Origin of the sequence: Mycobacterium kyorinense (genome assembly GCF_002101735.1) — a bacterium.
Classification (GTDB): domain Bacteria; phylum Actinomycetota; class Actinomycetes; order Mycobacteriales; family Mycobacteriaceae; genus Mycobacterium; species Mycobacterium kyorinense.
The window spans coordinates 1-56,533 of sequence record NZ_LQPE01000019.1 but is presented as its reverse complement, the minus strand read 5'-3'; the positions used below and the strand labels follow the sequence as shown (position 1 = coordinate 56,533).

At 66.9% G+C, this 56,533-nt stretch carries 46 protein-coding genes, 4 pseudogenes and 1 riboswitch; of the genes and pseudogenes, 27 read left to right on the top strand and 23 right to left on the bottom strand.

Annotation, left to right across the window (positions count from 1 at the left end; genetic code table 11):
- From AWC14_RS03955 to AWC14_RS03945, 3 genes are all read right to left on the bottom strand, one after another.
- On the bottom strand, positions 1–441 hold a 441-nt coding region (locus AWC14_RS03955), incomplete at its 3' end, for a DUF222 domain-containing protein (RefSeq protein WP_142281550.1).
- Between the two features lie 242 nt (positions 442–683).
- The gene (locus AWC14_RS03950) at positions 684–2,108 is read right to left on the bottom strand and encodes a protein adenylyltransferase SelO (protein WP_045380386.1); all 1,425 of its coding nucleotides are present in this window, start codon (positions 2,106–2,108) and stop codon (positions 684–686) included.
- Positions 2,109–2,200: 92 nt separating this feature from the next.
- Positions 2,201–2,920 carry a methyltransferase domain-containing protein gene (locus AWC14_RS03945; protein ID WP_045380389.1) on the bottom strand — a complete coding sequence of 240 codons (720 nt, stop codon included), beginning with the start codon at positions 2,918–2,920 and terminating at the stop codon, positions 2,201–2,203.
- Positions 2,921–2,973: 53 nt separating this feature from the next.
- Here AWC14_RS03945 and AWC14_RS03940 point away from each other — a divergent pair, with 53 nt between their 5' ends.
- The 4 genes and pseudogenes from AWC14_RS03940 (at position 2,974) to AWC14_RS03925 (ending at position 7,285) form a co-directional block, all read left to right on the top strand.
- On the top strand, positions 2,974–3,864 hold the full coding sequence (locus tag AWC14_RS03940; RefSeq protein ID WP_045380392.1) for an alpha/beta fold hydrolase: 891 nt from the start codon (positions 2,974–2,976) through the stop codon (positions 3,862–3,864).
- Positions 3,848–4,717, top strand: a complete 870-nt coding sequence (locus tag AWC14_RS03935; RefSeq protein ID WP_045380395.1) for an SDR family NAD(P)-dependent oxidoreductase — start codon at positions 3,848–3,850, stop codon at positions 4,715–4,717. The genes AWC14_RS03940 and AWC14_RS03935 overlap by 17 nt, the downstream gene beginning before the upstream one ends.
- A complete protein-coding gene (locus AWC14_RS03930) occupies positions 4,714–6,276 on the top strand; it encodes an AMP-binding protein (RefSeq protein WP_045380398.1) in 1,563 nt (520 codons plus the stop codon). The genes AWC14_RS03935 and AWC14_RS03930 overlap by 4 nt, the downstream gene beginning before the upstream one ends.
- Before the next feature lie 29 nt (positions 6,277–6,305).
- Positions 6,306–7,285 (top strand): annotated as a pseudogene (locus tag AWC14_RS03925) (L,D-transpeptidase).
- A gap of 7 nt (positions 7,286–7,292) precedes the next feature.
- On the opposite strand, the gene AWC14_RS03920 reads toward AWC14_RS03925, so the two are convergent.
- Positions 7,293–12,131, bottom strand: coding sequence for a cation-translocating P-type ATPase (locus AWC14_RS03920; RefSeq protein WP_085240992.1), 4,839 nt, complete (start codon positions 12,129–12,131; stop codon positions 7,293–7,295).
- An 84-nt stretch (positions 12,132–12,215) separates the two neighbouring features.
- Positions 12,216–13,163, bottom strand: coding sequence for a sigma-70 family RNA polymerase sigma factor (locus tag AWC14_RS03915; protein ID WP_045380404.1), 948 nt, complete (start codon positions 13,161–13,163; stop codon positions 12,216–12,218).
- On the opposite strand from AWC14_RS03915, the gene AWC14_RS03910 reads away from it, so the two are divergent.
- The 4 genes and pseudogenes from AWC14_RS03910 (at position 13,141) to AWC14_RS03895 (ending at position 15,936) form a co-directional block, all read left to right on the top strand.
- Entirely contained in the window at positions 13,141–13,929 is a 789-nt protein-coding gene (locus AWC14_RS03910) for an SDR family NAD(P)-dependent oxidoreductase (protein ID WP_235215943.1), read from the top strand. The two genes, AWC14_RS03915 and AWC14_RS03910, sit on opposite strands and share 23 nt — an antisense overlap.
- Positions 13,930–14,063: 134 nt before the next feature.
- Positions 14,064–14,570, top strand: a pseudogene (locus tag AWC14_RS03905) (SDR family NAD(P)-dependent oxidoreductase); the annotation flags it as partial.
- Positions 14,571–14,758: 188 nt separating this feature from the next.
- Positions 14,759–15,115, top strand: a pseudogene (locus AWC14_RS27970) (DUF899 family protein); the annotation flags it as partial.
- Between the two features lie 5 nt (positions 15,116–15,120).
- On the top strand, positions 15,121–15,936 hold the full coding sequence (locus AWC14_RS03895) for a DUF2182 domain-containing protein (RefSeq protein WP_142281548.1): 816 nt from the start codon (positions 15,121–15,123) through the stop codon (positions 15,934–15,936).
- Here AWC14_RS03895 and AWC14_RS03890 read toward each other — a convergent pair.
- From AWC14_RS03890 to AWC14_RS03875, 4 genes are read right to left on the bottom strand one after another with little or no spacing between them, the layout of a single operon-like run.
- Positions 15,887–16,267 (bottom strand): nuclear transport factor 2 family protein, encoded by a 381-nt coding sequence (locus AWC14_RS03890; protein WP_045380408.1) that lies wholly within the window; start codon positions 16,265–16,267, stop codon positions 15,887–15,889. The genes AWC14_RS03895 and AWC14_RS03890 overlap by 50 nt on opposite strands.
- Positions 16,264–16,899, bottom strand: a complete 636-nt coding sequence (locus AWC14_RS03885; RefSeq protein ID WP_045380411.1) for a class I SAM-dependent methyltransferase — start codon at positions 16,897–16,899, stop codon at positions 16,264–16,266. Before AWC14_RS03885 ends, AWC14_RS03890 begins: the two co-directional genes overlap by 4 nt.
- A 12-nt stretch (positions 16,900–16,911) precedes the next feature.
- The gene (locus AWC14_RS03880) at positions 16,912–17,799 is read right to left on the bottom strand and encodes an alpha/beta hydrolase (RefSeq protein WP_045380414.1); all 888 of its coding nucleotides are present in this window, start codon (positions 17,797–17,799) and stop codon (positions 16,912–16,914) included.
- Entirely contained in the window at positions 17,792–18,640 is an 849-nt protein-coding gene (locus AWC14_RS03875) for a helix-turn-helix domain-containing protein (protein ID WP_045380417.1), read from the bottom strand. The genes AWC14_RS03880 and AWC14_RS03875 overlap by 8 nt, the downstream gene beginning before the upstream one ends.
- A gap of 104 nt (positions 18,641–18,744) precedes the next feature.
- On the opposite strand from AWC14_RS03875, the gene AWC14_RS03870 reads away from it, so the two are divergent.
- From AWC14_RS03870 to AWC14_RS03855, 4 genes are all read left to right on the top strand, one after another.
- On the top strand, positions 18,745–19,797 hold the full coding sequence (locus AWC14_RS03870; RefSeq protein ID WP_045380420.1) for a zinc-binding dehydrogenase: 1,053 nt from the start codon (positions 18,745–18,747) through the stop codon (positions 19,795–19,797).
- Entirely contained in the window at positions 19,794–20,210 is a 417-nt protein-coding gene (locus AWC14_RS03865; protein ID WP_045380423.1) for a nuclear transport factor 2 family protein, read from the top strand. The genes AWC14_RS03870 and AWC14_RS03865 overlap by 4 nt, the downstream gene beginning before the upstream one ends.
- Complete coding sequence (locus AWC14_RS03860) at positions 20,207–21,019, top strand: SDR family NAD(P)-dependent oxidoreductase (protein ID WP_045380426.1); 813 nt, start codon at positions 20,207–20,209, stop codon at positions 21,017–21,019. Before AWC14_RS03865 ends, AWC14_RS03860 begins: the two co-directional genes overlap by 4 nt.
- Before the next feature lie 107 nt (positions 21,020–21,126).
- Positions 21,127–21,591: an SRPBCC family protein gene (locus AWC14_RS03855; protein WP_045380429.1), complete on the top strand. Its 465-nt coding sequence runs from the start codon at positions 21,127–21,129 to the stop codon at positions 21,589–21,591.
- Here the strand turns inward: AWC14_RS03855 and AWC14_RS03850 are convergent.
- The 6 genes and pseudogenes from AWC14_RS03850 to AWC14_RS03825 all read right to left on the bottom strand — a co-directional run bounded on the left by AWC14_RS03850 (position 21,580) and on the right by AWC14_RS03825 (position 29,111).
- Positions 21,580–22,834, bottom strand: a pseudogene (locus AWC14_RS03850) (MFS transporter). The gene AWC14_RS03855 and the pseudogene AWC14_RS03850 overlap by 12 nt on opposite strands.
- Before the next feature lie 158 nt (positions 22,835–22,992).
- On the bottom strand, positions 22,993–24,453 hold the full coding sequence (locus AWC14_RS03845; RefSeq protein WP_045380432.1) for an AMP-binding protein: 1,461 nt from the start codon (positions 24,451–24,453) through the stop codon (positions 22,993–22,995).
- A gap of 9 nt (positions 24,454–24,462) precedes the next feature.
- Complete coding sequence (locus AWC14_RS03840; RefSeq protein ID WP_045380435.1) at positions 24,463–25,206, bottom strand: SDR family NAD(P)-dependent oxidoreductase; 744 nt, start codon at positions 25,204–25,206, stop codon at positions 24,463–24,465.
- A 1-nt stretch (position 25,207) separates the two neighbouring features.
- Entirely contained in the window at positions 25,208–26,773 is a 1,566-nt protein-coding gene (locus tag AWC14_RS03835) for an AMP-binding protein (protein ID WP_045380437.1), read from the bottom strand.
- 12 nt (positions 26,774–26,785) lie between these two features.
- The gene (locus AWC14_RS03830) at positions 26,786–27,517 is read right to left on the bottom strand and encodes a GntR family transcriptional regulator (RefSeq protein WP_045380440.1); all 732 of its coding nucleotides are present in this window, start codon (positions 27,515–27,517) and stop codon (positions 26,786–26,788) included.
- Positions 27,510–29,111, bottom strand: a complete 1,602-nt coding sequence (locus tag AWC14_RS03825) for an SMP-30/gluconolactonase/LRE family protein (protein WP_045380493.1) — start codon at positions 29,109–29,111, stop codon at positions 27,510–27,512. The genes AWC14_RS03830 and AWC14_RS03825 overlap by 8 nt, the downstream gene beginning before the upstream one ends.
- A gap of 286 nt (positions 29,112–29,397) precedes the next feature.
- Here AWC14_RS03825 and AWC14_RS03820 point away from each other — a divergent pair, with 286 nt between their 5' ends.
- The 8 genes from AWC14_RS03820 (at position 29,398) to AWC14_RS03785 (ending at position 40,923) form a co-directional block, all read left to right on the top strand.
- Positions 29,398–31,095, top strand: a complete 1,698-nt coding sequence (locus AWC14_RS03820; RefSeq protein ID WP_428838939.1) for a thiamine pyrophosphate-binding protein — start codon at positions 29,398–29,400, stop codon at positions 31,093–31,095.
- A complete protein-coding gene (locus AWC14_RS03815; protein WP_045380442.1) occupies positions 31,095–32,528 on the top strand; it encodes an aldehyde dehydrogenase family protein in 1,434 nt (477 codons plus the stop codon). Before AWC14_RS03820 ends, AWC14_RS03815 begins: the two co-directional genes overlap by 1 nt.
- A gap of 9 nt (positions 32,529–32,537) precedes the next feature.
- Positions 32,538–33,416 (top strand): SDR family NAD(P)-dependent oxidoreductase, encoded by an 879-nt coding sequence (locus AWC14_RS03810; RefSeq protein WP_045380444.1) that lies wholly within the window; start codon positions 32,538–32,540, stop codon positions 33,414–33,416.
- Entirely contained in the window at positions 33,413–34,768 is a 1,356-nt protein-coding gene (locus AWC14_RS03805; RefSeq protein ID WP_142281547.1) for an aromatic ring-hydroxylating oxygenase subunit alpha, read from the top strand. The genes AWC14_RS03810 and AWC14_RS03805 overlap by 4 nt, the downstream gene beginning before the upstream one ends.
- Positions 34,765–36,600, top strand: a complete 1,836-nt coding sequence (locus AWC14_RS03800) for a flavin-containing monooxygenase (RefSeq protein WP_045380449.1) — start codon at positions 34,765–34,767, stop codon at positions 36,598–36,600. The genes AWC14_RS03805 and AWC14_RS03800 overlap by 4 nt, the downstream gene beginning before the upstream one ends.
- Positions 36,555–37,517: an SDR family NAD(P)-dependent oxidoreductase gene (locus tag AWC14_RS03795; protein ID WP_193393791.1), complete on the top strand. Its 963-nt coding sequence runs from the start codon at positions 36,555–36,557 to the stop codon at positions 37,515–37,517. The genes AWC14_RS03800 and AWC14_RS03795 overlap by 46 nt, the downstream gene beginning before the upstream one ends.
- Positions 37,510–38,667: a CaiB/BaiF CoA transferase family protein gene (locus tag AWC14_RS03790; RefSeq protein ID WP_045380455.1), complete on the top strand. Its 1,158-nt coding sequence runs from the start codon at positions 37,510–37,512 to the stop codon at positions 38,665–38,667. The genes AWC14_RS03795 and AWC14_RS03790 overlap by 8 nt, the downstream gene beginning before the upstream one ends.
- A gap of 177 nt (positions 38,668–38,844) precedes the next feature.
- On the top strand, positions 38,845–40,923 hold the full coding sequence (locus AWC14_RS03785) for an acyltransferase family protein (protein WP_081968184.1): 2,079 nt from the start codon (positions 38,845–38,847) through the stop codon (positions 40,921–40,923).
- Here the strand turns inward: AWC14_RS03785 and AWC14_RS03780 are convergent.
- Complete coding sequence (locus tag AWC14_RS03780; RefSeq protein WP_235215944.1) at positions 40,916–41,542, bottom strand: class I SAM-dependent methyltransferase; 627 nt, start codon at positions 41,540–41,542, stop codon at positions 40,916–40,918. The two genes, AWC14_RS03785 and AWC14_RS03780, sit on opposite strands and share 8 nt — an antisense overlap.
- A complete protein-coding gene (locus AWC14_RS03775) occupies positions 41,539–42,198 on the bottom strand; it encodes an O-methyltransferase (RefSeq protein ID WP_045380457.1) in 660 nt (219 codons plus the stop codon). The genes AWC14_RS03780 and AWC14_RS03775 overlap by 4 nt, the downstream gene beginning before the upstream one ends.
- 90 nt (positions 42,199–42,288) lie before the next feature.
- Positions 42,289–42,461, top strand: a riboswitch (M-box (ykoK) riboswitch).
- Between the two features lie 220 nt (positions 42,462–42,681).
- Here AWC14_RS03775 and AWC14_RS27960 point away from each other — a divergent pair.
- Positions 42,682–42,873 (top strand): hypothetical protein, encoded by a 192-nt coding sequence (locus tag AWC14_RS27960; RefSeq protein ID WP_142281545.1) that lies wholly within the window; start codon positions 42,682–42,684, stop codon positions 42,871–42,873.
- Between the two features lie 66 nt (positions 42,874–42,939).
- Here the strand turns inward: AWC14_RS27960 and AWC14_RS03770 are convergent, their stop codons facing one another.
- Positions 42,940–43,905, bottom strand: coding sequence for an NADP-dependent oxidoreductase (locus tag AWC14_RS03770; RefSeq protein WP_045380460.1), 966 nt, complete (start codon positions 43,903–43,905; stop codon positions 42,940–42,942).
- A gap of 114 nt (positions 43,906–44,019) precedes the next feature.
- On the opposite strand from AWC14_RS03770, the gene AWC14_RS03765 reads away from it, so the two are divergent.
- Positions 44,020–45,369, top strand: a complete 1,350-nt coding sequence (locus AWC14_RS03765) for a lipase family protein (protein WP_081968185.1) — start codon at positions 44,020–44,022, stop codon at positions 45,367–45,369.
- 4 nt (positions 45,370–45,373) lie between these two features.
- On the opposite strand, the gene AWC14_RS03760 is transcribed toward AWC14_RS03765, so the two are convergent.
- Positions 45,374–46,123: a L,D-transpeptidase gene (locus tag AWC14_RS03760; RefSeq protein WP_045380505.1), complete on the bottom strand. Its 750-nt coding sequence runs from the start codon at positions 46,121–46,123 to the stop codon at positions 45,374–45,376.
- 161 nt (positions 46,124–46,284) lie between these two features.
- Between AWC14_RS03760 and AWC14_RS03755 the strand changes: the two genes are divergently transcribed.
- A complete protein-coding gene (locus tag AWC14_RS03755; protein WP_045380466.1) occupies positions 46,285–46,926 on the top strand; it encodes a cysteine hydrolase family protein in 642 nt (213 codons plus the stop codon).
- Positions 46,927–47,019: 93 nt separating this feature from the next.
- On the opposite strand, the gene AWC14_RS03750 is transcribed toward AWC14_RS03755, so the two are convergent.
- The gene (locus AWC14_RS03750; protein WP_045380468.1) at positions 47,020–49,155 is read right to left on the bottom strand and encodes an elongation factor G-like protein EF-G2; all 2,136 of its coding nucleotides are present in this window, start codon (positions 49,153–49,155) and stop codon (positions 47,020–47,022) included.
- A gap of 83 nt (positions 49,156–49,238) precedes the next feature.
- Positions 49,239–49,646, bottom strand: a complete 408-nt coding sequence (locus tag AWC14_RS03745; protein ID WP_045380508.1) for a TIGR03668 family PPOX class F420-dependent oxidoreductase — start codon at positions 49,644–49,646, stop codon at positions 49,239–49,241.
- Between the two features lie 130 nt (positions 49,647–49,776).
- On the opposite strand from AWC14_RS03745, the gene AWC14_RS03740 reads away from it, so the two are divergent.
- The 3 genes from AWC14_RS03740 to AWC14_RS03730 all read left to right on the top strand — a co-directional run bounded on the left by AWC14_RS03740 (position 49,777) and on the right by AWC14_RS03730 (position 54,023).
- On the top strand, positions 49,777–50,844 hold the full coding sequence (locus tag AWC14_RS03740) for a S1C family serine protease (RefSeq protein ID WP_045380511.1): 1,068 nt from the start codon (positions 49,777–49,779) through the stop codon (positions 50,842–50,844).
- 96 nt (positions 50,845–50,940) lie between these two features.
- Positions 50,941–52,710, top strand: a complete 1,770-nt coding sequence (treS, locus tag AWC14_RS03735) for a maltose alpha-D-glucosyltransferase (RefSeq protein WP_193393792.1) — start codon at positions 50,941–50,943, stop codon at positions 52,708–52,710.
- A complete protein-coding gene (locus AWC14_RS03730) occupies positions 52,707–54,023 on the top strand; it encodes a maltokinase N-terminal cap-like domain-containing protein (protein ID WP_045375581.1) in 1,317 nt (438 codons plus the stop codon). Before treS ends, AWC14_RS03730 begins: the two co-directional genes overlap by 4 nt.
- A 37-nt stretch (positions 54,024–54,060) precedes the next feature.
- Here AWC14_RS03730 and AWC14_RS03725 read toward each other — a convergent pair whose 3' ends face one another.
- Together AWC14_RS03725 and AWC14_RS03720 are read right to left on the bottom strand one after the other, a co-directional pair.
- Positions 54,061–54,513 (bottom strand): DUF1942 domain-containing protein, encoded by a 453-nt coding sequence (locus tag AWC14_RS03725; protein ID WP_045375425.1) that lies wholly within the window; start codon positions 54,511–54,513, stop codon positions 54,061–54,063.
- Positions 54,514–54,578: 65 nt separating this feature from the next.
- Positions 54,579–55,577: an Lrp/AsnC family transcriptional regulator gene (locus AWC14_RS03720; RefSeq protein ID WP_045375427.1), complete on the bottom strand. Its 999-nt coding sequence runs from the start codon at positions 55,575–55,577 to the stop codon at positions 54,579–54,581.
- Positions 55,578–55,699: 122 nt separating this feature from the next.
- On the opposite strand from AWC14_RS03720, the gene AWC14_RS03715 reads away from it, so the two are divergent.
- Positions 55,700–56,452 (top strand): SDR family oxidoreductase, encoded by a 753-nt coding sequence (locus AWC14_RS03715; RefSeq protein WP_045375429.1) that lies wholly within the window; start codon positions 55,700–55,702, stop codon positions 56,450–56,452.
- Positions 56,453–56,533 lie beyond the last annotated feature (81 nt).

Here is a 56,533-nt window from a genome sequence, read left to right as displayed (position 1 = left end):
TGGTCGAGGATCTGGGTCGGGTCGCGGTTCGAGCTTGACCGCGGTGCGCAACTGATTGACCGTGGCCACCGCCGCCAGGGCTGCGTAATGCTCATCCGACCCCTCACTGGCCCGCGCGGCGATCACCCCGACCTGATCCAGCGACAGCCGACCCTCAGCCAGGCCCGCCGCGCAGCGGGGAAACTCCTCGAGCCGGCGCGCCACCGCGGCGATCGTGTGCGCAGTGCCCGACGAGGCGCCCAGCTTCCAGGCCACCAACGCCGCCAGCGACCGCACCCCCGTCATCCCCCACAACTGGTCGCGCTCCATCTCCGCGGCGATCTGCACCACCCGCGCATCGATCGCATTGCGCTGACCGGCCAACTCCGCCAACTCCTCAAACAACACCTCCAGCCGCTCAACCGGCTTCAACGCCACCGCAGACGCTGCAATCGACGACATAACCGCATCATCGCAGCCAGGTCCGACAACTTTTCGGCCCCGATCCGCGACCGGGTTCGTCCCGAAAACCCCCGACCTAGACCGCGGGTCGTGCCGAAGGCGGTTCTCACGGTGCCCACATTGGCCACCAGGCAGCCGCGTCGGTGCTGGCAATCAGATGTTCCGCGAGGAACCGATGGTCGACTTCCATTCCCCGCAGACACCGCCGCTCCCGGCAGCTCCAACGACCACAGCGGCTAAGTTCAAGTGCCGCAAAAGGTTTGGTACGTGCCGAAGTCTTCGGGAGCGGGCTCGGCGTAGCGCTCGAATCCCGGTCGTTCCCGGTACGGCGCAGACAGCGCCACGAGCAGCTGCTCGAGCGGGGCCAGATCACCTTCGGTGGCCGCGGCCAGCGCCTCCTCGACGAGATGGTTGCGGGGAATGTAGACGGGGTTGGCGCGGTCCATCGCGTCGGCGTCCGGACCCAGCGGCAGCCAGCGAGCCAACCAGGCTTCGAACCCAGGCAGCTCAGCTGCTTCGCCGCGCGCCGCACGGCTGAGTTGGCGGAAGAACGAGGTGTACTCGACCTTGTTGTGCTCCAGCAATTGGGGCAGCTCGCTGATCAGCTCGTCGCCGTGGGACAGGCCGAGTTTGGTCCGCATGCCGGTCGACCACGCGGCGTCGTAGCGCGGCCGAAAACCGCTCAGCGTCTCCACGGCAACCGCGACTGCCTGCTCCCGGTCGTCGGCGAGCAGCGGAAGCAGCGCTTCGGCGAACGCGCCGAGGTTCCACTCGGCGATGGCCGGCTGGTTGCCGTAGGCGTAGCGGCCCCAGAAGTCGATCGAGCTGAACACCGTGGCCGGGTCGTAGGCCTCCATGAACGCGCACGGGCCGTAGTCGATGGTCTCGCCCGAGATGGTCATGTTGTCGGTGTTCATCACCCCGTGCACGAATCCGACCAGCATCCACTGCGCCACCAGCGACGCCTGGACCGCGATCACCGCTTCCAGCAGCGCGAGGTAGGGCTGCTCGGCCTCCGCGGCGTGCGGGTGGTGGCGGGCGATCGCGTGGTCGGCCAGGCGGCGCAGCAGGTCGACGTCGCCGGTGAGCGCGGCGTACTGGAAGCTGCCCACCCGCAGGTGGCTGCTGGCGACGCGGCAGAGCACGGCTCCCGGCAACGCTGTTTCGCGTTGCACCGGTCGTCCCGTCGCCACCACGGCCAGCGATCGGGTGGTCGGGATGCCCAGGGCGTGCATCGCCTCGCTGACCACGTACTCGCGCAGCATCGGGCCGACGGCGGCCAACCCGTCTCCGCCGCGTGCGAACGGCGTGGGCCCGGACCCCTTGAGGTGCAGGTCGCGCCGTTGCCCGTCCGCGCCGACGAGCTCGCCCAACAGCAAGGCGCGCCCGTCGCCGAGACGTGGGACGAACCCGCCGAACTGGTGCCCGGCATAGCCCTGCGCCACAGGATCGGCGCCGTCGGGAACCAGGTTGCCGACCAAAAACCGCAGCCCGTCGCTGCTGCGCAGCCACTCGGCGTCGAGACCGAGTTCGGCGGCCAGCGACTCGTTGAGCACCAACAGGCGCGGCTCGGCAACCGGTTCAGCCTTCCACGGGATCGCCATCTCCGGCAGCTCACGGCGGAAGCGGTCGTCTAGGACGACGGTCGTCTCCGGGGTAACGCTCACCCCACCGAGAGTACGGAGGCGCAACCATGGTCATGGCCGTCAACAAATGATGACGGCCGGGGAGGGAGCACCGGTACGGCCACGGACAGGGCTTACCCGCGTTTGGCACGCACCCACTGAATCGTGCTGAAGTTTTTGACCCGCACGCTGATGAAGCCGTGGTCTTCCAGGATGTCGGCGAGCTCGTCGTCGTCGAACACGTGGGCCCCGGTGTTGGGGAGCATGCGCCAGAACCGGGCGGCCCGCCCCGCGGTGGGCACCATGATGGCGAGTCGTCCGCCCGGCCGCAGCACGCGCGCGATTTCCGCCAGCGCCGCCGCGGGCTCCGGTATCAGCTGCAGCACGGCGATCGACACCACCGCATCGACCGTGTCATCGCGAAGCGGAAGGCGTTGCGCGTCGGCCCGCAGAAAGCCAACCTGCGGTCCGGATTCGGCGCGCACCGCGCGGGCAAGCATCGGCTCCGAGATGTCGACACCCAATGCCAGGCCGTCGGGGCCGGCCGCCCGCGCCAGTGACGCCGTGACCGTGCCGGGGCCGCAGCCGACATCCAGCGCGGTCCCGCCCGGCGGGATGTTCAGCCACTCGACGGGGTGCTGCCAGGCGGTGAGCAGCCGGCGCGCGACCGCCTGAGTGTTGTCGTAGAACAGCGACCCGATCGGCGACGCCCACAGCGCCTGAATCGCGCCGGTGTTCTTCGGGACCGGCGACTCGTCCAGCAGATCGAGATAGCCCTTGCTGACGTCGGGTTCGGCGGGCGGATCGGTGAGCAACTCCAGCGCGCGCCGTAACGCCGGCGGCAGATCGGTCATATGCATCCCTCCCGTCCGGCAGCCTACGCGCGAATCTCTGTCAGACTTTGGGCATGAGTTCGGTGTCACGGCTGCTCGACGAGTACCGGGCTTCCGGACGATCCTTCACCGCGGACGGCATCTCGTCGTTCGTGCTCGACGACGGCCCGCGCGATGCCCCGCCGGTGGTGTGCGTGCACGGGGTGCCGGCGTCGGCGTATCTGTACCGCAAGGTGGTTCCCGCGCTGGCGCGACGGGCCCTGCGCGGCATCGCCGTCGACCTGCCGGGGCTCGGCCTGGCCCAGCGACCGAAGGATTTCGACTACCGCTGGAGCGGACTGGGGCGCTGGCTGCTCTCGGCGCTCGACGCGCTTGAACTGAAGCGGTTCCATTTGGTGCTGCACGACATCGGCGGACCGGTCGGATTCGAAGTGGCACATGCGGTTCCGGATCGCGTGCTGTCGATGACGCTGCTCAACACGCTCGTCGCGGTCGAAACATTCCATCGACCCTGGCCCATGGAGCCGTTCGCACATCGCGGCCTCGGCGAGGCCTGGCTGCAGTCGATGCGCATACCGGGTGCGTTCGAGGCGATCATGCGCATGGTCGCGGTGAGCCGGCATGTACCGCTCGCCGAAATCTCTTGCTGGAAGCCACTATTGTTCGGCGACGACGGCGGCCAAGCGTTCCTGAAGATCATGCGCGGCTTCGAACTCAACGCCGATGCTCAGCGTCGTTATTTGGCGGCACTGCGCAACGTGCCCTATCCGATCCAGATCGTCTGGGGGATGCAGGACCGGATGCTCAGCTGGCGCCGCCATGGCGTGCAGGCCCAGCTGGCCACGGGCGCCCAGCAGGTAACGTTGTTGCCCGCCAAGCATTTTCTGCAAGAGGACTGTCCGGAGGAGATCGCCGCGGCGGTTCATCGATTCGTCGAACAGCGGGCAGATGAGCGTGGCAGCTAAGACCATCGACAAGCTGGCCAACCCGGCGCGCATCACGGATCCCGACAGGCTGCGCGACGCCGTCGCGGGCAAGACGGTGCTGGTGACCGGGGCGTCGTATGGTGTCGGTGAGGCTACCGCCCGCAAACTGGCCGCGGCGCAAGCGACGGTGTTGGCGGTGGCCCGCTCGGCCGACCGGCTCGACGACCTCGTCGCATCGATCACCGCGGGCGGCGGAAATGCGTTCGCCTACGCGGCCGATCTGAGCGACGAAACCGCCATCAGCACGCTGGTGACACGGATCGCCGACGAGCACGGCCCGCTCGACGTGGTGGTGAGCAACGCCGGCAAGTCGCTGCGCCGCTCGCTGCGCCACCAGTACGACCGGCCGCACGATTTCCAGCGGACCATCGCGGTCAACTATCTCGGCCCGATTCAGCTGCTGCTCGGAGTGCTGCCCGCGATGCGTCAGCAACACGGCGGGCACATCGTCAACGTTTCCAGCGTCGGTGTCCGCGTTCCGCCCGCCCCGCAGTGGGGCGCCTACCAGGCGTCCAAAGGAGCGTTCGACCGCTGGTTACGCAGTGTCGCACCGGAATTGCGTTCCGACGACATCGACGTCACGTCGATCTACTTCGCGATCGTTCGCACCCGGATGATCGAGCCGACCCCGATTCTGCGCAGGGTGCCGGGCCTGGATCCGCACCAGGCCGCCGACGTGGTCGCCAAGGCGATCATCGAGCGGCCGCGCACCATCGCCCCGGCGTGGACGTTGCCCGCTGAGGTCGCGTCGGTGGTGCTGGCAGGGCCGATCGATCGGGCGGCGCGGATCTGGTACCGCAATGTCGTCGACTCCGAACGGGGCCGGCGATGAGCGCCATCGGTGCTGCTGCCGCCGCCACCCGCGCCGCGTTGCGGTCTCGACTGCTCAGCCCGCCCGGCCCGGCCGCGCTGGCCCGCGTCCTGAACGAGGCGCGTCGAGGCGGGATGAACACCTTCACGCTGCTGGCCGTCGCGGCGGCACGATGGCCCGACCGGACCGCGGTAATCGACGACGACGGCGCGGTCAGTTACCGCGAGGTGCAATCGAAAACCGAAGCGCTGGCCTGCGAACTGCAACGCGCCGGCGTTCAGCCCGGCCAGGCCGTCGGTGTCATGTGCCGCAACGGACGACGCTTTGTCGAGGCGCTGTTCGCCGTCGCCTTGGTTGGCGCCGACGTGGTGCTGGTCAACACCGAATTCAGCACCGACGCGCTATCCGCCGCGCTGAGCGCCCATGACATCGAAACCGTGGTCTGCGACGCCGAATTCACCGAGCGGGTGCAGGCCGCCGGCGACTCGGTCACGGCCGTCGATGCGGCGCAAACCGACGAGCCGGCTTCACGGCCCAGGGTGGCGCGGACGGGCCGGATCGTGCTGCTCACTTCGGGCACGACGGGAAAACCCAAAGGCGTGCCACGCGCGCCGCGGATAGATCCGGGCGTACTGGGCGTCGGCGTGACGATACTGGACCGCACCGGTCTGCGCGCCGGCGCCCGAAATGCGTTGGCAGTGCCCATGTTTCACGGGCTGGGCCTGGGCATGACGATTCTCACCGTAGCCCTGGGCGGCACGATACTCACCCATCGGCGATTTGACGCCGAAGCGACGTTGGCGCAGGCGTCGCTGCATCGCGCTGACGCGTTGACCGTGGTGCCGGTGATGCTGGCGCGCATTCTCGAGTTGCCCCAACAGGTTCGGGCCCGAAACCCGGTGCCGTCACTGCGGGTAGTGCTCTCCAGCGGCGCCCGGCTGGAACCGGGGCTGGTGCGACGGTTCACGGAGGCCTACGGCGACGTCCTCTACAACGGTTACGGCTCCACCGAAGTCGGCATCGGTGCGCTGGCAACCCCGGCCGATCTGCGCGACAACCCCGAAACGGTCGGAAGACCGTCGCTGGGCTGCCGGGTGCGCGTACTGGACGACAACGACAAGCCTGCCCGCCCGCGCGTCACCGGACGCGTCTTCGTCGGCGGCGAATTGACGTTCGAGGGTTACACCGGCGGCGCCGCCAAGTCCGTCGTCGACAACATGACCGACACCGGCGACATGGGCTATTTCGACGAGTCGGGTCGGCTGTTCATCGTCGGCCGAGGCGACGACATGATCGTTTCGGGAGGTGAGAACGTCTATCCCCGCGCGGTGGAAAACGCTCTCGCCGAGCATCCCGACATCGTCGACATCGCGGTCGTCGGCGTCCCCGACGAAAAGTTTGGTCAACGACTGGCGGCGTTCGTGGTGGCCCGGCCGGGCAGCGCCATCGACGAAGCAGCGCTGCGGGAGTACTTGAAGGGCAAGGTGTCTCGCTTTGAGCAGCCGCGGGACATCAGCATCGTCGAGAGCATTCCGCGCAATGCCGCCGGTAAGGTGCTGCGGAACGACCTGCCGACGTGAACACCGGATCAGTCAGCCGCTCCAGGTGGATGCGTCGCGTGTTGGCCGCCCTCCTACTCGTCGTCGGCGTACTCGGAGCGATGGTGACGACCTCGTTGTCGCACTGCCGCAACGGATGTGGTCCGGCGGCGCCGGACGCCGCCGCAATGCGGGCCCCCGCGAGGCTGACCATCAACCCGGCACCCAGTGCGCGCAACGTGGACCCGCTGGAGCCCGTGTCGGTGAGCGCCGAGTCCGGGACGCTGACCGATGTGCAGATGGTCAACGACAACAGCAAACACGTGCAGGGCGTCATCACACCCGACCGCGCGTACTGGCATCCGGTGGAGCCGCTCGGCTACGGACGCACTTACACCATCACCGTCGCCAGTCGCGGGCCGGGAGGAATTCCGGCGACTCAGGTGTCCGAATTCTCGACGTTGATGCCGCGCAACCAAACCAAGGTGACGTTCCGGGCAACGGCCTTTTCGGGCAGGAAGACACCAAAGTCTCGTTCACGATTGGCGACGCGCACATTTCCGTCGCCGACGACACGACCAAACAAGTCAGCGTCTTCGACAACGGCCGGCTGGTGCGCACCATGCCCACGTCGATGGGGATGGGCGGGACCGAGCAGATCAACGGTCGCACGCTGTCGTTCTGGACCCCGCCGGGCATCTACACCGTGTTGGACAAGGGCAACCCGGTGATCATGGATTCGTCGACCTTCGGGCTGCCCAAGAACTCTCGCCTCGGCTACCGGGAGACCATCCACTACGCGGTCCGGATCAGCACCGACGGCATCTACTTGCACCAACTCGACGACACCGTGTGGGCGCAGGGCCGCATCGACACGTCGCACGGGTGCTTGAACCTCAACGGCGAGAACGCGAAATGGTTCTTCGACTTCTCCCAGCCCGGCGATGTCGTGGAAGTGCGCAACACCGGCGGCCCGCCGCTGCAGCTGTCCCAGAACGGCGACTGGACCGTTCCGTGGGATCAGTGGCGGCAGGGCAGCGCACTGCACTGACAGCCGACTACTCGACGAGGTGTAGTCGCGGCGTCGCGTCGGGCGTGGCGGGTGTTTCGTCGCTGGTTGTTTTGATCAGCCAGTTGGGCGCCACCACCGAGATGGCGGTGGCCGCCGCGGTGGAACCGATCACGCCGGTCCACGCCACCGGACCCAGCGGGGTGCAGCCGAAGAAGTGGCTGACGCCGGGCGTTTGGACGATGCCCACCAGCACGGCCGCACTGCCCAGCGCCGTCGCCACCACCAGTGGACTATGCCGGCGGGTGAGCAGCGTCTGCGCCAGTTGCGTACTGACAAGCGCCGTCAAACCCATTGTGGCCGTTCGTCGTTCGGTTCCGGGTGTCCAGCGTCCGATGGCCCAGGCCGCGGTCGCACCGGCGGCGGTCACCGCGCCGCGGCTGATGATCTGCCGCATCAGCGGCACGTCGAGCGACGGCGCCGGCTCGGTCAGTATCGCCCGTTGATAGGCCCAGCGCGCCGCGTCCGCGTCCTGATCCTCGGCTTCCTCGGGCTGCGGGTACTGCGGGGTCACGGCCACGGCGAGTGCCGGGAACATGTCGGTCAGCAGATTCACCAACAGCAGCTGACGGGTGCCAACCGGTGCGCGGCCGGCGCCGAACGCCGTCCCGATGATCGTGAAGAGCACCTCGCCGACGTTGCCGCCGACCAGCATGGTCACCGCGTCACGTACGCCGGCCCACATCCCGCGGCCCTCCACCAGGGCGTCGAGCAGCACGCCCAGGTCGTCCTCGGTCAACACCATGTCGGCGGCGCCGCGGGCGGCCGACGACCCGCGACCGCTGACCCCGATGCCGACGTCGGCCATCCGGATGGCGGCAGCGTCGTTGGCGCCGTCGCCGACCATCGCGGTGACGCGACCGCAGCGCTGCAGTGCCGCAACGATTTGCACCTTCTGTTCCGGGCTGACCCGGGCGAACACCTGGACGTCGGCGGCCAGTTTGGTGCAGGCGTCCTCGTCGAGTCCGGCGAATTCGGCACCGGTGACCACCCGCGCGTCGGACGGCAGGCCCAATTGGTGGGCGATCGCCCGCGCCGTCACCGGATGGTCGCCGGTGATCAGTACGACTTTGCGTTCGGCGTCCAGCAGCGCTTCGATCAACGGCCGCGCCGACGGCCGCGCGGTGTCCGCCAGGCCGACATAGCCGAGCAATTCCAGGTCGTGCGCGGCGGCGTCGACGGCATCGGCGTCGGTGTCGTCGTCGTCGCTGGTGTCGTGGTCCCAGCTGCGTCGCGCCACCGCCAGTACCCGCAGGCCCTGCTCGGCCAGGCTGTGCACCAAGGACTCCGCATGATCGAAGTCGGCGTCCGAATCGGCGAAGCGACACCGCGGCAGGACGACCTCCGGGGCGCCCTTGAGCATCAGCACCGGCGCCGCCGGGTCTGTGCTCAGGGTGCCGATGGCAGCGGCGAAGCCACGACTGGACTCGAACGGCACTTCGGCGAGCAGCGTCCACCTCGAATCACCTTGGCTGTCAAGGGCGTTGGCTGCGGTGAGGATGGCCTCATCGGTGGCGTGCGCGTGGCCCTGACCGTTGTGCGGCTGCGTGGATGCACGCGCGGCGGCGCGCAACACCTCGACGGCGCTGGGATCGGCGGCGTCGGGGAACGGACCACGGGGGCTGGTGGTGGCCGGCACGGCCCGCACGACCCGCAGACGGTTCTCGGTAAGGGTGCCGGTCTTGTCGAAACACACGGTGTCGACACGACCCAGCGCTTCCACGGTGCGCGGAGCACGGACCAGCACCCCCAGCGCCGACAGCCGCCGCGCCGCGGCGAGCTGAGCCAACGTCGCCACCAGCGGCAGGCCCTCGGGGACCGCCGCGACCGCGATGGCCACCCCGTCGGCGACGGCCTGCCGCAGCGATGCCTTGCGCAGCAACGCCAAACCGCTCACCGCGGCCCCACCGGCGAGCGTCAGCGGAAGGACCTTGCTGGTCAGCTCCCGCAGCCGGGCTTGGATCCCGGCCGCCGACTCGATATCGGCGACCGCCGAAATCGCACGCTGCGCCGCCGTGGCACTGCCGGTCGCCACCACGATCGCCCGGGCGCGCCCCGCGACAATCGTGCTGCCCTCGAACAGCATGCTGGCGCGCTCGGTATCGCCGGCGGCCACCGGCTCTACTTGCTTGTCCACCGGCAACGACTCACCGGTGAGCAAGGATTCGTCGACCTCGAGATCGTCGGCGAGCAGCAGGCGGGCGTCGGCGGGCACGACGTCCGGAGCGGCCAGGTCGATGACGTCGCCCGGGCGCAACGCGCTCGCCGTCACCGTGACCGTGCGCTCGGTGTGCCGGGCCGCCTCCAGCCGGCGCCGGATGGTCGCGACGGCGGGGACGACGACGCGGCGCGCGAGCTGATCCTGTTCGGCGAACAGTTCGGCGGCGGCCGCGTCGGCCCGCAACCTCTGCACCCCGCCCGTGATCGCGTTGGCGGTCATCACGCCGGTGACCAGAAGGGCGTCGATGTTGCTGCCGACGATCGCCGACGCCGCCGCTCCGACGGCCAGGATCGGAGTCAGGGGGTCGGCGAGTTCGGCGCGCGTCGCGGCGGCCAGCCGCATGAGGCGGGCTCCCGGTCCGCGCAGGGGCGCCACCAGCGGGTTGTAGGACAGGTCCTCGAGGAACCGCCGCCACGGCGCCGTCCCGGGCTCCACTGCCAACGGTCGTGCACCGCGTGCCAGCCGCGCGTAGACGATTTCGGGGTCCAGCGCATGCCAGGCGGTCAGTGGTTGCGGGGTCGGATCGGGCAGGCGCAGCACCTTGGTGGCCGAGAACGCGCCCGAGACCAACGCTGTCGCCGCGGCCGCGTTGACCGGGTTGAGCCAGCGCCGCACGGCCAGCGGGCTGGTCGGCCGCGAGTCGCCGGTGACCAGCAGCAGGCCGGCCAGCGTGCTGCCGCCCTGGGCGAGGCGCACCGCGGATTCACTGGCCCGCCGGGCGGCGGGCACGGCCGACATGATGCGCACGGCCGCCGCGAGATCGGTGCCGGTGATGATGTCGGCGGTCCAGGGCGTCGCCGCGTGCGGATCGTCGAGCGCCACCCCGACGTCGGCGACCGCCAGCGCCGCCAAGGTGTCGGTCGACGCGAAGTCGCGGTGCAGCGCGGTGATCAGCAGCACCGGGCCGCGGTCGGAACGCAGCTCGCGCACCAGCTTCAGCAGCGGCGTGCCGGCGGGATGACTTTCCGCCACGCTGGCAGCCAGGTCCTGCGTGCCGGCGACGTGCCGCAACACCACCCGGGCGCCTGTGCGGTGCGCGGTCTGCAGCAGGGCGACCGCGAACGGGTCGACTTCCCAGCCCACTTCGACACTGCCCACGCATTCGCCGTCGACCAGCAGGTCGGCGCGTTCAAGACCCTGGGCGGGCGCCGCCGACGGGCCCTGCGCCGGAACCCATCGCAGCCGGGCCCCGGTGGCCGGCAGCTCGTCGGGGTCGGGCTCCGGCGGCTGCTCGGCGTGCAGCAGGGCATCGGCGACCTCGTAGACCCGGTCGTCGTCCCAGCCGGGTGCGTCTCCGCGCGCATGCAGGACAGCGCGGGCGTCGCCGCGCAGCGCTGCGCCGTCGATGAGGATGACTTTGATCCGATCCAGCCGACGCAGCGCGCCCGGGTCGAGGACCATGTGTCCGTCGTTCGCCAGCCCGCGGCCCAGGACCGCCCCGAAGGTCTGCCGGCCCATGTGCGCCGCCTTGGGCACACCGGCCAGGATCGCGCCGGCGGCGTCCTCGGTCCCCCCGCCGCCGAGCAACGCGCCGGCCGCGGCCACCAACGAACCGTTGGCGGCCGCAGCGGCGTACTCCTCCACGGGTCCGGCCATCGACCCCTTCTCGGTGTCGATCGCGGCGTCGATGGCGCCGTCGACAACCACGTGCGAAGCCTCGCCCGCCTCCGCGGCCGCCCAGCTGTGCCGCGGCGTATGCGAGCCGGGCCCGGCGGAGGAGATCACCGGCACCACCGGAGCCTGCGGCCGGCGGGGCGAGGCCAGCTCGGGTTCCCGGCGCCGCCACCTGTCGCGGTGTGCCGCCGCCTCCGAAATCTGCAGGGCCCGCTGGGCGAGGTCCAGCAGCGGTGTGCCGACCGCTTGGGTCAGCCCGTTCGCCGCAGCGGTCGAGGCGCTCAGCGCAATATCGGTGCCGACCCGGCCCAGCCGCGACTCGAGAAACGACACCACCCGCGGCTGATTACTGAGTAGAGCGGCCGCGGCTCGGGTGGTTCGCGGTGCGGCGGGCAGCCGCACGACCCAGCCGGTGACCGCGGCGCCGATCGCCACGATGTCCATCGCCGCGGCGGTCAGCGGAACCACGAACGCCAACGGGTTGCCCGGGTCGGCGAAGGGCGCGGTTCGGGCCGCGGCCTCCGGTGCGGTGGTCGCCAGGTCGGTGGCAACGGAAGTCACCGTTTCCCGCACCGCGTTTAGGACACGCTCGCCGTCTTCATCCTCGAGGTCATCTCGGAGCTCGACCACCAGCCGACCCAACGCGCCCTCGACATGGGCGGTGGCTACTCCGGCGATCCGGCGAACCGGCTCCTCGACCACCGCCGCATGCTCGTGCCAGCGGTGGAAGGGCAGCAACGGATCCGGATCCAGGTGCACTCGCCGCACGCTTTGCCAGCGCACCGGCGGCGCGGCGTGGTCGGGGGAGCCGTTACCGGCGTTGCCCGTGCCGAACACGCGGGCGGTCGTGTGACCGACCGACTGCACGACGGGGCCGGCCAACGTCTGTACGGCGCCCGCGGCGTCGGCGGCGCCCTGTACCCCGGCCCGCACGAGCTGCAACGCTTCACCGGTCATACCACCGACGACGGCGGCCACTCCCGGAACCTTCATTCCGTCACCCTTCAACGAGGTCTACCGCGTCAATACTTGTGGCGTCTTAGCTACCTGTCCACAAATGGGCGCTAGCCTCGCGTCTTACCGGGTGGCCCCCATGCCGAAGGCGGCGAACAGCGTCGGGTCCAAGAACACGGTGATCGCGCCGATCCCGTCGCCGCCGGCGCTGAGGACCTGTATCGAGTGCGCCCGCAGGACGCCGTCGTCGCTTCGGCGGTACTCCGCAACAGCGGGTTGCCGGTTTGCGCCAGTCGGGATCATCGCCACATCACCGGGTTCGGCGATGGCCCGGGTCTTGAGGAAGCGCATCACCGCGTCGCGCCCACTGAACCACACCGCCAGAGGCGGCATTTCGAGCTTGACGTCGGCTTGCAGCAGTTCGGTGAGCGCAGCGATGTCGGCGTTTTCGAAGGCTGCGCAGTAGCGGTCGACCAGCGCACGCAGGGCGGCATCGTCGGGTTCGGCGATGTCGTCCTCGTTCGGGGCCACCTCGGCCAGACGAGCGCGCGCCCGCTGCAGGGCGCTGTTGACCGACGCCGGTGTGGTCTCCAGGAGTTCGGCAACCTCGGCCGCGCTGAACTGCACCACGTCGCGCAGGATCAGCACGGCCCGTTGCCGCGCCGGAAGCTGCTGCATGGCGGTGACGATGGCCAGCCGAATGCTTTGCTGCCCGGTGACCGCCGTTTCAGGGGTCAACGTGTCCGGGAGCGGCTCGATCCAGGGATAGTCTCCGCCGTTGCCCGTGAAATCCGCGTCCGGGTCGACTGATCCGCTGCCCACTCCGGTGGGTAGCACCCGGCGTGCGCGGTTTTCCAGCGCTCGCAGGCACGCAGTCGTCGCGATGCGGTATAGCCAGGTTCGCAGCGCCGCGCGTTCCTCGAATTGTTGGTAGGCCCGCCAGCCGCGCAGGTAAGTCTCCTGGACCAGATCCTCGGCGTCGTGCACCGAGCCCAGCATGCGGTAGCAGTGCGCGATCAACTCGGCGCGATACGGCGCCGCCCGCGCCATGAACTCTTCCTGGACCGGCACGTTGCCTCCTTTATCGCTACAGATACGCCGGGCCGCCGGAATTCAGCGGCCGGGCACCGATGAATCCCGGGAGCGGCACGTATCTGCACCAACGGAGGTCGAACACGTCAACGACAAGATCATGGTGCAAACCACCGATAAGACAGTTCTGGTTACCGGGGGCAACCGCGGCATAGGGCGGGCGCTGGTCGAGGAAGCCTTGAGCAGAGGCGCAAAGCACGTGTACGTCGGTGCCCGCACGCCCGTGGCCCATCCGGACAACCGTGTCACGCCCCTGACACTGGACGTGACCGACGCGGCGCAGATTCGCCGAGCGGTCGAGGAAGTCCAATCGCTCGATGTCGTGGTGAACAACGCCGGCGTGGCACTTTATGACGATTTGAGCGACGGCTCCGCAATCGAACGCCACCTCGCCGTCAACCTGTTCGGTGTATACGCCATGATCCAGGCCTTCCTGCCGTTGCTGACTCGTTCCGGGGGCGCCATCGTCAACAATCTGTCGGTGAACGCCCTTGCCCCCTTGCCGCTTATTCCGGCCTACTCGATCTCGAAGGCGGCCGCGTTCAACCTGACGCAATCGCTGCGTGCCCTGTTGGCCGGCCGCGGCGTAACTGTTCATGCCGTCCTGACCGGCCCCACGGACACCGATATGACCAGAGGCCTCGACATAGAAAGGCCGCTCCGGAATCCGTCGCACGAGCGATCTTCGACGGAGTCGAGAAAGGCGACGAGGACATCTTTCCGGACCCCATGTCGAAGTCTGTAGCCGATAACTGGGGCAGCGGTGCGGCCAAGGCACTGGAGCGCCAATGCGCGGCGCTGCTCGCTACTGCCGCCGACCGATGAGTTCCGGCGGCGCCACGTATCTGCATTAGTGAGCGAACAACGTCAGGAGACACCATGAACCAGAACGATCTCGCCGGCACGACGGCGATCGTCACCGGGGCCAGCCGCGGATTCGGCCGCGGCATCGCGACGGCATTGTCCGCGGCCGGCGCTCACGTCGTCGGCGTCGCCCGCAACAGCGCACAGCTCGACGAGGTGCGCGACCAACTGGGCGACACCTTCACCGCAGTGGTCGCCGACGCCGCCGATCCAGCGACCGCCGGCCGGCTCATCGACGAACACCAACCGCGCACGCTGGTGCTCGCCGCGGGGGCCACGCCGCAGATGAGCCCGTTGCAGGACCAGACGTGGGAGTCGTTCAGCGAGAACTGGAATGTCGATGTGGCGCAGGCCTTTCACTGGGTCGGTCAGGCATTGCGACGTCCGCTGGCCCCGGGCAGCGCGGTGATCGCGATCTCCAGCGGCGCCGCGATCAACGGATCGCCTCTGAGCGGCGGCTACGCCGGGGCGAAGGCCACCGTCAAATTCATCACCGACTACGCGGCAATCGAGTCGGACCGGGCGGGGCTAGGGATCAGCTTCGTGTCCGTTCTGCCGCGGCTGACTCCGACCACGGACTTGGGCGCCACGGCAGTGGCTGCCTACGCCGAACGCCAGGGCGTCGATGTCGACACGTTCGTGCGGTCGGCCGGGCCCGCGCTGACTCCGGAGCAGGTCGGAAAGTCCGTGCTCGAGATCGCCGCCTGGCGCGAATGGGTTGGGACATACCGTGGTACACGATCACCGACAGGTTCGACGCCAACTTCGGCGTGGACGAGTGGCACGGCACCAATGCGTTCATCCGAGACGGCGACCGCGTGTTCCGCACCTACTTCATCAACAATCGCGGCGACGAGGCGTTCGAGAACACCTGGACATACCTGGACATGACCGCTCTTGGGCGCCAGGAAAACTGGGAGGACTCGCCGGAGGGCTATCCGCAGACTCCGCCCTACGAGTGGTGGGACTGGCACGACGAGTACGGCGAGCATCAGCCGTCCCGGTGGTTCGGCGACCCCGACCCCGGCAACCCCAACGACCCACGACCGTTACGGATTGTGCAGTAACACGCGTGTCGCGAATACCGCCCGACCGCATGATCGCCTACAAACAGCGCATGGGCCAGAACTACCCGTGGATGGCAGCGCCGGCGTTACGTCTGGCCGATCGTCGCGCTGCTGCTGGTGCAGTGCTGCTGGTAGTCGTCGTCGGCCTGGGATGGTGGCTGACGGTCAGCGAGGCGCGACGGATGCCGGGAATGGTCGACGGGCTCGCCCGCGCAGGCGGTGAGATGGCGTTCGACACCGGGCCAGTCCGGTTCGCGGGCATGTGGATTGCCATGCTGGCGGCGATGATGTTGCCGGGCATCATCCCGCTGGTGGCCCGCAGTAGCCATGCGCGTCCACTGGCCGGCACAGCCGTCGCTTCCGGATACCTCGCCGTATGGTTGCCGACGGCTGCGATCGCGTTCGCGGCATTGACCGCACTCAACGAGGTCAGTCAGCCGAGCCCGTGGCTGCGCCGCGCGGGAGGTGCGGTCATCGCGCTTGCCGGTGCATACCAGTTCACCCGCTACAAGCGCCAGCTGTCGGAAAACGACTGCGGGCGTGGTCAACTCGGAGTGGCAGAAGCGTTCGAGTCCGGGCTATCCCACGGTGTCCGCTGTCTGGGCTCGTCGTGGGCGCTGATGGCGGTGCTTCTCGTGGTCGGCGTGATGAACGTTGGCTGGATGGCGGTGATCAGCGTCGTCACCGTGGCGGAAAAGGCCTGGCCTCAGCGCAGAACGTTGCGGTTCGGAATCGGGTTGACCCTTATCGCCCTTGGTTTCGCGATTCTGCTCAGCCCTCAAACGTTGGCAGCGATCGCTGAGCTCCGCCCGGCTGTTTGATGAACACGCTCACATGGTTGATCAGCCCGTCGTCGCCCTGCTCGAACCGGATGCACTCGGGATACTCCATTCGCGCTCCGTCGACCTCGAAGCCCTCGACCAGCTCCACATACGAAGCCCGGTCGGATACCTGCGAGATCCGTGTCACCGCCAACTGATGGTCCGCCAATGGCGCAACAACGTCGCGCAGATACGCGACGTAGGGCTGCTTGCCCTCGACGACGTCGCAGAACGGACCCTCCCGATGCAGGCTTTCGTCGGAGATGGTGGCCGCCAAGCCATCCCAATCATGCGCGGCCAGGCAGGTCAGATAACGCTCCACCGTGCTCATGACTTCGTCCCGGCGGTGACCAGATCCGAGATGAACGTGATCCACGCGGGCCGGGGGACCCGGTGTTGATCGGTGACGTGTAAACCGGCGTCCTCGAACATAGCCCGTATTTCTGCCTGCGACGCGTGGTGCGCGGGTTTCCACCGGCTGGCCACAGGCCCCTGCAGCAGCGGTTGCCGCGCGCTGAGCGCAACGACCACAGCCAGGCCGCCGGAAGCCAGTACGCGGTGAAACTCACGCACTGCAGCCGGCTGGTCGAAGAAATGAAACGCCGAGGTCGTCACGACCGCATCGAGTGCGCCGTCGTCGAACGGCAGGTGCTCCGCCGGCCCCTTGAGCCACTGCACCCGGTCCGAGCGGGCCCGCGCCTGGGCAAGCATCCCATCGGACATGTCCACCCCGTAAACCTCGTCGGGCTTGAGTTCGTGTTCGATCCGATCAGCTAGAACCCCCGTGCCACAGGCGATATCCGCAATGCGGCGAGATCCGTGGGCACGCAGCTGTGCGATCACTTCGTTCTGCGGCGGACGGTAAACCCATCGCTGGAGCACCGGAAGGTTGTAGGCGGGTGCTGCGAAACTCCAGAACCGGGTGACGGCTTCGTTGAAGCCACGTCGTCGAGTCGTTGCCATGGCTCAGCCTAACTACCCCGTCCAGTCCAGCAATCGCTGCCACAACAGGTGGCGGGTCGACGCCATGTTGTGGCAGTGTGCGCTGCCCGGAACGACGAACGTCGTGACGTCGGGGCTGCGACTGTAAAAGCGCGCCTCGCTGTGCGGATCCGGCGACACGTCCATCTCGCCGTAGCCAAGGAAAACCGGCACGTCCACCAAAGCCGCCTCGTCAGCGGTCACGCCCGGAATCGCTGCTGCGGAAAAACACTGCGGCGCAACGGATATCGTCGTCAGATTGTCGGCCTGCACCACGTCCGGCGGGACGTCGGCGAGATGAAACCAGCTCTGCAGCCAATCCCGCGAAGTGTCCATGTAGGGCTCGGGGATCATGCTGGCGAACTGGTCGATCAGCGCCGCGCGACCTTGCGGCGTGGCCGCCGCGGCGATGAATTCCGGATCGAGATTCAGCGGCGCGACGTGTTGGTTGGTGCAGCCGAGGATGGCCAGCGCCGTGTAACTGCGTGCCGCGGTTTGTTGCAGTTTCGCGAGGTACCCGCCCAGCGAATGCGCCAGCGCGACAGGACGTTCTGTGCTGCCGGTGATTTCCGGAAGACCAGCCACGGCGCACGCGAGCGCCGCGCCGATATCCGCCAACGAGATGTCGCGGTTCGGCCTGGTGCTGTCGCCCGTGCCAAGCGGGTCGATCGCCACCACCGAGTAGCCGCGCTTTGCGGCGTATTCGGCGAAGTTGTAGCGCCCTCGGCCCGGTACATCCAGGTGCCAGTAGCCGCGGTTGTACGTCCCACCGGGCAGGCACACCAGCACGGTCGGGTTCGGTACGTGAGAGGGGTAATAGCTCGCCGCCAGCGACGCCGTTTCGCCGACCGCCTCGCTGACGTCGAGCCGTAGCTCACGCATTGACGTCGCTGGCAGCGCGACTCACGCGCCGCCCTGTCGAGTCGATCTGCTTGCGCGTCAACGCCTGCAACGGATGCACGGCCACAATCATCGCGACCCGGCTCCGATCATCGAACACCGGCGCGGCGATCGTGGCTACCGGTCGTGCCTCGCGCGCCGGGGCGTCATCGGGAAGAAAGCCGATCGTGGTGAATTCGACCAGCAACCGCTCGGTGATCTCCCGAACGTGAGCAGGAAGCCCGTCGCTGGGCAGCGTTCCCACCACCCGCGCCGCTTCTGTCAATGCCGGTGTCGTGCAGTCGACGTCGAACCCGCGCTCCCGCGTGCGCGCCAGCAGCTCTTCGAGGCGCCGCGCCAGCGTGGTATCTGTCGCGGTGCTGCGCTGTATCCAGGCGCGCTGTTCGTCGTCGGTGTCCCACGCGGCGAACGCGACTCCAAACGGCGGTGCGTAGCGGATGCGGTCACCGGGCGCGCTGGCGGGTTGGTGGCCGCCGCCCTCGAAGGCGGTGATCACCAGCGAATCGCCGAACCGTTCGACAACCGATGCGGGATAACCCAATTCGCGAGAAAGCTGCAGCGCTGCGCCACGAGCGGCGTGCGCGAGGGGCCGTGCCAGGTCTGTGCGTGTCGCCACCACCGCGAGGGCGGGCCCCAACGAAAATGTTTTGTCGACAGGGTCGCGGCTAGCCCAGCCGCGATCACACAGTGTCGTCAAGATGGCATGCGCGGTGGCCTGAGTCAGACCGAGTTCGCGGACCACGTCGGAAAACCTCAGTTCCCCCGATGCGCGATTGGCAAGCAACTCGATGACGTCGAGGACGCGGATCGTCGGAGCGGACATCGAACCAGGAATGTCTTGACTTCCTCTCGGCACAGTTCCTACCGTCGAATCAAATTATCGAGATAATACTTCGAATAATCGAAAACAGCCAGAAGGGGCGATCCATGCGTGCAGCGGTATTGCGGGGCGGCCGGCTCGACGTTCGGACGACCGCCGATCCGGTTCCCGGTGAAGGCGAACTGCTGCTGCGGACCCTCAGTACCGCGATCTGTGCATCCGACGTGCACTTCATGGACCACCCGGACTTGAGCGTTGATGATCCGACGGGACGTTCGCTGTACGACGCGGACCGTGACATCGTGCTCGGCCACGAGTTCGTCGGCGAGGTCGTCGGCCACGGCCCCGGTTGTGGCGACCGGTTCCCGGTGGGCACGCGAGTCACCTCGATTCCCATCCGCCTGGTCAACGGCGGCGCCGACGGAGCCCGGATCATCGGCCAACACCCGGAAGCTCAGGGCAGTTTCGCCGAATTCTTGGTGGTCGCCGAGGCACTTGCCAAGCCCGTCGACGGCGGCGCTTCCAGCGACGCCGTTGCCCTGACCGACGCGTTCGCGGTCGGCGAGTTCTACGTGCGCGCCGCACGGATGGAGCCGGCAGAGGTGCCAATCGTCATTGGCGCCGGCGCGATCGGCCTGTCAGCCGTCGCCGCCCTCTCCAGCAGGGGCATCGAGCCGATCATCGTGTCGGATTTTCAGGCCGAGCGACGGCAACTTGCGCGCGACAGCTTCGGCGCGCACATCACGGTGGACCCTGCCGACAGGTCGCCCTTCGACGTGTGGCGGGAAGTGCGCGTCGAGCGCGGACTGTGGGGACCGGCGGTCGTCTTCGAATGCGTCGGCGCTACAGGGTTGATCCAAAACATCGTGGATTCCGTCGACATGGGCACCCGCATCTACTGCGCCGGCGGGTGGTACACCGGTGACTCGCTGAGCATCACCGACGCGACCCGCCAAGGCGTCACGATCCAGTTCGGCGGCGGACCGCATCCGCAAGACTGGTACGGCACCCTCGACGCCATCGTCTCCGGGCGACTGGATCCAATGCCCTGTGTCGGTGTGGTCGTCGGCCTCGACGGGGTGCCCGACGCGATCGACCTCGCCAGAAAATCCAGCGGACCGCCGCGGATTATCGTGCACCCGAACGGAGACGTCGCATGACCGACCGAGACGATTGCCAGGACATTTCTGACGTACTGGTGCGGTACGCCACCGGAATCGACCGCCGGGACTGGCCGCTGTTTCGCACCGTCTTCACCGAGGACTGCGAACTCGACTACGGCGATATCGGGGCGTGGACGGGCGTCGACGCGGTCACCGAATTTATGCGGCAGGCCCACGCGATGGCGGGTCGCACCCTGCACCGGCTGACCAACCAGGTGATCACCGTCGACGGCGACAGCGCCGAGGCGCGCACGTACGTCGACGCCCTCATCATGGTGGGGGACAACAAGTCCGGCGTTAACGGGATCGGCTATTACGACGACGAACTGGTCCGAACCGACGCCGGATGGCGCATCACCCGTCGCCGCTTCACCACGGTGCGCGTCGCGACAGTCGGAGAAGCGTCGTGACGTTCGCCGCCAAGTACGGACCGTGGGCGCTGGTCGCGGGCGCGTCCGACGGCGTCGGCGCCGCGTTCGCCGAAGGACTCGCCGAGCGCGGGCTCAATGTCGTGCTGGTGGCCCGGCGTCAAGCCGTGCTGGACGAGGTCGCCGCCAGCATCTCCCGGGCCGGTGTTGAAACCCGAACGCTGGCCGTCGATCTCGCCAAGCCCGACGTCGCGTCGGCGATTGTCGCGGCGACCAAGGACCTCGACGTCGGATTTCTGGCCTACTGTGCGGGAGCCGATCCCCACTTCGAGCCGTTCCTCACGCAGCCGATCGCAGCCGCCGAAGCGATGGTGCAGCGCAACTGCATGGCGCCCATTCAGCTGTGTCATCACTTCGCGCCGGCGATGGTGCAGCGCGGCAGCGGCGGCATCGTCATCTTCAGTTCGGGCGCCGGATTTGTCGGCGGACCGAACATGGTGGCCTACGGCGCCACCAAGGCGTTTGACATGGTGTTCGCCGAAGCCCTGTGGAGTGAATTGCACGACAAAGGCATTGACGTGTTGGGACTGGTTCTCGGCAAGACCGACACACCGGCGCTGCGCCGGCTCGAGCACAGCAGGGGCCAACTCAGCTCCGAAGACGAGGCGCCCGCCGGTGCCGCCACCGTGGACGAGGTCATCAGCGAGGCATTCGCTAATCTCACCAATGGGCCGACATGGATGGTGGGCGACCAAATGCGGGCCGCCGCCCGGATATTCGGCTCGATGACCCGCAACGAGGCTGTCCGGCTCATGATGCAAGCCAGCGCCGCGGCGATGGGCACTGACTAGCATTTCCGCGAAACAGCATCCACGGTTGTGATTGGTGCAGAGAAACGAACCTGGCTTCTGTTTGGCGGTACGGAAGTTGGCTGAGGCAACAGATATACATTGTCAGTGTGAGCTGGTGGATCACCCAGCTGGAGCGGACGCTGACCGAAGAGGTGCCGGCGACGCCGGATGACGTGCGCGACTTCTATGTCGGCCTGGACAACATCAAAGCGGTTCACCCGCTTGTCGTTTCGGTGCGCACGCTGTCGCGCACTCGTACTGCCGACGGGTACCAGCAGACCTATCGCGTGGTCGACCGGATTCCGTTGGGAATCCTAAATCTGCGCGTCAGCTATTGGGCACGGCTACATGTGCCCACACAAGGTGACGTGATTACCGAGGCTCGCCAATTCCCTCGCGTGCGGCTGAGCGGTCGGGTGAGCTTCGACCCGAGCGCTGTCGGCACGTTGGTCACGGAGCGACTACGGATTGCGGCGCCTCGACCGCTGGCCGGCATAACCGAGCACGAGGCGGTCGATGCGCACCTCGCGATGCTGAGCGGTATCCGCGACTGGTTTCAGTCACGAGCGTGACACGGCCTCGAATTCGGCCTCGATCTGTTCGAGCGACTTGCGCGACGGCTCGGGGCCGAGCAGATAACCAACGATGGTCAGTAGCCAGAGTCCAGCGCTGGCCAGGAAGGGAATCGTGGGACCGAAAGCGGTGATGCCGGCACCCACCAGCAACGGAGCAAAGATGGCGACGAATCGCCCACCGCCGACGGCCAGACCGAAGCCGGTTCCCCGGATCCGGGTCGGAAACAGTTCGCTCACGTAGGTGTCACCAACACCCCACAGCCAGCCGAGCAACGCCATCATCAGCGCACCGAAAACGAGGAAAAGTCTGAGCGAGGAAGCCGTCGTTGCCACGACGGTGGCGGCGATCATCAGCGCCGCGCCCGCAATCCCGGCGGGCCGACGTCCGCGCCAATCCGATAGGGCCGTGCCCAGGTAGGAGAAAAAGAACTGGGCCACATAGAATCCGATCGCATAACCGATCGCGGTGGTTGGCGAGACGCCGAATTTCTTCACCATGAACGTGGTGAGGAAGGCGCTAAGCCCCCAATAGCCGGTCGCGTTGGCCGTGTACAACAACCAGCCGATGCCAATCCGCTTGGGTACACCGGGGATTCGCCAGATCCGCTCCTTCGTTCCTGGAGAGCGCGACTCCTGAGCGGCCCGGATCTTGTCGTCGGGCTTTCTGGATGGCGTAGCGGACCGACTCTTGCACAACGCGCCGCAGCGCGAAGACCGCCACTGCGGGGACGATCGCGATGATGAAAGTCCATTGCCACCCGAACCGGGGTGCGATGTAGAGGGCGGCCAAGCCGGCCAGAATGTAGCCGAACGAGAAGAGCGAGAACATGATTCCGCCGACACCGACCGCGCGGTACCGCAGCGGAAACATCTCGCACGTGTACGGCGCGCCAACCGCCAGTTCACCGGCACCGCCTACACCGGTGAGAAACCGCAGCACCGCGAATATCGGGATGTTGGCGGTCAGTCCGCCAAGGGATGTGGTGGCCCCGTAAAGGAGGATCGACACACCAAGGGTGTCCTTGCGACCCCAGCGGTCTGCAGCGATACCGAAGCCGATCGTGCCGACCATGTAACCGACGAGAAAAATCGAGCCGATGAAGCCCAGTGTGGTGAGGTCGACCGCGAAGCTGGCGGCGATCAGCGGGAGAACCAGCCCGTAGATGTTGACTGCGTAAGCATCGAAGCTGTACCCCAGCCCGGCGGTGACTGCTACCAGCAACGAGTCGCGAAGCGGGATCTGCTCGCTCAAGTCACCGCTCGCAGTTGTGGGGAGATGCCCCTTTTCTTGCTGGATCGATACGTCGCCGGTCGTGGTCGATGTCATTCGTCGGATTGTGTGCGTCATGCGCCGCGATGGCACGGCTAAACCGCGGCGTGATCAAAAGTGCTCGCGGATCAGGCCAGCTGTTGCCGCAGTTCTCGCTTCAACACCTTGCCGTAGCTGTTCTTCGGTAGCTGGTCCACGAACAGGTAGCGCTTGGGGCGTTTGAACCGCGCGATGCGTTGCAGCAGATGGGCATCGAGCTCGTCGGCGCCTGCCGAGCCCACCACGAACGCCACCACGACCTCACCCCACTCCGGGTCGGGCGCCCCGACGACGCATGCCTCCGACACGGCGGGGTGTTCCAGCAGCGCCTCCTCCACCTCGCGCGGATAGATGTTGCTGCCGCCGCTGATCACCACGTCCTTGGAGCGGTCACGCAGCGTCAGAAACCCTCGCGCATCGAACGAACCCATATCGCCCGTGCGCAGCCAGCCGTCGCGCAGTGCCTCACGGGTAGCGTCGGGATTGTTCCAGTAGCCGGACATGACGACGTCGCCGCGGCACACGATTTCACCAATCTCATCCACGCCCGCCGGTGCGCCGTCGTCGCGCAGCACCGCGACCTCCACACCCGAGCGCGGGTAGCCGACCGACCCCAGCACCGCGTCGTCGGCATCGTCGTGGTCGCGGCGTCGCAGACCGGTGATCGTCATCGGCGCCTCGCCCTGACCGTAGATCTGCGCAAAGATCGGCCCGAACGCCGCCAGCGCCTTTTTGATGCTCTCCACGTACATCGGGCCGCCGCCGTAGACGATCGTCCGCAGTTGCCGCGGACAGGCGCGGCCGGTATCGACCAAGCGCTGCACCATCGTTGGAGCGAGGAACGTACTGCAACCGGGATGACGATCGCACAGGTCCAAAAATTCGTCGGCGTCGAAGCCGCCGCCCGCCGGAACCACCTGGCGGGCACCGCGCAGGACGTACGCGGGGATGTACAAGCCCGAGCCGTGCGACATCGGTGCGGCGTGCATGAAGCTGCACTGCTCGTCGGGCGCATCGATATCCGCAAGGTGGGCGACCGTCATCGCCATCAGGCTGCGATGCGTCAGCATGGCGCCCTTCGATCGCCCCGTGGTGCCGCTGGTGTAGAACAGCCACGCCAGCGCCGAGGGGTCGCTGCACGGCGGCACAGCCGGCGAGGCGGCAAGCAGTCGCGAATATCCGGCCGTCCCAATGGTTTCGATCGGCACAGGCGCGACCGGGTGCAGTCCCTCCGCAATCGACGGTGACGCGAATACCCTCGATGCGCCGGCATCTGCCAGGATCTGCGCCATCTCGAGGGGATGCAGTTTGTAGTTGATCGGGACGGCCACGCACTCGGCCGCCCAGATCGCAAACAGCAGTTCCACGATCTCCGGGCGGTTCTCGCTGGCAATGGCGATGCGCGCACCCGCCGGTGGTAGTGAGCCGGCCAGCCGGAGGGCGCGCTCACGCAACTCGCGCCACGTGCAGAACAGGCGCTCGCCCTGATAGACAGCATCGCGGTCGGGGAATCGGGTCGCTGTTCGGTCGAGGATTGTGAAGACGTTCAACGGCCGGCCCTACGCGTCGGACAGGTACTTCGTCGAACTCCATCCGCCGTCGACCACGATGGTCTGGCCGTTGATGAAGCTGCCGCCGGGTGAGCACAAGAATGCGACGGTGCTCGCGACGTCGTCCACCGTGCCTAGTCGCTGATGCGGTGTCATCTCGGTGTTCATCCGGCGGAACCGCTCGTCGGCCAGCCGATGCTCGGTCATCGGTGTCTGGATCACACCGGGAGCCACAGCGTTGCAACGGATTCCCTGCGCCCCGTACTGGCAGGCGATGTGGGTGGTCAACGCGGTCAGCCCGCCCTTGGCGGCCGAATACGCGCCGCCGCGCAGGCCGCCGACCACGGCGAACGTCGACGTGATGTTGATAATGGCCGAGCCGGGCTGCATGTGCGGGAGCACGTCGCGCGCCAGCCGGAACGGCGCCCGTAACATCACGTCGAGGAAGTAATCCAATGTGTCGTCGTCGGTTTCGTGCAGTGGCTTAGGATTCCCCACCCCGGCGTTGTTGACCAGGAAGTCGATGCGGCCCCACCGCTCGACGGCGGCGTCCACAATCCGTCGCGGTGCGTAGTCGTCGGTCAGGTCGGCGGCGACTGTCATGACCTCGGAATCGCCTATGGTGGTGGCTAATTCGGTGAGCTTCGCCTCGTTGCGGGCCGTCGCCAGGATCGCCATGCCTGACTCGGCCAGCTTGGTCGCGCAGCCGAAACCGATGCCGCCCGTCGCCCCGGTGACGATTGCTACCTGCATCTCACCTGCCCGCCTTCATCAACGTCGCTTTGATTTGATGTTTGAGCACCTTGCCCGCATCGTTGCGCGGTAACTCGGACCAGATCGCCACCTGCTCGGGCGCTTTGAACCGCGCCAGCCCCTGCTCCTGCAGAAAGCTGCGCAGGCTGGCCACATCCGGGCCCGGCGGATCGGTGGGGACGATGACCGCGCACGCCCGCTCCCCGGTGCGACTGTCGGGCAGGCCGACGACGGCAACCTCCGCGATGCCCGGATGGCCGATGAGGATGTCCTCGATCTCTTTGGGAGCGATGTTTTCACCGTTGCGGATGATGACGTCCTTGGCCCGCCCGGTGACCACCAGGAAGTCGCCGTCGACCCAGCGCCCCAGATCGCCGGTGCGGAAGTAGCCTGCGTCGTCGAAAGCGTCGATCTCTTCCTCGCGATGCAGATACCCGACGAGCATTTGCGGTCCCCGCGCGCAGATCTCGTCGTTGTCGAGTTTGACGTCGGCGATGCCGGCGCGGCCGTCGGTATCGGCGGCGTGCCGGGTGTCGGTGGGTGCACCAACCGTCGTCACCGGCACTTCGGTCGAACCGTAGACGCGGGTGACCGCGGCCCGCTCGAAATACCCGGCGGCGGTACGGATCAACGAGGGCGACACCGACGCGCCGCCGCAGACGAACAACCTCAAGTCGGGCAGGCGGGTGCCGGCGCGCGGTGCGGCAACGAGCATCTGCTCCAGAAACGGTGTGGCACCGGCGATGTGAGTGCAGTGCTCGGCCCGCATGAGTGCGACGGCCTCGTCGGCGTCCCACCGATCCATCAGCACAGCGGTCGTACCAAGCAGCAGCGGGCACTCGAAGGCATAGATCGACCCGCCGATGTGCGCGATCGGCGACGGAACCAGGAACGTGTCACCGGGCCGCACCTGCCAGAAGTCGCGGATCTGACAGATCAGTGCATGCATCGAGTTATGGCTGTGCAGAACGCCTTTCGGCCGGCCCGTGGTGCCCGAGGTGTAGAGGAGCATGCGCACCGCATCCGGGTCCAGCGCAGGCAGCTCGGCCGGGCGCTTTCCAGGCAGCGGAGCATCGCCGCGCACCACCACAACCTCGGGCGGCGACGTCAGCTGTGCCGTCACCCGAGCCAGCATCGACGCGTAGTCGTGCCGGCCGAAAACCGATGGCACAAAGACCATCCGGGTGTCGGCGTCTTCGAGAATGAAGCGCAGCTCGCGGTCCCGCAGCGACGGCAGGATCGGGTTCACCACCATTCCCGCCAGCGTTGCCGCCAGGTAGATGATCGCGGCCTCGTGCCAGTTGGGCAGCATGAACGACACCACGCTGCCGGTGGGCATCCCAGCCACCATGTACTCCGCCAGTGCCGACGCTTTCTCGTAGAGGCTTCGGCAGTCCAGCCGGTGTTCGCCGTCGACCACCACGACACGTCGCGGCGTGCGCTGCGCGGCATCGGCCAGCGCATCGGCCAGCGTGGAGCGTACCCACAAGCCGCGGGCGTACGCGTCGTCGGCGTCCCAACGGTGCGGCCGGCGTCCGATCGGCTTGGTGTTCACCTCGTGCGACATTCACGAACCACGCTAGCCGCGGACCCGTCGCATCGTCATCGAGTGCCGGAACCGCGACGCCGGATGGGTGTTGATCGTGACCTGGGCGACTTCACCGTCCGACGTGGTGTAGGTGCGGTGCACTTCCAGCGCCGGCGATCCGGGCTCCAGGCTGAGCGCGCCGGCGAGCTCGGCCGGGATCAACACCGCGGCGATCTCCTGGCGGACCTCGACGATGCTCAGCCCGAACAGATCCTCGATCAACGGAAAGATCGGCCCGGTGTGGCGTTGCAGCAGCCTGCCGACCGCGGCGAATGCGCGGTTGATGTAGTACTCGGTCCGGCACAACGGAAAGTCCGCGCCCTCTGTGCGCCGAAACCCGCGAACGGCCAACCATTCTTCGCCGCTGGCCAACCCGGTGCGGCGGGCCTGCTCGTCGTCGATCGTCACCATCTTGGTGGACTCGATCGCGAATTGCGCGCCGGTCGCAAACGCCAGCAGATCGTTGATCGAGACGACGTCTTGCACATAGGAATCCGCGGACGGCCGGGGAACCACCAGCGTGCCCGACCGTGGCCGGGACGCGACGAGGTTGTCATCGCGCAGCCGCCGCAGCGCCTCCCGCACGGTGTAGCGGCTGACCGAAAACCGCTCGCACAGTTGATGTTCCGTCGGCAGCTGGGATCCCACCGGATACACGCCGTCGACGATTTCCTTGCGCAGGGTCCGTGCCACTTGCAGGTAACGATGATCGGCGTCAGCCATTGCGGTTCTCCCGGTGAAGCGCAAGCACGCTGCCGTCGCCGTCGGCCGAAACGTACAGGGTGCCATCCGGTCCGGCGGCGATACCGGCGAACGGGCCCTGCGGCCCGGAAAACGGCGGCATTCCCTTCAGCGGCTTGGGTACCACTCCTGGCGGGGCGCCGACCGGCAGCTCTACGGCGATGGTGCGACGGGCTCCTGTGGCGAAGTCGAATTCGACCAATTCCTTGGCGCCGGCGTCGACCACGTACATCTGCCGGTCGAGCACCAGGACGCCCTGCGGCCGCTGCAAACCGTCCAGCACCGTCTCGACACGCGGTCCGCTCAGCATCACGACCCGACCGGCGCCGGACTCGCTGACCAGGCAGCCGCCGTCGGGACCAATCGCGACCCCGACCGGGTCGTGCAGGCCGGCGGCGATCACCTCGACCTGCCCGGCCCGGATCGACAGCACCCGCCCGGTTCCGAGTTCGGCGACCACGACGGTGTCCCCGGACGTGGTCACGCCGTACAGCTGGTCGAATCCGTCTGCCAGCACGGTGCTTTCGCTGTCGCCCGGCCGGTACCGCGACACCTGACCGCCCGAGGTGGTGACGACGAACTCGCCGGGCCCGGCCGGCACCAGCCCGCGCAGGAAGCCGGGATAGCCCGGCGTGAACAGCATGCCGACGGTCTGCAGCGTGCGGTCGGGACGCAGAACGTAGAAGTAGGTGCCGTCCGCGACATAGAGGTTGCCGTCGGCTCCGACGGCCAAATCCAGCGGCCAATTCAGCCCGCCCGGCAGCACAGTTCGTGTTGCGCCGTCAAGGATTTCGGTGATCTCACCGGTGAAGTTGGAGACGAACAGCCGCTTGCCCACGAACGTCAGGTTGTCCAGCCCGGGATTCAGGCTCGCCAACACGGTCTGGCCTCCGGTGCGCGGATCGATCCGCAACACCTGGCCGCTGTGCACCTGCGTGGACACGATGTAGCCGTCGGAATCGAACTTCACCGAGTCGGGCACGCCGAGGCCGCTCGCCACCCGCTGCGGCTCACCGCCGTCGAGGTCGACACGCCAGATCTCGTTGGCGCCCATCACCGGGAAGTACAGCAGGCCGTCGGGGCCGACCTCCATCGCGTTGGGCGACGGCACATTCTCGAGCAACACCCGGGGCGCGCCGCCGTCGACGTCGAGTTCGAGAAGCCGCCCGCCTTCCCGGCATTCGCCGATGAATAACCGGCCATCGTGAACGGTGATGCCGTTGGCGCTCGGCACGTCGTCGCGCAGCACCCGGGTCTCACCGTCAGGGTTTCGGACGCTCACCCGGCCATCCATCACTTCGGTGGCGTAGAGGTTGCCGCGCGGATCGAACGCCACGTCGTCGGGTGCGACGATGTCGCCGCCCTTGGGACTGACGGTCTCCAACTGACCGGTGTCGATATCGAGCGCGCTGATCTGACTGCCGGTCACCTGCGCGATGTAGACCCGGCCGTCCGGACCAGTGCGCAGGCCATTGGCGCCGAACAGCCGGCTCGGCGGAGTGAGCCGTTCCATGCGCCAGCCATCGGCGAGTCGGACCGGACTGCCGGCCGGGTAACGGCCTTCCTGCAGCAACATCGGCGCGGTCTCCCAGTGGTAGCTCGGTGGCTGGAACGCTAGCAAAGCGGCTTTGGTCCATACAATAGCCACTTTTTGAGTCACCAGGCTCGCGTCGACGGCGACCAGAAGGCTCTCTCCAACGGTGGTAGCCGCGCTTGACCCCGCCAGCAGCCGTGGTGAATGATGTTCTGCATCGCGTAGAACGGTGTTCTTAGGCCAGCGCCAGAGGAGAGATACGACTTGTCCAGACAATTAATCGCCATAGGTGGCGGCTATCGACGCGGTGGCGAGGTTTGAGTTGGCCATGAAGGTCTACGAACGCATCCTGGATCTCTTCGAAGCGGAGGACATCGCATCCCTGTTCGGCATCCCCGACCCGAACTTCGTGCATCTGTTTCACGAGGCACAGCAGCGCGGTTGGGATGTCGTCGCGCCGCATCACGAAGAATGTGGCGGATTCATGGCCGAGGCCGTTTCGCGCATGACCGGAAAGCCGGGCCTGTGCATCGGAACGCTGGGCCCGGGCCTGGCCAATCTGGCCGGAGCCATGATGTGCGCGAAAGTCGAGAACTCGCCCGTCATCTTCCTCGGCGGTCAGCGCGCCAGGATCACCGAACAACGGGTCCGCCGGGGTCGTATCCAATTCGTTTCGCAGACACCGCTGCTCGCGCCGTCGGTGAAGTACGCGGCCAGTATCGAATATGCGGATCAGACCGACGAGATCGTGCGCGAAGCGCTGCGCAGCGCGCAGACCGGTACGCCAGGGCCAGCCTACATCGAATATCCGGCACACGTCATCCTCGAAGAACTCGATGTGCCGCCACCGCTGCCACCCGACGCGTACCGCCTGGTCAACCAGGGCGCCAGCGCGCAGATGGTCGACAAGGCCGTCGAGCTGATCAGAAAAGCGGACCGGCCGATTCTGCTGGTCGGACACGCCGTGCAGTGCGCGCGCGCCGGCGAGTCGGTCGAGGCGTTGGCCAAACTGGTGAATTGCCCGGTGATTCAGACGTCCGGCGGAACCGCGTTCATCAAGGGCATCGAGGATCGCACCTTCCCGTACGGCTTTTCACCCGCAGCCGTCCAGGCGGTGGTGGGCTCGGATCTGTGCATCGCAATCGGCACCGAACTCGGCGAGCCGGTGCACTACGGGAAGGGTCGCCACTGGGCGGGCAATGACGCGAATCGGAAGTGGATCAGCGTCGAGCTGGACCCCAAAGCGATCGGGGTGAACCGGCGCATCGACGTCCCGCTGGTCGGTGACCTGCGCGCGATCGTGCCGCAGCTCGTCGAGGCGCTCAAGGATTCGCCGCGTCCGCCCACGCCGGAGCTCGACGGCTGGATAACGCAGGACGCCGCCCGAATCGCCGAGCTCGCGAAAACCGCACCATCCCAAACACCGGTACACACAGCGCGTTTCGTGGTCGAGGCGACCGAAGCGTTCCCCAGCGACGGCATCATGGTCCGCGACGGCGGTGCCACCGTCATTTTCGGGTGGACCTATTCGCAGGCCAAGCCGCACGACGTCATCTGGAACCAGAACTTCGGTCACATCGGGACCGGTCTGCCCTACGCCATCGGGGCGTCGGTGGCCGACGGCAGGAAACGCCCGGTCATGCTGATCACCAGCGACTCGTCGTTCATGTTCCACATCTCGGAGCTGGAAACCGCGGCGCGGCTGGGCCTTCCGCTCGTGTGCGTCGTCGGCGTCGACTACCAGTGGGGCTTGGAGGTGGGCGTCTACAAGCGCACCTTCGGCCAGGGATCGCTGGAAACCGGCGTGCATTGGAGCACCGACGTGCGATTCGACAAGATCGCCGAGGGATTCGGCTGCTACGGCGAATACGTCGAGCGTGGCGAGGGGATCGGCCCGGCGATCCAACGGGCGTACGCCAGCGGCAAGGTCGGCGTCATCCACGTGCCGATCGACCCGAAGGTGAATTCGGAGGAGATGCCCAGCTACGACGAATTCCGAACGTGGTACGCGGAAGGAACCCAGTAATGCGCGAAAATCTCCAGTTCTACATCGACGGCCAATGGGTCGAGCCGGCCGAGCTGACCATCAGAGACGTGGAAAATCCTGCCACCGAACAGGTTTGCGGGAAGATCGCGCTCGGTTCGGCCGCCGACGTCGACAGGGCGGTCGCGGCGGCGCGGCGGGCTTTCGCCAGCTGGTCGCAGACCAGTCGGGAGGAACGGCTCGACGTTCTGCAGCAGATCCTTGCCGAATATTCCCAGCGCACCGAGGATCTCGCCGCGGCGATCACCGAAGAGATGGGCGCGCCGGCCGCCCTCGCCGCCGGCCCGCAAGTCGGGCTCGGGCTGGGTCACTTGAACACCGCCATCGAGGTTCTCAAGGCGTACACGTTCGAAGAACAGCGCGGCGCCACGCTCTTCGTGAAGGAGCCCATCGGCGTGTGTGGGCTGATCACACCATGGAACTGGCCGATGAACCAGGTCGCCGTCAAGGTGTTCCCCGCGCTGGCCACCGGCTGCACGATGGTGCTCAAACCATCGGAGATTGCACCGTTCTCAGCCCAGATCTTTGCCGAGATCCTCGATGCCGCGGGCGTTCCCGCCGGCGTGTTCAACCTGGTTCAGGGCGACGGCCCGGGTGTCGGAGTCGCGCTGGCCAGCCACCCGGATGTGGACATGATCTCCTTTACCGGCTCGACCCGTGCCGGTATCGACATCGCGCGCAACGCGGCGCCGACCGTCAAGCGGGTGACCCAGGAACTGGGCGGCAAAGGCCCCAACATCGTTCTCGACGACGCGGCTTTCGCCGCGAACGTCAGCGCCGGCGTCGCCAACATGATGAGCAATTCCGGGCAATCCTGCAGTGCCCCTTCGCGGATGCTCGTGCCCAACGTCCGCATGGACGAAGCCGCACAGATCGCCCGTGAGGCGGTGTCAAGGCTCACCGTCGGCGCCCCCACCGGGGATGTCACGCTCGGTCCGGTCGTATCGGGAGCACAGTTCGAGAAGATCCAGTCGCTGATCCAGAAGGGGATCGACGAGGGCGCCACCCTGGTCGTCGGCGGGACCGGACGGCCGGACGGGCTCGAAACGGGCTACTACGTCAAGCCCACCGTGTTCGCCAATGTCAGCAACGACATGACGATCGCCCGAGAGGAAATCTTCGGACCGGTCCTGTCGATCCTGGGCTACGCCGGCATCGACCAGGCCGTTGAAATCGCCAACGACACCGAGTACGGCCTGGCCGGTTATGTCGCCGGCACCGACCTCGAGAAGGCCCGTGAAGTCGCTCGCCGGCTGCGGTCGGGATGGGTGGTCATCAACGACGGATTCGACTTCCAGGCGGGGTTCGGCGGCTACCGCAAGAGCGGCAACGGGCGCGAGTGGGGCGAGTTCGGCTTCGACGAATACGTGGAAACCAAGGCGATTCTGGGCTACGCGCCGGAAGCCGCTGGCTGAAAGCAGGCTGTGCAGAACTTTGTGAACCTCGAAGGCCGCATCGTCGTGGTATCCGGTGCCGGTGGCGGCGGCATCGGCACCACAGTGACGTCGATGGCCGCCCGAGCGGGCGCCACCGTCGTCGCAGTGAGCCGATCCAAGGAGAACCTCGACGAGCACGTCGAACCCCTGGCCCAATCCGGTCTCGCCGTCATACCGGTCTCCGCCGACGCGTCGACCGACGACGGCATCGCGGCGGTCATCGACCAAACCCGCTCTGCGCCAGGTGATTTATACGGGCTGGTCAATGTTGCGGGCGGCGCCGCGCCGTCGACCTGGATGCCGTCGACACGCGTGCGCCGCAGCGACTGGCGTGAGCTGTTCGCGGCCAACCTCGAGACCACCTTCTTCATGAGCCAGGCCGTGGCCGCGGAACTGAAAAAGGACGGCAAGCCCGGCTCCATCGTCTCGATCTCGTCCATCAGCGGCATGAACACCGCGCCGTTCCACATCGCCTACGGAACCGCCAAGGCCGCGGTGGCGGCGATGACCCGCACGATGGCCGTCGAATTGGCGCCGTTCGGTATCCGGGTCAACGCGATAGCGCCGGGGGTGACCGAAACGGCGGCGTCGCGCACCTACGTCGACGACGATCCAGACCGCGACCGCCGCGCGATCGCGATGGGCCGGCGCGGCCGACCCGAGGAGCAGGCCGGCGCCATCGTGTTTCTGCTGTCCGATCTTTCGAGCTATATCACCGGTCAAACCCTGCTCGTCGACGGCGGCCTGAGCCTGCGCTGGAGCCACCTCGACGCGGACAACACCTCCCTGTTCCTGCGGGACGAAACCTTCCGTGCGGAGGTAAAGCGTTGGGACGACCCGAATTCTCGAGAAGCGAGGACGCAGTGACGACTAACGGCGACGAGCTGTCCGCGCCCGTGACGATCGGCGTGGACGCCTACATCTCGGAGGACTACGCCCGAGCCGAACGCGACAAGCTGTGGCGAAAAGTGTGGCAGCAAGTCGGGCGGGTCGAAGAGCTGCCCGAGATCGGCAGCTACCTTACCTACGACATCCTCGACGACTCGGTCATCGTGGTACGGACCGGGCCAAACGAATTCAAGGCCCACCACAATGTCTGCATGCACCGCGGGCGCCGCCTGATCGACACTCCGGCCGGCGCGAAGAACGCTAGTGGGCGGACGCGAAAGTCGTTCGTTTGCGGATTCCACGGATGGACATACGGTTTGGACGGTGCGTGCACGTATATTCGCGAACAAGCCGACTGGCAGGGCGCGCTGACCGCCGAGAACACGCACCTGGCCAGCGTCAACATCGACACGTGGGGCGGCTGGCTGTGGATCAACATGGATCCCGAGTGCGAGTCGTTGATGGACTATCTGCACCCGGCAGCAAAAATGCTGGACCCGTTCGGCTTGGACAACATGCGCTACAAGTGGCGCAAGTGGCTGCACTTCGACTGCAACTGGAAGGTCGCGATGGAGGCCTTCAACGAGACCTACCATGTCGCGACGACACATCCGGAGTTCAACAAGTTCGGCGAGTTCAAAGGCTGGGCCAAGGCGCAGGGAAAGCACAGCAACATCGGCTACGACGCACCGGAGGACCTCGAGGCGACCAAGTCCAAGGTCCGGTTGGGGATCGGTGCCGACCCCCGCGTGTCGACCGCCGAGATGCAGCTCTACACACTGCAGGAAACCAACGCCACCACCACCCAGACACTCGTGGATGCCGCGCTGCGACTCGTCGACGAGTTGCCCGAAGGCACTCCGGCCGACCAGGTTCTCGAACACTGGCTGTCGTCGGCGCGCCGTGACGACGAAGCCCGCGGCGTGATTTGGCCGACCATCCCTCCCGACGTCTTAGGCCAAAGCGGGACCGCGTGGCAGATCTTCCCGAACTTCCAGATCGGACAGGGCCTGACCAGTGCACTGTGCTACAGCGCCCGACCCGACCCGAGCTACGACCCGAACAAATGCATTTTCGAAGTCGCCGTCTACGAACTGTTCCCGAAAGGCCAAGAGCCGCGGACAGAATGGGAGTACACCCCCGTCGGAGACCCGAGATGGCTCAGCGTCTTACCGCAGGACTTCTCGAACATGGCGGCAGTGCAGCAGGGCATGAAGTCGATGGGCTTTCCCGGCACCAAACCCAATCCCTATCGCGAACGCAGCACGGCCAACCTGCACCGCCAGCTCGCGAAGTACATGGGCACCGGCGAGCCGAGGGAGCTCGCATGACGTGTGAGCAGCCGACACAGACCCCGCAGGACATCGACATCGCCGCGCTGCGGGAGAAATACCGCCAGGAGCGGGAAAAGCGGCTGCGTCCAGAGGGATCCAAGCAATACGTGGAGCTCGAAGATGACTTCGCGGGATACTACGAAACCGATCCGCACACGCCGGTGGTGCCTCGCGAACCGATCTCGGCCGACATCGACGTCGCGGTCCTAGGCGGGGGATTCGGCGGCCTGCTCGCGGGCGCGCATCTGAAGAAGGCCGGCGTCGAGGACGTCCGGATCATCGAGCTGGGCGGCGACTTCGGCGGCGTCTGGTACTGGAACCGCTACCCGGGGATCCAGTGCGACAACGAATCCTATTGCTACATCCCGATGCTCGAAGAGCTCGACTTCATGCCGAGCAAGAAGTTCGCCGACGGCGCCGAAATCTACGAGCACTGCCGGCGCATCGGCAAGCATTTCGGACTCTATGACTCCGCGATCTTTTCCACCCAGGTGCGTGCCCTGCATTGGGACGAGGAGGTCAAGCGCTGGCGGATCGACACCAACCGCGGCGACGACATCCGCGCCCGCTTCGTCGTGATGGCATCGGGTCCGTTCCACCGGCCCAAACTGCCCGGCATTCCCGGCATCAAGAACTTCAAAGGACACAGCTTCCACTCGTCGCGCTGGGACTACGACTACACCGGCGGGGACACCAGCGGCGGCCTGCACAAGCTGGCCGACAAGCGTGTCGCGTTGGTGGGCACCGGCGCTACCGGCGTCCAACTGGTTCCCTACCTGGGGCGCTATGCCCAGCACCTCTACGTTTTTCAGCGCACGCCGTCGTCGGTCGACGCCCGCAACAACACCCCGACCGACCCCGAATGGGTGAAAACGCTGCAGCCGGGCTGGCAGAAGGAGCGGCAACGCAACTTCCACGCCTGGACCTTCGAAGGCATGGCGTTGGGACAGCCCGACCTGGTCTGCGACTTCTGGACCGAGCTCGGCCGCAATACCGCCGCCCGTGTGCTTGCCCTGGACGATCCCGCGTCGCTGACGCCCGAGCAGTTCATGGCGATCCGGGAAGAAGAAGACTACAAGGTGATGGAGCGGCTGCGCCGCCGCGTCGAGGCCATCGTCGAAAACCCCGAGACCGCCGAGGCGCTCAAGCCGTACTACCGATTCCTATGTAAGCGGCCATGTTCCAACGACGAGTATCTGACGACGTTCAACCGGCCCAACGTCACGCTGGTCGACGTCTCGTCGTCCAAGGGCGTCGAGAAGGCCACCGAAAAGGGTCTCGTCGCCAACGGCGTTGAGTACGAAGTCGACTGCATCATCTACGCCAGCGGTTTCGAGATCACCACCGAGATCAGCCGCCGCTATTCGATCGACACGATCGAGGGCCGCGACGGGCTGTCGCTGTTCGACTACTGGCACGACGGCTACAAGACGCTGCACGGCATGACGAGCGTGGGCTTTCCCAACCAGTTCTTCACCGGCTTCACCCAAGTGGGAATCTCGGCCAACATCGCCGCCAACTACGAGCTGCAGGGCGAGCACATCGCCTACATCATCGCCGAGGCCCTGGCCCGTGGCGCGACCACCGTCGAACCGAGCCGCGAGGCACAGGACGCGTGGTGCAGAACCATCCGCGAAACCGCCATCGACAACTCGGCTTTCGACGCGCAGTGCACACCCGGCTACTACAACAACGAAGGCGGTGGCGGCGGCGAGGGCATCCGGTCACATCTGGGTGAGCCGTACGGGCCGGGTTTCTACGCCTTCGGCGACTTGTTGGCGGAATGGCGCGCCAAGGGCGATCTCGACGGTCTGGTGCTGGGAACGTGACGGAACTGCGCTTCGACGATCGGGTCGCCGTCGTCACCGGCGCCGGCCGGGGACTGGGGCGCGCGTACGCCCTGTTGCTGGCATCGCGCGGCGCCAAGGTGGTCGTCAACGACACCGGCGCCAGCCTGACCGGAGACGGCGCCGACCCCGGGCCCGCCGGCCAGGTGGTCGACGAAATCCGGTCTGCTGGCGGCGATGCCGTCGTGTGCACGGAATCAGTGGCGACGGCCGCCGGGGGCGCGGCGATCATCGATGCGGCGGTGCAGCATTACGGTCGCGTCGACATTCTGATCCACAACGCCGGCACCGTTCGCCGCGCACCGTTGGTCCAGATGAGTTCTGACGACTTCGACGCTGTGCTGGATGTCCACCTGCGCGGCGCTTTTCATGTGGTACGCCCGGCCTTCCCGCTGATGCGCGACGCCGGCTACGGGCGCATCGTGTTGACGTCGTCGATCGGCGGGCTGTACGGCAACCACGACGTGGCCAATTACGCTGCCGCCAAGGCGGGTGTCATCGGTCTGGCCAACGTCGCAGCGCTGGAGGGCGCCGCCGCTAACGTGAAGTGCAATGTGATCGTTCCGTCTGCCGTCACCAGAATGGCTGAGGGCCTGGACGTTTCGGCGTACCCGCCGATGGAGCCGGAGCTGGTGGCGCCGGTCGTGGGTCTGCTGGCCCACGAATCCTGTCCGGTCAGCGGCGAGATGCTGATCTCGGTCGCCGGCCGGGTGGCGCGCGCGGTGGTCGCCGAGACCCCTGGCGTGTTTCGCCCGTCGTGGTCCATCGAGCAGGTGTCCGAGCAGCTCGACGCCATCCGTGATGCCAACGCGCCGTTGGTTTTTCCCGTCGTGCCTGACGGGCATGCCGAGCACCTGCGCTACAGCTTTGAGATGGCACGAGGGCTCCGTCATGGTTAGCAGCGGCCCGCTGGCCGGGGTGCGGGTGGTCGATCTCACCGCGATGGTGATGGGGCCGTACTGCACCCAGATCATGGCGGACATGGGTGCCGACGTGATCAAGGTCGAGCCGCCTGAAGGCGACAACACCCGCTACATCTCGGTGGGGCCCGAGCCGTCGATGAGCGGCGTGTTCGTCAACGTGAACCGGGGCAAGCGCAGCGTCGTCCTCGACCTGCGGTCCGAGGCCGGCAAGGCGGCGTTGCGGTCGCTGGTGGAAACCGCCGACGTGTTCATCCACTCGATGCGGGCCAAGGCGATCGCGCGGCTCGGATTCGGCTATGACGACGTCGCGGCGATCAACCCCGGCATCGTCTACACCAACTGCTACGGCTACGGCCGGCGCGGGCCGGACCGGGATCTGCCCGCCTACGACGACACCATTCAGGCGGAATGCGGGCTGCCGGCCGTGCAGGAACAACTGACCGGCGAGGCCAGCTACGTGGGGACGATCATGGCGGACAAGGTCGCCGGCCTGACCGCGCTCTACGCGACGACGATGGCGCTGTTCCACCGCGAACGCACCGGTGAGGGCCAAGAGGTCGAGGTCGCCATGTTCGAAACCATGGCATCGTTCATGCTGGTCGAGCACGCCAACGGCGCAATGTTCGACCCGCCGCTCGGGCCGGCGGTCTATCCGCGCACGGTGGCGCCCAACCGCCGGCCGTATCGCACCAGCGACGGCTACGTCGCCGCGCTGATCTACAACGACAAGCATTGGTCGGCGTTCGTCGACGCGGTGCGACCGGCCTGGGCCAACTCGCGGTACGCGACGCTGGAATCTCGGGCCCGCCAGATCGACGCCGTCTATGCATTGCTCGCCGAGACGCTGGCGGAACGCACCACCGAAGAATGGCTGAAGCTGTTCCGCGAACTGGAAATACCGGCGGCACCGCTGGGCACGCCCGCCGACCTGTTCGACAACCCGCACCTGAACGCCGCCGGATTCTTCGAGACCGTCGACACGCCGCACGGCCCGGTGCGGTTTCCCGGTGTGCCGACCTGGTTTTCACGGACCCCGGGCCGAGTCGCCGGTCCGGCTCCGCAGCTGGGCGCGGACACCGCCGAAGTGCTGGCCGAGGTTGCGCGAGCAGACGCAGAATCGCATTGATCGCAGCCGGCTGGTGCGATTCTGCGTCTGCTCGCCCTCAGGCGTGTCGTCCCCGTTATGCCGTGCAGTCGCACCTAAACTGGCCCTGATCCAAAAAGGGAGGAGCTGCGACGTATCGGCGGCGACACCGACACCGACACCGACCAGGTAAGCGGTCGGAGTGCGACAGGGGCGACCATGGGACCGGCCGGGGTGTATCCCGCGCCGGTTCGCTGCGTTCGGCGGCCCCGCTGGGTTGCCCCGATCCCACGCACTCGCCCGATCACCTCGCGGAGTAGCGACCGGCCCCCCGGCATTCCGGCGCTCGACGGCCTGCGCGCGGTGGCCGTCGCTCTGGTGCTCGCCGACCACGGCGGCATTCCCGGCATGGCCGGCGGATTCCTCGGTGTCGACATCTTTTTCGTGCTCAGCGGGTTCCTGATCACCTCGCTGCTGCTCGACGAGCTGGGCCGCACGGGTCGCATCGACCTGACTGGGTTCTGGATTCGACGGGCACGACGGCTGCTGCCTGCGCTGGTGCTGATGGTGCTGGTCGTTGCGGTTGGGCGGCAATTCTTTTCGCCGGAGGCCGTCGCCGGACTGCGCGACGAGGCCGTCGCCGCGTTCTTCTGGGCCGCCAACTGGATGTTCGTCACGCAGAAGACCGACTACTTCAGCCAGGGCGCCCCGCCGTCGCCGCTGCAGCACGCCTGGTCACTCGGCGTGGAGGAGCAGTACTACACCGTGTGGCCACTGCTGCTGATCGCGGTGGCGGTGGCGTTGGCGGCCCGGGCCCGCCGACGCGGCATGCTGGCGACGCTGGGCGGAGTGCGGCTGACCGTGTTCCTGCTGGCCAGCCTGGGCGCGCTGGCGTCTGCCGCGCTGGCCATTGTGCTCGCATCCGATGCCACCCGGGACCGGGTCTACTTCGGCACCGACACCCGCGCCCAAGCACTGCTGACCGGCGCGGCGGCGTCGGCGCTGCTCGTCGGCGACTGGCCGGCGCTGAACCGCGGCTGGTCGCTGATCCGCACCCGCTGGGGCAAGTGGACCGCGCGGCTGCTGCCGGTGATCGGCCTGGCCGCGCTGGGCGCGGCCGCCCACTACGCGACGGGCAGCGCCGCCGAATTCCGGCACGGCCTGCTGATCGCGGTGGCCGTGGCGGCCGTCGTGGTCATCGCGCCGGTGGCGCTCGACCAGCGCGGACCGGTCGCCATCGTGTTGTCCTGGCGTCCGCTGGTGTGGCTGGGCACCATCTCCTACGGCGTCTACCTGTGGCACTGGCCGATCTTTCTGGTGCTCAACGGGCAACGCACCGGGTGGTCGGGGCTGTCGTTGTTCGCCGTGCGGTGCGCGGCCACCCTGGGCGTGTCGATCGTGTCCTGGTGGTTGATCGAACAGCCCGTCCGCAAGTGGCGGCCCGCGCGGGTGCCGCTGTTGCCGCTGGCCGGAGCCACCGCCGCGACGGCCGCCGCGATCACGATGATGGTCGTGCCAGTCGGCGTCAAATCCCGCGGCGCATCGGACAGCAGCCTGCCGCCCGGCATCTCCTCGGTTGCGGTGGTGTCGCCGTCGCCGCCGACCGGACCCCGACCCGCGCGGGCCGTCGGGCAGCGAGATCCGCACCGCCCGTTCACGGTTTCGGTGTTCGGCGACTCGATCGGCTGGACCCTGATGCATTTCCTGCCGCCGACACCGGGATTCGACTTCGTCGACCACACCGTCATCGGCTGCAGCCTGGTGCGCGGCGGACCGTACAAATACCTCGGCCAGACCTTGGACCAGAAATCCGAATGTGAGTCGTGGCCAAGCCGATGGTCCAAGCAGATCGCGGAGGACCGGCCGGATGCCATCCTGTTGGTGGTCGGCCGCTGGGAGACGGTGGACCGGGTCAACGAGGGTCGCTGGACTCACATCGGCGATCCTGCATTCGACGCCTACATCACCGGCGAGTTGGTGCGCGCACTCGACATCCTGGGCTCGTCCGGGGCGCCGGTGACGGTGGCCAACCTGCCGTACAGCCGCCGCGGCGAAAGGCCCGACGGCAGCCTGTACCCAGAGGACCAGCCCGAGCGGGTGGACGAGTGGAACGCGTTGCTGCGCAGCACCATTGGACAGCGCCGCAACGTCGGGATACTCGACTTGCGCAAAAAGCTGTGTCCCGACGGCGTCTACACCGCCAAGGTCGACGGCATCACCGTGCGCAGCGACGGCGTCCACCCGACGGAGGAGGCGGTGAAGTGGCTGACGCCCTGGCTCGAGGAATCGCTCAGATAGCCGGCGCCCGCCATCGGATGAAGACGCGCCCCAAGAGAAGTCGCGATACGTCAGCACCCGGCAATTCGGCCCGGACATAACGCCGCAGTTGATGAACCGTGTCGCGTGGCGGCCATACCGTGGGAGCGCTGTGTTCCCACTTGCCGCGCAGCCGGATTGCAATTCCACGCAGCACGACGGTGAGCAACGCCCATGGCAGATCTCGCCATCCGGCACGCGCGAACGTCACGATTGCCAGTGTCCCGCCCGGCTGGACGAGGTCACGCAGGCGCCGCAACGCAACGCAGGTGTCCGGGAAATGATGCAATGCGGCGTTCGACACCACGGCATCGAAGTGGCCCAGTTCGCCAGCGACGTCGAGGACGTCGCCGTGCTGCCAGTGCACCGGCGCGTCCGGGAAGCGCTGCTTGGCCCGCTCCAGAACCGGCTGGTCGACGTCGACCGCGACCACCCGGGCTATGCGCCGCGACAAGCGCGCGGCCAAGAACCCGTCGCCACATCCGACGTCAAGCACGGAGACTGCGTCATCGGGAACGGACGCGTCGAGCTTGGCGTCGTAATGAATGTTGACATTCCACGGCGCGTCGGCGCGGCCGAACGCCGATGCGCGGCCAATCACGCGGCGCGGCAGCTGATTTCCATGCTGTCGCTTTCCCGGGCCTGGAAGTTGACGCTGACATATCCGTTGTTCGGGTTACGCACGTAGTCCAAATAGGGCTGTGTGTCGGCCATTTCGGTGTTGTCAGCGACGACGAGACTTCCCGCCGACAGACGCGGTTCGAGCAACTTGATCACCGGCAGGTACAGCTCTTTCCAGCCGTCGAGCAGAACGAAGTCGACCGGCCCGTCGAGCTCCTTCAGCGTCTCGAGCGCATCGCCGTCCAGGACGGTGATCAAGTCGTCCAGTCCGGTCTCGGCGAAGGTCTGTTGTGCCGCCGCAATCTTGCTGGCGCTGAGCTCGGTCGTGACCACCCGACCGCTGCCGTTGTCGCGTACCGCCGCTGCGAGGTGGATGGCGGAGATACCGAACGACATGCCGAATTCGACGATCGTGGCCGGACGAGTGGCCCGCACCAGTGAATACAGCAGCCGGCCGGCCTCCGGCGTCACCGGGATATAAAACTCGCTCATCGCGTCGGCCCGTTCCTGTGCGCCGGCGGATGACTGCGCAATTCGTCCGCCCCCTTCCCGCAGCTTCGGTAACTGCTCGTTGGCCGCGGTGTACATCCGGTCGAGAGCTGTCGCAACTCTGGGGTCCTGCAAGGTGGTAGCCATGGTTTCGAGCCTAAGCGTTGCGCCGCCGCGGTGGACTCCTACCTGGTCCAGCGTTTGACGGGCGCCGGGGTTGATGCCACCATGGAACGCGCAGCACCTCGGTAGGTGAGGCGTCTGCACGGATACAGGCCACTGACCCCGAACGTCGAGAGACGCCCCGGGTCAGGACAGCTCTTCCCGGGCTAAGGGTTGAGCCCAAGTGGCTTCCGGACGCGGTCCGGATACGCCGTGCAGTGCCGAAGCTCCGACGAGAGGGGTGCGTGCCCAGCGGGTTTGCCGCGGGCCCTCATTCCTCTTTGTGCGCGCACTGTAGTGACACCCGCGTGTGTCCTGGCCGTGAGGAGGTGAGGGCGAGATGAGTTCCAGCGATAGTCCCTATCCGCAGTCCATTTCCGTTTCGTCCCGACCCGGTCGCGGCCTTCGTGCCGCCTGACGCGTCTTCGCGCTGTCCTCGCCGGTCGGGCTTACCGGCAGGAGAAGATCATGGCTTTCGTTGTTACACACCGCGTTTCGCCAATGCTGCACGTCGGCCGGCGGGTGGCAGGCCGGTTGCGGGCACGCCGCAACCTGACTCCGCAAGAGCGGGCCAACCTGTATGTGTCGCGGATGGCCCCGGCGGTGATCACCGCCTCGTTGGGCGGTCACCCGACCCACATCGACGTCAACCGCCGCTGACGCGTCGGACCGGGACCCCCCGAGCGGCTGCTACCGCCGGGGTGTCCCGGGCCGCGCTGGTCGTCGTCACGATCGTTGAGCCTGGTATCGGCCGAGCGGCTGCGGCAGCAGCACGATTTTGCCGTGCGTGTGCCGTTGCTCGAGCTGTTCGTACGCGTCGGCAACTCGCTCGAGGGGATAGGTGGCGGCGATGTCGAAATCGATTGCGCCGCTGACCACCAACTCGGCCATCTCCGCTAACACCTCCGGCGTCGACGCGTCCATGCTGCCTTCGGTTTTGGCGCCGACCTCGGCGGCCTTGGCGAACGAGATGATGGTCTCGATCCGCTCCGGGTCTACGCCGAGGTCCACCGCGAGTTGGACGTAGTCGGGCCCGAACAAGTCGATGAACGCGTCGATCCCGTCCGGAGCGGCGTCGCGCAGCCGCGTCGCCAAGCCGTCGCCGTACTCGACGGGAACAACAGCGTGTTGGCGCAACCAGTCGGCGTTGCGCGCCGAGGCGATGCCGAGCACCCGCGCCTGCCGGTGGACCAGCAGCTGTACCACCAGGCTGCCGACCCCACCGGCGGCCGCTGACACCGCGACGGTCTCACCCTGCTGCGGCGCGACCGCCCGCACGGCGGCATACGCGGTGACTCCCACCACATAGAGTGAACCGGCGACCTCCCAACTCATTTCGGGCGGTTTGGGTATCAGTTGTTCGACCGGGACGACGGTGTGGGTGGCGTGACTGGACCGGCGCAGGCTGAACCCCAGCACTTCGTCGCCGACCGAGAACTGGGTCACCCCGGGCCCGACGTCGACGACGACACCGGCCAGGTCGCTGCCTTCGCCCGACGGAAACGTGGCCGGGAACATCTCATGCATCGCGCCGACCCGGATGCCAGCCTCGCCGGGGTTGATGCCGGCGGCCATGACTTCGACGAGTACCTCCCCCTCGCCGGGAGTCGGCGTGTCAATCTCGGCCACATACAGCACATCACGGCCGCCGTAGCGGTCGAAGCGGACGGCGCGGGGTTTCTCAGGGGGCATCGCGAACTCCTTGGTCGGGGTCGTCCGCCTACCAGACTGCTGGAACCCAAGCGCCGACGTCGAGCCGAGAGCCAGATTTCCTGATTCGAATACGGAAATCTCTGAAAACGCGCAATGGCGATCTCGCCACCCGGTACTCTCCGGACCGTGCGCGCCGGACTATCGCTCACCGCCATTACCGCCGTTCTCCTCTTTTATTGTGCCGCACCATGTTTCGTTGAAGTGCCGGCACACGCCGACGTCGACTTCGAGCAGGAGGGCGACCAGAGCCAGTACGACGAGTTCTACACGCCGCCCGACCCGTTGCCGCCCGGCCTGCCCGGCGACCTGATCCGCACCGAACCGTCGCGACTGGTGCTGGAGCCGTCCGGGCAGCTGGGCGCGTTCGTGGCGACCGGCACCCGAATCATGTACCGCAGCACGGACGCCCGCGGTCGGCCCAACGCCGTCACCGGTACCTACTTCGAGCCGGACAACCCATGGCCGGGTGAGGGTCCGCGCCCGTTGATCGCGTATGCCCCCGGCACGCAGGGGCAGGGCGATCAGTGCGCCCCGTCGCGGATGTTCAACCAGGGCATCCACTGGTCGCCGTGGCTTGACATCATGTTCAACTACGAGGAGATGTTCGTCGCGACGATGGTGGCCCGCGGCTTCGCCGTCGTGGTGACCGACTACGAGGGTCTGGGCACGCCCGGGGTGCACACCTACGTCAGCCGGATCGCCGAGGGGCAGGCGCTGATTGACGCCGCGCGGGCGGCGATGCGGCTACCCGACACGTCGCTGGACTCGCACGGCCCGGTCGCATTTTGGGGCTATTCGCAAGGCGGTGGGGCGGCCGCCTCGGCTGCCGAGCTCGCGCCAACCTACGGCCCGGACCTGCATGTGGTCGGCACCTATGCCGGTGCGCCGCCGGCCGATTTGATGGAGTTGTTTCCCTACGCCGACGGTAGCGCGCTGGTCGGCGTGGTCGGGTATGCGCTCAACTCGGTCATTGCGACCTATCCCGAAGCCGAGGCGGCGATTCGCGAGAAGCTGACGCCGCGGGGCGTGGACCTGCTGGCCAAGACCCGCCACCAGTGCGTCGGGGAAACCCTGATGAAGTTCATGTTTCGCCATTTACAGCCCTACTTCACCGAGGACATCCACGAACTGGTGCACCGCGAACCGTTCCAGACGCTCTTCGACCTGCAGCGCATCGGGCGCTACAAACCCAATGCACCGGTGCTGATCAACAGCAACCGCTACGATCCGCTGGTGCCGTGGACGGCCGCCAACCAACTCGGCCGCGATTGGTGCGCGCAGGGCGCCGACGTGGAGTTCCGCACCAACGAGGAGCCGCCGTTCCTCAACAAGCTCGTCATCAACCACGCGTTGCCGATGCTGGTCGACGGTGAGCCGGCGATGCAGTGGATCGCAGGCCGGTTCAACGGTGTTGCGACCACGCCCAATTGCGGCCAGTTCTAAGCTGTTACGCCACCACTTCGATCGGGTCGCCGATATGCACGGTGTCGAAGTACCAGGCGGCGTTGTCGGGGCTCAGGTTGATGCAGCCGTGGCTGACGTTCGCGTATCCCTGCGAGTCCACCGACCACGGCGCCGAGTGCACGTAGACACCGCTCCAGGTGACCCGCACAGCGTACTGGCCCTGGATCAGGTAACCCTCGGGCGAGCTCAGCGGGATGCCGATGGTCCGGGAATCGAACGTGACGGTCCGTTCTTTCGACAGCGCGGTGAACGACCCAATCGGCGTGGGGCGACTGGGTTTACCCATCGACGCCGGCATTGTGCGCAGTACTTCGCCGTTGACGCTGACGGTGAATGTGTGCGCAGAGATGCTGGCGACGGCCAACACTTCATCGCCGGTCTCGAAGCCCGTCGACAGGCCGTGCACCTCGACGGCTACATGACTGTGAGAAGGCCAGTAGGTCTCGGGAATCCACTGCACGACGTGGTCGTCGTCCCAGCTGAATCGTCCCGCGGTGTGGGCCGGTGAGGTGATTTTGATGGACCGCTCGGCGGCCGCGCGCTCGGCCACCGGCCCGGCGAACGTGACGATGACCGGATGCGCCACTCCGACCACCTCGCCGTTGGCCGGCTGGATCGAGGCGACGGTCATGCGCGACGGTGCGACCGCCGCCACGCTGGGGCTGGCCGATCCCGCCAGTGCCAGCGCGGCAACCACTGCCGCCACCAGCACTTGTCGAATCGCTCTACGCATCGTGGCCATCCCTTCGAGATTCCGCTTCTTTAATACATACCCTAACTGTCGCTCAGCAAACGCTTTTGGTTACACAATCGGCGACATCCGACGAGGTGGTCAGCGGGCCGCGGAACTAGCCGGCAAGCTCAAGGCCGCCGCGTTGTGTTAAACCGGACCTGATGAGCAATCCGTACACCCGTCCACATCCGGGCTCGGCGGCGCTGGTGTTGATCGACGTGCAGCGCGACACCTATGCCGACGGCGCGCCACTGCATGTCGCCGGCACGGCCGCGGCGATCCCGGCCATGGCGCGGCTCGCGGCGGCGTTTCGGGAGCGCGGGCGGCCGATCGTGCACGCGGTGCGGCTGTACCGGCCGGACGGCTCCAACGTCGACCCGGTGCGCCGGTTCTCGATCGAACAGGGCGCTCGACTGCTGGCGCCCGGCAGCCGCGGATCCCAGATCGCACCGGAGTTGTTGCCGAATCCCGTTGAGCTGGACCACGAACTGCTTCTGAGCGGCAAGTTCCAAGAGATCGGACCGCGCGAGCATGTGATGTACAAGCCGCGCTGGGGCGTCTTCTACCAAACCAACCTGCAGCGGCATCTCGATGAAAGCGGCCGCGACACTATAGTTTTCGCTGGCTGCAACTTTCCCAACTGCCCGCGGACCTCGATCTACGAGGCATCCGAACGCGACTTCCGGATTGTGCTGGTGTCAGATGCGATGTCGGGTGTTTACGATCGGGGCATCGAGGAATGCCGCGGCATCGGCGTCGACGTTCGCGACCTGTCGTCCACCCTGGGTTGGCTGGATCACTAACGGCCGTCACGGCTTCGAGCGTAACGCCACGGCGGAAAATCGCCCGATTCCCCGCCCTGGCGTTACAGTCGGCGGGGCACGGCGCGCCGATGCTCAGCCGGCGGCCTTCACCCGCGCTGCCGCGGTTTCCGGCATGGGTTCGTAGCGGACGAACGAGCGGGTGAACGAGGCGGCGCCGTGCGACAGCGACCGCAAGTCGATCGCATAACGGGTCAATTCTACTTGCGGCACTTCAGCTTTCACCAGCGTGCGCTCGTTGCCCGCGGTGTCGGTGCCCAGCACCCGGCCTCGGCGCCCGGACAGGTCGCCCATCACCGCGCCCACCAGATCGTCGGGCACCAGCACCGAGATCTCGTCGATCGGCTCGAGCAGAATCACCTTGGTGGCCGCCGCCGCTTCCTTCAACGCCAGCGCCCCGGCCATCTGGAACGCGAAGTCCGACGAGTCGACGCTGTGCGCCTTGCCGTCGAGCAGCGTGACGCGGATGTCGACCACCGGATAGCCCGCCGCCACACCCTTTTCCATCTGCGCGCGCACGCCCTTTTCGACGCTCGGAATGAACTGGCGCGGCACCGCGCCGCCGACCACCTTGTCGAGGAACTCGAAGCCCGACGCCTCCGGCAGCGGTTCGACTTCGATGTCGCAGACGGCGTACTGGCCGTGCCCGCCGGACTGTTTGACGTGCCGGCCGTGGCCTTTGGCCTTGCCCGCGAACGTTTCTCGCAGCGGTACCCGAAGCTCCACGGTGTCCACGGTGACGCCGTAGCGGTTGGCCAGCGCGTCCAGCACGACGCCGGCGTGCGCCTCGCCCATGCACCACAGCACGACCTGGTGGGTCTCCGGATTCTGCTCGATCCGCAGCGTCGGGTCCTCGGCGGCCAACCGGCCCAGCCCGACCGACAGCTTGTCCTCGTCGGTCTTCGCATGGGCCTGGATGGCGACCGGTAACAGCGACTCGGGCATGGTCCACGGTTTGAGCACCAGCGGTTCGGACTTGTCCGAAAGCGTGTCGCCGGTTTCGGCCCGGCTGAGCCGCCCGATCGCGCACATGTCGCCCGCCAGTACGACGGGCGCGGGCCGCTGCTGCTTGCCCAGGGGGAACGACAGTGCGCCGATACGCTCGTCCTCGTCGTGGTCGGCGTGGCTGTTCGACTCACCGAAAAACGACGCAAAATGGCCCGACACATGCACCGTCGTGTCGGGCCTGATGGTCCCGGAGAACACCCGGACCAAACTCACCCTGCCGACATACGGGTCCGAGGTCGTCTTCACCACCTCGGCGAGCAGCGGCCCGTCGGGGTCGCAGGTCAGCTTGGCGTGCGAGGCACCCTGCGGCGTAAAGACCTCCGGCAGTGGATGTTCCAGCGGAGACGGGAAGCCGCGGGTGGCGATCTCCAGCAACTCCAGGGTGCCCACGCAGGTCGCGCTGCAGACCGGGATCACCGGGAAGAACGATCCCCGCGCGACCGCCTTCTCCAGATCCTCGATCAGCACCGACTCGTCGATCGCCTCGCCGCCGAGGTAGCGATCCATCAGCGACTCGTCCTCGGACTCCTCGATGATCCCTTCGATCAGCGAGCCGCGGAGTTCGTCGATCTGGTCGGCGTACGACGCGTCCGGGGGGTGCGTGGTGCGCTTGCTCCCGTCGTATTCGTAGTGGGTTTGCGACAGCAGCCCGATCAGGCCGTTGCCTGCCGGCAGGTACAGCGGTAACACCTTGTCGCCGAAGGCTTCTTGGGCCGCCGACAGCGCGCTTTGGTAGTTGGCGCGGGCGTGGTCGAGTTTGGTGATCACCACCGCGCGGGGCATGCCGACCTGGCTGCATTCCTGCCACAGCGACTTGGTGGGCTCGTCGACGCCCTCGTTGGCGGCGATCACGAACAGCGCGCAGTCCGCGGCCCGCAGCCCGGCGCGCAGTTCGCCGACGAAATCGGCGTATCCCGGGGTGTCGATCAGGTTGATCTTGATGCCGTCGTGTGCCAGCGACGCCAGCGCGAGCCCGACCGAGCGCTGCTGGCGGATCTCGGCGTCGTCGTAGTCGCAGACCGTGTTGCCGTCGGCGACGGTGCCGGCCCGCGACAACACGCCGGAGGCCACCAGCAGCGCCTCGACGAGCGTGGTCTTGCCGCCGCCGGACGGGCCGACCAGCACCACGTTGCGGATCGCGCCGGGACTGTCCGCGGTGGGAGCGGCTCCTGCGCCTTGGGATGTATTCGCCTTGTCTGCCATGACGTGTTTCTCCTCGTACCCACTACTAGGTCACCTTTCCCCTTCGCACCCATGCAGCACAAGGCCTTCGGAAGCAGGGAAAGTCAGGCATGCCAGCTGCTCCAGCGCTGCACCGCGACGGCGATCACCGGGCCGTCCAGCGGAACCGCTTGGTACTGGCGGTATTTGGCGCGCAGCAAGTCGTAGCCGGCCTGCTGCGTGTTGCCTTCGCGGTGGATCAGCGCGATGCCGTCGGCGCGGACCCACCACAACTGTGCCCAGTCGTCGGCGTAGTGGTCGACCAGCACGCTGACCCGGGGATTGTGCTCGATGTTGGCCAGCCGGCGCAGCCGCTGGGTGGACTTGGGCTTGGCGTCCACAGCGGTGTAGACGACGTCGTCGCGAAGCACGAACACCACCGGCACCAGGTGCGGCGTGCCGTCGGGCGTGACGGTCGCCAACCGCGCCACCGGCGCCGCAGCGAAGCTGGTCTTCGGGTCGAAGTCGACCACGGAGCCCACCGTATTACTCTGGGCGGCTCAGTTTGCCAAGACGGCGCCGCGGTTACTCCGTAGCGCGTGTCGACACCGTATGCTGCGAAAAACCGTGCAGTACGGCTTGACCCTTGCAGGAGGTGACGGGATGAGCGGATCACACCGCCGAACATCGCAGTGGTGGTCGTGGTTACTCAGTGTGGCGTCGGTGATGGCAGTGGTCTTGGCCGCAACTCCCGCGTATGCGTCGCCGTCGGCTCCGCCCGTACCCGCAGCGCCCCACCCGCCGACCGACCCGCTCGCCACGGTGTCACAGGTGGGGCCGCAGATCGTCGACATCGACACCAAGATGGGCTACCAGAGCGCGGTCGGAGCGGGCACCGGCATCGTGATTGACCCCAACGGTGTGGTGCTCACCAACAACCACGTTATTGCCGGGGCGACCGACATCACCGCCCGCGACATCGGCAACAACCAGACCTACCCCGTCGAGGTGATCGGCTACGACCGCACCCACGACGTCGCGGTGCTACAACTGGGCGGCGCGTCCGGCTTGCCGGTGGCCAACATCGGCGACTCCTCGGCAGTGGCGGTCGGCGACCCGATCGTTTCGCTGGGCAACGCCGGCGGTGCCGGCGGAACGCCCAGCGCGGTGTCCGGCAAGGTCGTCGCACTGAACCAGACCGTGTCGGCGTCGGACTCGCTGACCGGAAGCTCGGAGACCCTCGACGGGCTGATCCAGGTCGACGCCCCCATCCGGCCGGGCGACTCCGGCGGCCCCACGGTCAACGCCGGCAACCAGGTGATCGGGATGAACACCGCCGCGTCCGAAAACTACAAGCTGGGCCGCGGCGAGGGCTTCGCGATCCCGATCAACCAGGCCATGGCCATCGCCGGGCAGATCCGCTCGGGTGCGGCGTCGCCGACGGTGCACATCGGCCCGACGGGCTTCCTCGGTGTCGGGGTCTCCGATTCGCAAAACGGTCAGGGCGCCGCGGTGGTGCGGGTGTTGCGCGACGCCCCGGCTGCCCAGGCGGGAGTCATGCCCGGCGACCGGATCGTCTCGGTGGACAACAACCCGGTCAACTCGGCCACCGCGCTGACGAATATCCTGGATCAGCACCACCCCGGCGACACCATCGCGCTGGGGCTGCAAACTGGTGGGGGCGCTCCGCGCACCGCCAACGTGACGTTGGCGCCCGGGCCGCCCGGCTGACATTCGTGCGGATATCGACTGGCCGGTATCGCTCAAAGATGGCGTGCCGCAGACGATTCCGTGTGTCCGGTGTGGGGTACGCGAAGAACTGTGGATTTGACTAACGAGGCCGACAACAGCGTCGAACACGATCCGGCTGAGGGCAGCCGCGTCGAGGCCGGGGTCGTCGAGCACCCCAGTGCCGACGACTTCGCCGACGCCGCGGTCCTGCCCGCCGACCCGACCTGGTACAAGCACGCGGTCTTCTACGAGGTGCTGGTTCGGGCGTTCTACGACTCCAACGCCGACGGATTCGGTGACCTGCGCGGGCTGATGGAGCGCCTCGACTACCTGCAATGGCTGGGTATCGACTGCATCTGGCTGCCGCCGTTCTACGACTCGCCGCTGCGCGACGGCGGCTACGACATCCGCGACTTCTACAAAGTGCTGCCGGAGTTCGGCACCGTCGACGACTTCGTCGCGCTGGTGGACGCCGCACACCGGCGCGGCATCCGGATCATCACCGACCTGGTGATGAACCACACGTCGGATTCGCACCCGTGGTTTCAGGAATCTCGCCACGACCCCGACGGGCCGTACGGCGACTATTACGTGTGGAGCGACACCAGCGAGAAGTACGCCGACGCGCGGATCATCTTCGTCGACACCGAAGAGTCCAACTGGACCTACGACCCGGTCCGCCGCCAGTTCTACTGGCACCGGTTCTTCTCCCATCAGCCTGACCTGAACTACGACAACCCTGCCGTTCAGGAGGCGATGCTCGACGTCATGCGGTTTTGGCTCGATCTCGGCATCGACGGGTTCCGGCTGGACGCCGTGCCCTACCTGTTCGAGCGCGAGGGCACCAACTGCGAGAACCTGCCCGAAACGCACGCCTTCCTCAAGCGTGTCCGCAAAGTGGTCGACGACGAATTCCCGGGCCGGGTGCTGCTGGCCGAGGCCAACCAGTGGCCCAGCGACGTCGTCGAGTACTTCGGCGATCCCGACACCGGCGGCGACGAATGCCACATGGCGTTCCACTTCCCGCTGATGCCGCGCATCTTCATGGCCGTGCGCCGCGAGTCGCGGTTCCCGATCTCGGAGATCCTGGCCCAGACGCCGCCCATCCCGAAGATGGCGCAGTGGGGGATCTTCCTGCGCAACCACGACGAGCTGACGCTGGAGATGGTCACCGACGAAGAGCGTGACTACATGTACTCCGAATACGCCAAGGACCCGCGGATGAAGGCCAACGTGGGCATTCGCCGGCGGCTGGCCTCGCTGCTGGAGAAGGACCGCGACCAGATCGAGTTGTTCACCGCGTTGCTGTTGTCGCTGCCCGGTTCGCCGGTCCTGTACTACGGCGACGAGATCGGCATGGGCGACGTCATCTGGCTGGGCGACCGCGACGGGGTGCGCACCCCGATGCAGTGGACACCGGACCGCAATGCGGGCTTTTCGACCGCCAACCCCGGCCGGTTGTATCTGCCGCCTATCCAGGACCCGGTCTACGGCTACCAGTCCGTCAACGTGGAGGCGCAGCGCGACACGTCGGCGTCGCTGCTGAACTGGACCCGCACCATGTTGGCGGTGCGACGCCGTCACAATGCGTTTGCGGTCGGCACATTCGAAGAAATGGGCGGATCGAACCCGTCGGTGCTGGCTTACGTGCGCCAGGCCGACGACGACGTGGTGCTTTGCGTTAACAATTTGTCGCGGTTCCCGCAGCCCATCGAATTGAATTTGCAGCACTGGAGCGGATATACGCCGGTTGAATTGACCGGCCACGTGGAATTCCCCGCCATAGGCCAGTTGCCTTATCTGCTGACCCTGCCAGGAAACGGGTTTTACTGGTTCCAGCTGCGCGAGTCTGAGGAGTCGCAATGAATTTGCCGTGGTCAGAATGGCTTCCGCAGCAACGCTGGTACGCCGGGCGCAACCGTGAACTGTCCGCCGCCGAAGCCGGCCTGGTGATCCCGCTGGGTGACGATCTCGACCTGACGCTGGTCGACGTCAGCTACGCCGACGGTTCGGCGGAGCGCTATCAAGTGATCGTCAGCTGGGACGTCACCCCGGTTGTCGAATACAGCAGCGTCGCCACCATCGGCGCCGACAACGACCGCACCGCGTACGACGCGCTCTACGACCCGGCCGCCGCCAAGGCCCTGCTGTCGTTGATCGACGCGTCGGCGGCCCGTGGCCAGGTGGCCTTCGCCAAGGAACCGGACGCCACGCTGCCGCTGGAAGCGCACCCCCGAATGTCGGATGCCGAACAGAGCAACACCAGCGTGATCTTCGACCGCGACGCGATCCTCAAGGTGTTCCGGCGGGTCATCCCCGGCACCAACCCCGACGTCGAGCTGAACCGCGTGCTGGCCCGTGCCGGCAATCCGCACGTGGCCCGGCTGCTCGGCAGCTACGAATTGACCGACGACCAGGGCGCGTCCTGGTCGCTTGGCATGGCGACCGAGTATGCCGCCAACGCGGCCGAGGGCTGGGCGATGGCCACCGCCAGCGTGCGTGACTTGTTCGCCGAGGGCGACCTGTACGCCCACGAGGTGGGCGGCGACTTCGCCGGCGAAGCCCACCGGCTCGGCGAGGCCGTCGCCTCGGTGCACGCCACGCTGGCCGAAACGCTGGGCACCGAACAGGGCACCTTCCCGGTCGACACCATGCTGGCCCGACTCGCGGCGACGGCGGCCACCGTGCCCGAACTCGGGAAGTACGTGACGACCATCGAAGAGCAGTTCGGGAAGCTGGCGCACGAGACCATCACCGTGCAGCGCATCCACGGCGACCTGCATCTGGGCCAGGTGCTGCGCACCCCGGAGACCTGGCTGCTGATCGACTTCGAGGGGGAGCCGGGCCAGCCGCTCGAGGAGCGTCGCGCGCCGGATTCTCCGCTGCGCGACGTGGCCGGCGTGCTGCGCTCCTTCGAATACGCCGCCTACGGGCAGCTGGTGGACCAGGCCGACGACAAGCAGCTGGCCGCGCGCGCCCGCGAGTGGGTCGAACGCAACCAAACGGCGTTCTGCGACGGTTATGCGGCCGCGTCCGGTGTCGACCCGCGCGAGTCCGCGGCGGTGCTGGCCGCCTACGAACTGGACAAGGCGGTCTACGAGACTGGCTACGAGTCGCGGCACCGGCCCGGCTGGCTGCCGATACCGCTGCGGTCGATCGCCCGCTTGACGGCCGCCTGATCGCGCGTCGCGCTCGGGGCGACGACGCCCGTCTCAGTCAGCTTTTCCAGACGACCTTGTCGACGCCGGCAGCATCCCGGTACACGACGCTGTCGGGCGCTGTGCCGCCTTTGACGTCGAAGTACAGCCGCCCGCTCGATTGGCTACCTGTCGCGATGGGCTGGTTGGGAAGCCCGTCCACCTCGTTACCCTTCATGACCGCGTAGGTCGAGCTGTTGACCGCACGCGCGTTGAAGTCGGCGATGTTCGGCGTCGGGGAGCCACTCACGGCTTGGGCGGTGACGTCGGAGTACCAGATACCGTCGTTGTGTCCGCTGGGTTGCAGGTTGCTGACGGTGTAGTTGATGGCCCCGCCCGGGCTGGGAATTTCTGCCGATTGACCAAACGATACGACTTGCGGATCTGCCAATGCCGGTGTCGCAGTTAGGATTCCAGCCGCTGCAATACCGACGGCAGCTGTCGCCGTCTTGATAGTGATGTTGGAGAACATGACGTCAAACTCCTTCCTCGCGGGGTTGTACCCAGCCTTGCGGATTTCAAACCTGCTCGACGCGCTCAGCTGCGGCGTGGAATGACCAGTCGCCCGCCGGCGACCAGTGACGCGGATTGCTTGAGTCGTTGCGCCCGGACGCTGATGTCGTAGGCCCGGATATCGTCGATGGCCGCGAGGTTTTCAGTCAGATAACGGTAGAGATCGTCGGCGTCGCGGCAAATCACCACAGCCAGCAAGTTATTGCGGCCACTAACGGCAGCGGCGAAAGCAACCTCGTCGTGGGCTGCGATCTGCTCGCCCACACGCCGGAGGTGCAGCGGCGTAACCGTGAGCCATAACATCGCATTGAGGTGAAAGCCGAGCCGCTCGCCCAGCACTTCGACGTCATAGACCAACGCGCCCGAGGTTTCCAGGGCCGCTACACGCCGAGCTACCCGTGCCATCGACCATCCGGTCCGTTCGGCCAAGTGTGCCTGCGTGGCACGGCCGTCTTCGGCGAGCGCATCGAGGAGTGGACGGTCTTGCGTCGTAGGCGTGATGAGCTGCCCCGACGCTACCTGGCTGATCGGTTCGCCAAGGATCTGATTGGCTTGCTCGTTGCTCAGTTTGTGGCCGTAGCCGGCCCATTGCGCGCTCGCCGGTTCGCCGAAAACGTGCAGCACAAGATCGACGCTGACATCGAGCACCGATGTGGTTCGCGGGAGTTGTTGCAGCAGTGGACTTTCGCGACTTTCGCCAACCGGCGCGCGGATGACACAGACCAACTCGGTCCAGCCCGACAGGATATTGGCATGGGTGACATCTGAACGCCGCGCCAGCGCGTCGCCCAGTTGGGAGATGCGGTCGGGTTTGGCGCGGATTCGGGCTATCCACTGTGCTTCCCCGTGGACCCGGGGATTGACCAGCCCGACGACCCGCACCACGCCATCCCGACGCAACCGCTGGTAGCGGCGGGCGACGGTTTGCTCGGATGCACCGACAACAGTGGCGATACGCCGAAACGACACTCGTGGCGACAGCTCCAACGCATGGAGGATTTGTGCGTCAAGAGCATCTGTCATGAGGAAAGTATGCGGTTTAAGCCAGACGGGCAAGGGTTTATCAACGTTTCCATCGTGTAGGTAGGCATTACGGAGCGGTGGCTGCAACTCTGGGCCGCGTGCGTCGAACGAAAGGCAATGCCATGCAGTGGGCGGGCAACACCATCCTGGTAACCGGCGGCGGCACTGGAATCGGGCGCGGCTTGGCCGAATCATTACAGCGGCTGGGCAATCACGTCGTTATTGCCGGCCGGCGCCGAGAGCCGTTGCGGGCCGTCGCCGACGCCAACCCCGGCATGGGCTACCTGACTTTGGATCAGGGCTATCCAGGCGACGTCCGTCGATTCGCCGGCGAACTGATCGACCGCTACCCCGGACTGAACGTTGTGATCAACAACGCTGCCATCATGCGCGTCGAGGATGTCGCCGCCGGTGATCTCGATGCGGCGGAGGAGGTCGTGGCGATCAATCTGCTGGGACCCATCCGGCTGACCGCGGCGTTGCTGCCTTCGCTACTGGCCCAGCCGCATGCGGCGATCATCAACGTCACGTCCGCACTGGCGTTCGTGCCCAAAGCGATAACTCCCACATACAGCGCGACCAAGGCGGCGATGCACTCCTTCACCGAATCTCTGCGGTTCCAGCTGCGGGACACCGGGGTTCAGGTGATCGAAATCATCCCGCCACGGGTCAAGACCGAGATCCAGGAAGCGCTCGAGTACGACTCCAACACGATGCCGCTGGATGCCTTTGTTGCGGAGACGATGGCGCAATTGCGAACTCAGCAGCAGGCCAGCGAGATCGTGATAGAGCGGGCCAAACCGTTTTGGCGTGCCACACACGACGCCACCTACAGCGAGCTTTTCCACGCTGTCAACCACGCGCCCTCAGCGTGAAAACGAAAGGACTCTCAATGAAGATGTCAAGCCGCCGACTTGGTGATCGGGGGTGATTCGGGTTGCCAGGTGCGGTTGTCA

Bases quoted from the DNA above. Each gene is read 5' to 3' on its own strand.
- AWC14_RS03800 (WP_045380449.1), top strand. From the start codon at position 34,765: ATGACGTGTGAGCAGCCGACACAGACCCCGCAGGACATCGACATCGCC.
- AWC14_RS03885 (WP_045380411.1), bottom strand. From the start codon at position 16,899: ATGGCAACGACTCGACGACGTGGCTTCAACGAAGCCGTCACCCGGTTC.
- AWC14_RS03880 (WP_045380414.1), bottom strand. From the start codon at position 17,799: ATGCGTGAGCTACGGCTCGACGTCAGCGAGGCGGTCGGCGAAACGGCG.
- AWC14_RS03875 (WP_045380417.1), bottom strand. From the start codon at position 18,640: ATGTCCGCTCCGACGATCCGCGTCCTCGACGTCATCGAGTTGCTTGCC.
- AWC14_RS03730 (WP_045375581.1), top strand. From the start codon at position 52,707: ATGAATTTGCCGTGGTCAGAATGGCTTCCGCAGCAACGCTGGTACGCC.
- AWC14_RS27960 (WP_142281545.1), top strand. From the start codon at position 42,682: ATGGCTTTCGTTGTTACACACCGCGTTTCGCCAATGCTGCACGTCGGC.
- AWC14_RS03835 (WP_045380437.1), bottom strand. From the start codon at position 26,773: ATGTCGCACGAGGTGAACACCAAGCCGATCGGACGCCGGCCGCACCGT.
- AWC14_RS03865 (WP_045380423.1), top strand. From the start codon at position 19,794: ATGACCGACCGAGACGATTGCCAGGACATTTCTGACGTACTGGTGCGG.
- AWC14_RS03940 (WP_045380392.1), top strand. From the start codon at position 2,974: ATGAGTTCGGTGTCACGGCTGCTCGACGAGTACCGGGCTTCCGGACGA.
- AWC14_RS03820 (WP_428838939.1), top strand. From the start codon at position 29,398: ATGAAGGTCTACGAACGCATCCTGGATCTCTTCGAAGCGGAGGACATC.
- AWC14_RS03750 (WP_045380468.1), bottom strand. From the start codon at position 49,155: ATGGCAGACAAGGCGAATACATCCCAAGGCGCAGGAGCCGCTCCCACC.
- AWC14_RS03945 (WP_045380389.1), bottom strand. From the start codon at position 2,920: ATGACCGATCTGCCGCCGGCGTTACGGCGCGCGCTGGAGTTGCTCACC.
- AWC14_RS03910 (WP_235215943.1), top strand. From the start codon at position 13,141: ATGAACTCTTCCTGGACCGGCACGTTGCCTCCTTTATCGCTACAGATA.
- AWC14_RS03760 (WP_045380505.1), bottom strand. From the start codon at position 46,123: ATGCGTAGAGCGATTCGACAAGTGCTGGTGGCGGCAGTGGTTGCCGCG.
- AWC14_RS03825 (WP_045380493.1), bottom strand. From the start codon at position 29,111: ATGTTGCTGCAGGAAGGCCGTTACCCGGCCGGCAGTCCGGTCCGACTC.
- AWC14_RS03785 (WP_081968184.1), top strand. From the start codon at position 38,845: ATGGGACCGGCCGGGGTGTATCCCGCGCCGGTTCGCTGCGTTCGGCGG.
- AWC14_RS03725 (WP_045375425.1), bottom strand. From the start codon at position 54,513: ATGTTCTCCAACATCACTATCAAGACGGCGACAGCTGCCGTCGGTATT.
- AWC14_RS03935 (WP_045380395.1), top strand. From the start codon at position 3,848: ATGAGCGTGGCAGCTAAGACCATCGACAAGCTGGCCAACCCGGCGCGC.
- AWC14_RS03920 (WP_085240992.1), bottom strand. From the start codon at position 12,131: ATGAAGGTTCCGGGAGTGGCCGCCGTCGTCGGTGGTATGACCGGTGAA.
- AWC14_RS03795 (WP_193393791.1), top strand. From the start codon at position 36,555: ATGGCGCGCCAAGGGCGATCTCGACGGTCTGGTGCTGGGAACGTGACG.
- AWC14_RS03840 (WP_045380435.1), bottom strand. From the start codon at position 25,206: ATGCAGGTAGCAATCGTCACCGGGGCGACGGGCGGCATCGGTTTCGGC.
- AWC14_RS03715 (WP_045375429.1), top strand. From the start codon at position 55,700: ATGCAGTGGGCGGGCAACACCATCCTGGTAACCGGCGGCGGCACTGGA.
- AWC14_RS03740 (WP_045380511.1), top strand. From the start codon at position 49,777: ATGAGCGGATCACACCGCCGAACATCGCAGTGGTGGTCGTGGTTACTC.
- AWC14_RS03830 (WP_045380440.1), bottom strand. From the start codon at position 27,517: ATGGCTGACGCCGATCATCGTTACCTGCAAGTGGCACGGACCCTGCGC.
- AWC14_RS03770 (WP_045380460.1), bottom strand. From the start codon at position 43,905: ATGCCCCCTGAGAAACCCCGCGCCGTCCGCTTCGACCGCTACGGCGGC.
- AWC14_RS03720 (WP_045375427.1), bottom strand. From the start codon at position 55,577: ATGACAGATGCTCTTGACGCACAAATCCTCCATGCGTTGGAGCTGTCG.
- AWC14_RS03815 (WP_045380442.1), top strand. From the start codon at position 31,095: ATGCGCGAAAATCTCCAGTTCTACATCGACGGCCAATGGGTCGAGCCG.
- AWC14_RS03775 (WP_045380457.1), bottom strand. From the start codon at position 42,198: ATGGCTACCACCTTGCAGGACCCCAGAGTTGCGACAGCTCTCGACCGG.
- AWC14_RS03790 (WP_045380455.1), top strand. From the start codon at position 37,510: ATGGTTAGCAGCGGCCCGCTGGCCGGGGTGCGGGTGGTCGATCTCACC.
- AWC14_RS03890 (WP_045380408.1), bottom strand. From the start codon at position 16,267: ATGAGCACGGTGGAGCGTTATCTGACCTGCCTGGCCGCGCATGATTGG.
- AWC14_RS03930 (WP_045380398.1), top strand. From the start codon at position 4,714: ATGAGCGCCATCGGTGCTGCTGCCGCCGCCACCCGCGCCGCGTTGCGG.
- AWC14_RS03755 (WP_045380466.1), top strand. From the start codon at position 46,285: ATGAGCAATCCGTACACCCGTCCACATCCGGGCTCGGCGGCGCTGGTG.
- AWC14_RS03765 (WP_081968185.1), top strand. From the start codon at position 44,020: ATGGCGATCTCGCCACCCGGTACTCTCCGGACCGTGCGCGCCGGACTA.
- AWC14_RS03870 (WP_045380420.1), top strand. From the start codon at position 18,745: ATGCGTGCAGCGGTATTGCGGGGCGGCCGGCTCGACGTTCGGACGACC.